We start from the raw sequence: 56988 nt of genomic DNA, 5'->3' as shown, positions 1-56988 counted from the left end.
GCACCGGGTGCTCCTCGGCGACGGGGGCCGGGATCACCGGCTCCTCGGGCAGGTCGACGTGCAGCTCCTCGACGTCGATGACGACGACGGGGGCGGGGGCGGGGGCGGGGGCGGCCTTGGCGCGGCCGGCGCGCCTGGCCGGCGCCTTCGGGGCGGCGGGGGCCGCAGGCGCCTTCCTCGCAGCAGGCGCCTTCCTCGCAGCAGGCGCCTTCCTCGGAGCCGGCACCTTCCTCGCGGCCGGTGCCGGGGCGGCCGGAGCCGCGACGGCGGCCGGGACCTCGACGGCGACCGGGACCTCGACGGCAGCCGGGGCTTCCGGCGCCGGGGCGGCGTCCGCGACCGGGCCGTCCTCCATGGCGGCGCTGATGTCGGCGACGACGGCGGAGACATCCACCGAGCCCTCGCCGCCGCTGGCCTCGATGGAGGTCAGCAGGGCCCGGACGGTGTCGACCATCTGCAGCAGGACGCTGGTCCGGGTCGGCGTCAGGGCGAGCTCGCCGTCCCGCAGCCGGGACAACATGTTCTCGCCGACGTGGGTGACCTCCTCCAGCCGGTTGAAGGCCAGGAAGCCGCTGGTGCCCTTGATGGTGTGGATGGTCCGGAAGATGCTCGACAGCCGCTCGCGGGAGTTCGGCTCCTGCTCGAGGGCCACCAGGTCCGTGTCGAGCTGGTCGAGGTTCTCGTGGCTCTCGACCAGGAACTCCTCGACGATGTCGTCCAGACCGTCCACTGTTGCCTTCTCTCTGGTTGCGACGGGGCACGGTCGGCCCCGCTGGGTCATCGGCGGCCCGCCGGCGGAGTCAAGGTGAACCCGCCGGCGGGGATCGCAGTCGTGTTATCGGCAGCCCGTCGTCCGCGACCGACCACCCGGCCGGCGGACGCCGGGGTCAGTAGGAGAACTGGCCCACCGTGGTGCGCAGGTCCGCCGCCATCCGGGACAGCTCGTCGACAGCGGTGCGGGTCTGGGTCAGCGCCTGGGTGGTGGAGTCCGCGGCCGAGGAGACACCGGAGATGTTCGCGGCGATCTGGCCGGTGCCGTCGGCGGCCTCCTGGACCGAGCGGGACATCTCGTTGGTGGTCGCCGTCTGCTCCTCCACCGCGGAGGCGATGGTGGTCTGCCGGTCGGAGATCTGCGCGACGATCTGCGAGATCTCCCCGATCGCGGCGACCGCCGCGGTGGTGTCGCCCTGGATCGCCTGCACCCGGCGGGCGATGTCCTCGGTGGCCTTCGCCGTCTCCTGCGCCAGCTCCTTGACCTCGTTGGCGACCACCGCGAAGCCCTTGCCGGCCTCGCCCGCGCGGGCCGCCTCGATCGTGGCGTTCAGCGCCAGCAGGTTGGTCTGCTCCGCGATCGAGGTGATGACCTTGACGACGTTGCCGATCTCCGCCGAGGACTCCCCCAGCTTCGCGACCGTGGCGGTCGTGGTCTCCGCAGCGGTCACCGCACGCGCCGCCACCTCCGAGGCCTCCGCCGCGTTCGACGCGATCTCGCGGATCGAGGCACCCATCTGCTCGGCACCGGCGGCCACCGTCTGCACGCTGCGCGAGACCTCCTCGGCCGCCCCGGAGACCACACCCGACTGGGCGCTGGTCTCCTCCGCCGACGCCGAGATCTGCGACGAGGACGCCGACAGCTCCTCGCTGCTCGCCGCCACGGCATCCGCCGAGGCCGCCACCGTGCCCAGCACCGTCCGGAGGTTGCCCACGGCCTCGTCGAGAGCCCGGCCCATGCGGCCCATCTCGTCCTTCGAGGTGAGGCCGGTGGAGCGGGTCAGGTCACCGGCGGCCAGCCCGGCCGCGACGTCCTGCACCCTGTGGCTGGAGCGGGCGATGCCGGTGGCGACCCCGAGGCCCAGGCCGAGGGCGGCGAGGATGCCGGCGACGATGACGGCGATGGTCAGGGTGCGCCGCGATTCGTAACTGGCCCGGACCTCGGCGCTGGCGGCGGCCGCCTCCTCCAGCTCCCAGTCCCGCAGCTCCTGGAGGTCGACCTCCAGCTCTTCGACGAGCGGGCTGACCTGGGCCTGGTTGGCGACGTCCCACCCGCGCACGTTCCCGGCGACGGCGAGGGGTGCGAGCACCGTGGTCTGGAGGTCGAGGTACTCCCGGATGTCGCCGCTGATCTCGTCGGCCATGGCGAGCTTGTCGGCGTTCGTGGTCCCGGCCCGGTACTGCTCGACCACCTCGAGGAACTGCGCCACGTGCTCCGCGGCCTGATCGAACGTCTGCTGGGTCTGCGCAGGCGTCTCGACGATGAGCGCATCCCGGGTGGTCACCCGCGCGTCACTGAGCAGCCCCTCCAGCTCCGCAGCGCGGACGGCGCCCTGCAGGTTGTTCCCGTACAGGCTCTCGGCGTCGTCGGCGGCCGCGCTCATGCCGGAGATGCCGAGGGCGCCGATGCCCCCGGCAACCACCGCGGTGACGGTGACGGCGCTGAGCACCTTGGTCTTCACCGAGCGGTCGCCCCACCAGGCCAGCGCGCCGGTGCTGCGGCCGGCGGTCGGCTCGGGGCTGCGACGGTCCCGGGGGGCGGTCGGACGGGCGGCTGCGCTCATGACGGTGCTCCAGGTGGTGACGGGGGAAGAGCGCGCACCGGATCTCGCCCGACGAAGATGCGGGACGTCCTTGCGCGGTGGGAACAGGCAGAAACATAGGAGGTGAATGGTCCCGGAACGGCCGGAACGGCGGCGTGTCGGGCGCCCCCGCGCGAAAGGCCGGCGACCGCATCTCCGCTGTCGACATACCGCCATTCCGGCAATTGCCACCTGCAGAGATGCGAACGCCGGTGGTGACCGGGAAACGGTCACCACCGGCGTTCGGCGGCGCGGGATCAGTAGGTGAACTGCCCCACCGTGGTGCGCAGGTCCGCCGCCATGCGGGACAGCTCGTCCACGGCGGTGCGCGTCTGGGTCAGCGCCTGGGTGGTGGAGTCCGCGGCGGTGGAGACCCCGGAGATGTTCTCCGCGATCTGCGTCGTGCCACCGGCGGCCTCCTGGACCGACCGCGACATCTCGCTGGTCGTGGCCGTCTGCTCCTCCACCGCCGAGGCGATGGTGGTCTGGTAGTCGTTGATCTGGGCGATCACCGCGCTGATCCGCCCGATCGCGGCCACCGCACCACCGGTGTCGCCCTGGATCGCCTCCACCCGCCGGGCGATGTCCTCGGTCGCCTTCGCCGTCTCCTGCGCCAGCTCCTTCACCTCGTTGGCGACCACCGCGAAGCCCTTGCCGGCCTCCCCGGCCCGCGCCGCCTCGATGGTCGCATTCAGCGCCAGCAGGTTCGTCTGCTCCGCGATCGAGGTGATCACCTTCACCACGTCACCGATCTCCTTGCTGGACTCGCCCAGCTTCGTGATGGTGGCCGTCGTCGTCTCCGCCTCGCTCACCGCCGCAGAGGCCACCCGCGCCGCCTCGTTCGCATTGCTCGCGATCTCCCGGATGCTGGCGCCCATCTGCTCGGCACCCGCGGCGACGGTCTGCACGCTGCGCGAGACCTCCTCCGCCGCCCCGGACACCACGCCCGACTGCGCACTGGTCTCCTCGGCACCCGCCGAGATCTGCGCAGAGGACGCCGACAGCTCCTCCGAGGAGGCGGCAACCGCGTCCGCCGACGCCGCCACCGTGCCCAGCACGGTCCGCAGGCTCTCCTGGGCGGTCCCGAGCGAGGCCGCCATCCGGCCCAGCTCGTCGTGCGAGCGCACGTCCGGGGTGACGGTGAGGTCGCCGGCCGCGAGGGCGTCCACCGACTTCTGCACCGACCGCACCGTGGCGACGATCTGCCGCACCACGAGGACCGCCAGCACGGCTGCGGCACCGATGCCGGCGGCGAGGGCGATCCACAGGGTGACGGTCGCCGTCGCGGCGAGGTCCTGGCCGGCGGCCGCGTCGGCCTGCGCATCGGCGGCCTGGCGCTCCTGCTCGGCGCCGAAGGCGTCGGACAGCGCACGCCCCGTCTCGGCCAGCGGGCCGGTGACGACGCCCTGCACGACGTCCCGGTTCCCGGCGTCGGCCGGGGGGTACAGCTGCGTGTCCGCGACGGCGATGTAGGCGTCGATGGCCTCCTGCATCGGCGCGAAGTCGGCCGGGTCGTTCAGCGTGGCGACGTAGGCGTCGATCTGCTCGAGGAACTCCACCCGGCGCTCGGCCAGGTCCCCCCGCAGCTCGGCGCGCGTGGCGTCGTCGATGAAGCCGTACATGTTGTTGCGCGCCCGCTCGCCCTGCCAGGTGCGCTGCGCCTCGCCGAGCTTGTTCAGGGGGACGATGGAGTCCTCGTAGAGGGTGTCGCCGGCGTCGGCCAGGGTGCCGATCCGCTGGACGGCCAGGCCGGTGAGAGCGAGCGCGACGATCGCCAGCACCGCCAGGGCGGCGCCGATCTTCACGCCGACCGGGCGATCGGTGAACCAGCCTGCCCGCCCGGAGCGGGTGCTGTGTGCGGGAACGGTCATCGGGGTTCTCCAGGAAAGGGATTCGTGCGGGGTGGCGACGGCGAGAACATAAAAGGTCTACGGACCGAGATAGTCCGGAACTGCGGCGTGTCGCGCACTTCCCGCGAGAAAGGGCGGTGACCGCATTTCCCGTGTCGACATGCAGCCATTCCGGCAGTCGGCCGCAGAATGCGCGAACGCCGGTGGTGACCGGGAAACGGTCACCACCGGCGCGCGCGGCGGGGCTGGGTGCGATCAGTAGTGGAAGCGACCCACCGTGGTGCGCAGGTCCGCCGCCATCCGGGACAGCTCGTCGACGGCGGTGCGGGTCTGGCCGAGCGCCTGGGTGGTCGAGCCGGCGGCGGAGGAGACACCGGAGATGTTCGCGGCGATCTGGCCGGTGCCGTCGGCGGCCTCCTGGACCGAGCGGGACATCTCGTTGGTGGTCGCGGTCTGCTCCTCCACCGCACTCGCGATGGTGGTCTGCCGGTCGGAGATCTGCGCGACGATCTGCGAGATCTCCCCGATCGCGGCGACCGCCGCGGTGGTGTCGCCCTGGATCGCCTGCACCCGGCGGGCGATGTCCTCGGTGGCCTTCGCCGTCTCCTGCGCCAGCTCCTTGACCTCGTTGGCGACCACCGCGAAGCCCTTGCCGGCCTCGCCTGCGCGGGCCGCCTCGATCGTGGCGTTGAGCGCCAGCAGGTTCGTCTGCTCCGCGATCGAGGTGATGACCTTGACGACGTTGCCGATCTCCGCCGAGGACTCCCCCAGCTTCGCGACCGTGGCGGTCGTGGTCTCCGCAGCGGTCACCGCACGCGCCGCCACCTCCGAGGCCTCCGCCGCGTTCGACGCGATCTCGCGGATCGAGGCACCCATCTGCTCGGCACCGGCGGCCACCGTCTGCACGTTCCGCGACACCTCGTCGGCCGCCGAGGCCACCACCCCGGACTGGGCCGACGTCTCGTCCGCCGACGCCGAGATCTGCGACGAGGACGCCGACAGCTCCTCGCTGCTGGCGGCCACCGCGTCGGCCGACATGACCACCGACGACAGCACCGACCGCAGGCTCTCCCGCGCCGAATCCATCGACGCGGCCATCCGGCCCAGCTCGTCCTGCGACGTGACACCGGAGGCCACCGTGAGGTCGCCGGCGGCCATGCCGTCGGCGACGCGCTGCACGGCGCGCACGGTGCGGGTGATCCGCCGGACGACCAGGGCGGTCAGCCCGGCAGCCACCACGATGGAGGTCAGCGCGACGACGATCAGCGTGGTGATCGCCGCCGAGGCCTGGTCCGCGGCCTCGGCGTTGCGGGCGGCGGCCTCGGCGGACTGGGCGACGCCCTCGGTCTCGAGCTCGTCGGCCATGATCTGGAGCAGCGGCTGCAGCTGCTCGGACTGGACCTGCGCGAAGGCGGCGAGGTCGCCGCGGTCGGCCGCCGGGAACAGCTGCGTGGTGAGCAGCCCGAGGAACTCCTCGCGCGTCTCGGTGAACAGCTCCATGCTCGCCGGGGCGACGACGAACGGCTCGTACGCGTCGAGCCCCGCCTGCAGGTCGACGTTCTTCTCCTCCATCTCGCCGATCAGCTCGGCACGCCGCTCCGGGGAGGAGACCGCGTACTCGAGGGTCCGCGCGCGGTGGGCCGCGTGTGCCCGCTGCACCTCGGAGAGAGCGTTGAGCGGCTGGAGGTTCTCGGTGTAGATGGCCTCCTGCCCCTCGTGCATCTCGTCGATCCGCGTGACGGCCAGGGCGTTGGTGCCCACGACCACGACGCCGAGGACCGCGACGGCCGCCCCGATCCGCACGCCGACCGGCCGGTCGGCGAACCAGGAACCCAGGGAGGTCCGGCGCCGGGCCGGGGCTGATGGGACGGTCATGTTCGGTCTCCTGTGTCTGCCGTCGCTCGAGGTCGGACGGCGCGGGCTGCTCTCTGCTGCGACACGTGGTGTCGCAGCAGGAGAATGGCCTGTCCGGCAACGATCCGCGCCATTCCGGCGAGCGTGTCCGAACACGTTTCGAAGAATGGTCGGTGACCGCATGCTTTGCGTCGGCATGTCGACATGCGCGGTCCGCCAGAATGGTCGGGAAAAGCAGGACCGGGCGCCGCGGGAAACGGTTCCCCGCGGCGCCCGGCCCCAGTCCTGCCGTCAGTAGGTGAACCTCCCGACGCTGGTGCGCAGGTCGGCGGCCATCCGGGACAGCTCGTCGACGGCGGAGCGGGTCTGCGTCAGCGCCCTCGTGGTCGAGTCCGCCGCCGAGGAGACGCCGGTGATGTTGGCGGCGATCTGGCCGGTGCCGTCGGCGGCCTCCTGGACCGAGCGGGACATCTCGTTGGTGGTCGCCGTCTGCTCCTCCACCGCACTCGCGATGGTGGTCTGCCGGTCGGAGATCTGCGCGACGATCTGCGAGATCTCCCCGATCGCGGCGACCGCCGCGGTGGTGTCGCCCTGGATCGCCTGCACCCGGCGGGCGATGTCCTCGGTGGCCTTCGCCGTCTCCTGCGCCAGCTCCTTCACCTCGTTGGCGACCACTGCGAAGCCCTTGCCGGCCTCCCCGGCCCGCGCCGCCTCGATGGTCGCGTTCAGCGCCAGCAGGTTGGTCTGCTCCGCGATCGAGGTGATGACCTTGACGACGTTGCCGATCTCCGCCGAGGACTCCCCCAGCTTCGCCACGGTCGCCGTCGTGGTGGCTGCCGCGGTCACCGCGCGACCGGCGACCTCGCTGGCCTCAGCGGCGTTCTGCGCGATCTCGCGGATCGAGGCACCCATCTGCTCGGCGCCGGCGGCCACCGTCGCGACGCTGCGCGAGACCTCTTCGGCCGCCCCGGCGACCACACCCGACTGCGCGCTGGTCTCCTCCGCCGACCCGGCGATCTGCTGCGACGAGGCGCTCAGCTCCTCCGAGGACGCGGCCACCGCATCCGCCGAGGCGACGATCTCGGTCACCGCGGTGGACATCGCCGCCGCGGCGGTGTTGAGCGCCGCCGCCATCTCGCCGACCTCGTCCCGTCCACGGACCGGCAGCCGGACGGTCAGGTCGTTGGCCGCCAGCCGCTCGAGCCCGGTCCTCACGTCGCGGACACCACGGACGATGCCGCGGGACACGAACCAGGCCAGCGCCCCGCCGACCAGGAAGGCGATCGCGAAGACCACCACCGAGACCACCCGCGTCCCGGTGCGGGCATCGGCGACGGCCGCCTCCGTCGCCGCGACCCGGGCGTCGACCGACGCGACCAGCTCCACCATCGCCTGGTCGAGCACGTAGAAGACGTCCCACTTCTCGCCCTGGGAGAGCGCGTCGCCCTCGTCCAGGCGCCCCTGCTGCCACAGCAGGAAGATCTGGTCGTTGTAGCCGCTCATCAGCGCCCAGTTCTGCTCGATCACCTCGAGGCTGGCCTCGGCCTCGGCGTCCAGCTGGTCGCGGTCGAGGTCGAAGAGGGTTTCGAAGCCGGCGGCGCCGTCGCGGTAGGCGGCCACGTTGTCGCCGTCGGCGGCCGCGGCGACCGCTCCTCCGTCGACCCGGGCCTTCCAGGCGGTGATGTTCTGCCAGTTCGCCGCCCACAGCAGGTCGTAGCGGGCCGCCTCCACGGCCCGCTGGGCCGCGACGGCGTCCCTCGCCTCGGCATGGAGATCGGCCACGCGCTGGGTGCCGGTGATCCCGGTGACGGTGGCGGCGATCGTGCCCATCAGGAGGGCCGCGCTGACGGCGAGGATCCGGGTGGCTATCCCCCGGTCGCGGTACCAGTGCCTCGGTCGGACGTCGTGCCGTAATGCGGACATGCTCGTGCCATCCCTTGCTCAGCCGGTGGATCCCGCTGATCATCACCATTCCGAGCAGTTGTTTCAGCGCTGAGGTATCCGTGTCGGAATTTTCGGGCGAGAACGACGGACGACCATTTCCCGGCGGGACGATTTATCGACCGGTCGACGCTGGAAATGCGAGAGGGGCGACCGGCCGGTCGGCCGGGCGCCCCTCGTCGTCCCGTGGATGCGACGCACGCGTCGCCGGAGATCAGTAGACGAAGCTCCCCACCGTGGTGCGCAGGTCCGCCGCCATCCGGGACAGCTCGTCCACCGCGACGCGGGTCTGGGTGAGGGCCTGGGTGGTGGAGTCGGCCGCGGAGGAGACGCCGGTGATGTTGGCGGCGATCTCGGTCGTCCCGCCGGCGGCCTCGGTCACCGAGCGCGACATCTCGCTGGTGGTCGCCGTCTGCTCCTCCACCGCACTCGCGATCGTGGTCTGCCGGTCGGAGATCTGCGCGACGATCGAGGAGATCTCCTCGATCGCGGTCACCGCCGCCGTCGTGTCCCCCTGGATCGCCAGCACGCGCCTGGCGATGTCCTCGGTGGCCTTCGCCGTCTCCTGGGCCAGCTCCTTGACCTCGTTGGCGACCACCGCGAAGCCCTTGCCGGCCTCCCCGGCGCGGGCCGCCTCGATCGTGGCGTTCAGCGCCAGCAGGTTGGTCTGCTCCGCGATGCTCGTGATCACCTTGACGACGTTGCCGATCTCCGCCGAGGACTCCCCCAGCTTGGCGACCGTGGCGGTGGTGGTGGCGGCGGCAACCACGGCGCGGGAGGCGACCTCGCTGGCCTCCGCGGCGTTGCTGGCGATCTCGCGGATCGAGGCACCCATCTGCTCGGCACCGGCCGCGACGGTCTCCACGCTGCGCGAGACCTCCTCGGCCGCCCCGGCCACGACCCCGGACTGCGTGGAGGTCTCCTCCGCCGACGCCGCGATCTGCGCCGAGGAGGCGCTCAGCTCCTCCGACGACGCCGCCACGGCGGTGGCCGAGTCGGCGACCGAGGACAGCACGCCCCGCAGGCTCGTGCGGGCCACGTCGAGGGAGGCCGCCATCTGGCCGACCTCGTCGCGGGACGTCACCCCGGTGGCCACGGTCAGGTCGCCCTGGGCCAGCGCCTCGAGCGACTCCTTGACCCGCTGGACCGGCCGGGTGACCGAGCGCAGCGTCAGCACGCTGATCCCGATGATCACCAGGATCCCGACGGCGGCCGCGATCTGCGCCGTGACCGCTGCCTTCGCGAGCGCGTCGTCGAGCCGCACCTGCGCGGCGTCGCTCTCGGCCGCCAGCACGTCCTTGGCCTCGCTCACGGCGCCGTCGGTCAGGTCGTTGGCCGCCTGGATCTCCTCCCAGCGCGCCCGCATGCCGACCGGGTCGGCCACGGCCAGGTCGACCCAGGCGGTGATGGCGTCGGTGTAGTCCTCGAAGCTGCCGGACAGGCCGGCCACCGAGTCGGCCGCCCGACCGGTGAGCGGGACCGTCGCGAGCTCGGCCAGCATGCCCTCGGGCGTGGCGATGTCATCGGCGAGCTCAGCGAGCTGGGCCTGGGGGTCCGCCCGCACGAGCGTCTTGAAGCCGTCGACCTTCAGCTCGCTGGCCCGGGTGTCCAGCTGCAGCACCAGCTCCTGGGCCTGGTTGAGCCGCTGCACCTCCGTGTTCGCGTCGCGCACCGCGGCGTTGCCGAGCAGCATCGCGGACAGCAGCCCCGCGAACGCGGTGACGACGACACCGATCAGGATGCCGAACTTCGTGCCGAGGCGGCGGTCGGCGAACCACCCGGCACGCCGCGGGGCGACGGGGGAGGGGGGAGGTGTGCGCACGGGGACCATCCAGGAGGTGTCGACTGAGCCACCGGGTGTGGCGACACGGTCATTGTTGTCACTCCAGCGATGGACGCGTACGTTCCCGAAACCTGCTGGGAATGATCGTTATGCGACCTGCCGGTCAGCACATTCCTGCGGGCGACGTGTCGACACCGAAGGAATGGTCAGCGGGCGGGCGGCTGACCATCGTCCCGGCCCGGCGCAGCGCATTCCCGGGATGTCGACATCCAGGAGCCGCCGATCACCACCGGTCGCGACGGTCACTCCGGGGCGCCGCGGGACACGCGGAGGCGCCGCCTCAGGCCAGCCGGTCGGCCAGGGTGCGGAGCAGGCCGACCGCGGCCTCCGGGTCGGCGACCCGGTAGCGGGCGGCCGTCTCGCCCTCGCCTACCTTGACCGTCACGTCATCGGGCCCCAGGGCCCGGAACCCGTCCTCGTCGGTGACGTCGTCGCCCAGGTAGACCGCTGCGGCCGCACCCAGCTCCTCGACCAGCCGCCGCAGCGCGCTGCCCTTGTCCGCATCGGTGACGGCGATCTCGAGCACGTCCTTGCCCGGCTTCATCGTCAGTGACGGATCTGCCACCTTGCGGGCCTCTGCGAGCAGGGCGGCACCCCGGTCGCGATCGGCGACCTGTCGGACATGCACCGCCACGCTGGCCGGCTTGACCTCCAGCCGCGCGCCAGGCGTGCGCTCGACGAGCGGGGCCAGCAGCCGCGCCAGCTCGTCGCGCCGACCGGCGTCGTCCCCGGTGAGGGGTCCGTCGAACTCCGCGCCGTGGCTCCCGATCCAGCGGAAGTCGCCCTCGAAGCCGCTGGTCCGGCGCAGGTCGTCGGCGCCGCGGCCGCTGACCAGGGCCACGGTCACGCCCTCGACCGCGGCCAGCCGGGCCAGCGCCTCGGCCACGCCAGGCTCGGGGACGGCTGCGGCGGGGTCGTCGCGCAGCCGGGCGAGGACGCCGTCGTAGTCGCTGGCAACCAGCAACGGCCGGCGTCCGGCCAGGGCGGCCAGCACGTCGTCCGGGAGGGGGGAGGTCATGCCTGCCTCTTCAGGGCGTCGAAGAACGAGCCGGCCCAGTGCTCGAGGTCGTTCTTGAACAGGTGCCGACGCATGGCCCGCATCCGCTTGGCCGCCTCGGCCGGCTCGATCCGAAGCGCCCGGACCAGCTGGTTCTTGACCCCGGTGATGTCGTGCGGGTTCACCAGGAAGGCCTGCCGCAGCTCTGCCGCGGCGCCTGCGAACTCGGAGAGCACCAGCGCGCCGCCGAGGTCGCCCCGCGCGGCGACGTACTCCTTCGCCACCAGGTTCATGCCGTCGCGGTACGGGGTCACGAGCATGACGTCGGCGGCGCGGTAGAGGGCGGCCAGCTCCTCGCGCGGCATCGACTGGTTGAAGTAGTGCACGGCCGGACCGGTGATCGAGCCGTAGACGCCGTTGATGTGGCCGACCTGCTGCTCGATCGTCTCGCGCATGTGCACGTAGTGCTCGACCCGCTCGCGGCTGGGCGTGGCGACCTGCACGAGCACCGTGTCGGGCGCCTCGACGGCGCCGTCCTCCAGCAGCTCCTCGAACGCGCTGAGCCGGACGCCGATGCCCTTCGTGTAGTCCAACCGGTCGACGCCGAGGACGATCTTGCTCGGGTTGCCCAGCTCGGAGCGGATCTCCTTGGCCCGCCGGAGCACCTCGGGGGAGCGGGCGAGTTCGTCGAAGGCGCTGACGTCGATGGAGATCGGGAAGGCCTGGGCGGTGACCACCCGGCCGTCGTACTCGATCTGGTTCCGGCGGCAGGTGAGCTCGTGCAGCCGCCGGGCGAGCTGGACGAAGTTGGTCGCCGCGGACGGGCGCTGGAAGCCGACCAGGTCCGCACCGAGCAGCCCCTCGACGACGGCCGAGCGCCAGGGGAGCTGGGTGAACAGCTCGTACGGCGGGAAGGGGATGTGCAGGAAGAAGCCGATGGTCAGGTCGGGCCGGCTCTGCCGCAGCATGGCCGGCACGAGCTGGAGCTGGTAGTCGTGCACCCAGACGATGGCGCCCTCGGCGGCGACCGCGGCGGCCCGCTCGGCGAACCGCTTGTTGACCTGCACGTAGGTGTCCCACCAGGCCCGGTGGTACTCCGGCTTCTCGACCACGTCGTGGTAGAGCGGCCACAGCGAGGCGTTCGACATGCCCTCGTAGTAGCGATCGACCTCGTCCTCGCTGAGGGGGACGGGGATCAGCGACATCCCGCCGGACTCGAAGGGCTCCGGCGCCTCGCCGGCCGAGCCGGACCAGCCGACCCACGCGCCGCCGCGCCCGGCGACGAACGGCTCCAGCGCGGTGACCAGACCGCCGGGGCTGCGCTGCCAGCGCGTGCTGCCGTCGGGATCGGTGACCTGGTCGACCGGCAGCCGGTTGGCGACCACGACCACAGGGCTGTCCGCCCCGACCTTCTCCTCCGTGTTCTCCGCCATACCGCCCCGACCCTATCCAGAGGACGGCGTCCCCGCTCCACGGGTGGTCGCGCGGACCGGGGATCGGCGCTGCCGGGACGACGCCGGCCCCGTGCGGACCGTCAGCTCCCGCGGGCGACCAGGTAGGCGCCGGCGGCCGCGCCGAGGCCGAGCACCAGCGTGGCGAGGAGGTAGCCCAGCGCCCGGCCGGCCCCTCGCTCGCCCAGCAGGCGGACGACGTCGGTGCCGAACGTCGAGAAGGTGGTGAGGGCACCGCAGAAGCCCGCGCCCACCAGGGCCAGGACTCCGGCCGGGACGTCGGCCAGGCCGAGGAGCAGGCCCAGGACCGCGCTGCCGGCCACGTTGACCGCCAGGGTCCCCGCCGCGGGGTCGCGCCCGGCCCGGCCCGCGAGCCGGGTGGCCAGCAGCCGCAGCGGTGCCCCCACCGCGGCGCCCAGGGCCACCAGGAGGGGGGTCACCGGGCCGACCACCCGGTCGGCGCGCCCGACGACCCCCGGGCGGACCGGACCGCCTGCGCGCCCAGCACGACCGCCACGACGCCCCCCGCGGTGGAGGCCAGCACGTACCCCGCGGCCAGCACGGGCGCCCCGCGGTCGACCAGGCCGACCACCTCGACGGCGAACGCGGAGTAGGTCGTGAACCCGCCGAGGACGCCGACGCCGAGGAACGGCCGCACCCAGGCGGGCTCGGGGGAGCGGGTGGCGAGGCCCGCCAGCAGCGCACCGAGGAGCAGGCAGCCGGTCAGGTTGACGAGCAGGGTCGCCCAGGGCCAGCCGGCGGGGGAGGGGGGCAGCGCCTCGGCCAGCGACCAGCGCGCCAGGGAGCCGAGCGCCCCGCCCAGCGCCGCCAGCAGGTAGGCCATGTGACCTGGCTCTCCCTCTCGTTCCGGCGTCGGGCAGCATGCCCTCCGGGAGGGTCGCACGTCGGTGACCCGGGACAGGGGAGGACGCCGTGGGACCGCTGGACGGGGTGCGGGTCGTCGAGTTCGCCGGGCTGGGGCCCGGGCCGTTCTGCGGGATGCTGCTGGCCGATCTGGGCGCCGACGTGGTGCGCATCGACCGGAAGGGCAGCCGCGGCGGCCTGCTCGGCTCGCTCGGCGCCACCTCGCTGCTGGACCGCGGCAAGCGCTCGATCGCGCTGGACCTCAAGAACCCGGCCGACGTCGAGGTGGTCCGGGCCCTCGCGCGGCGGTCCGAGGTCCTGCTGGAGGGCTTCCGGCCCGGCGTCATGGAGCGGTTGGGGCTTGGCCCCGACGAGCTGCTGGGCGACAACCCGGCGCTGGTCTACGGCCGGATGACCGGCTGGGGGCAGACCGGACCGCTCGCGCACAGCGCCGGCCACGACATCGGCTACATCGCCCTCACCGGGGCCCTGGGCGCCAGCGGGCGTCCCGACGAGCGGCCGGCCCCACCGCTCAACCTGCTCGGCGACTTCGGCGGCGGGGGAGTGTTCCTCGCCCTCGGCGCGCTCGCTGCTCTGCTGTCCGCCCGCAGCACGGGCCGGGGCCAGGTCGTGGACGCCGCGATCGTCGACGGGACCGCCGTCCTGACCACGATGATCCACGGCATGCTCGGCGCCGGGGTCTGGACCGACCGGCGGGGCCGCAACCTGCTCGACACGGGTGCGCCGTTCTACGACGTCTACCGCTGTGCCGACGGGCAGTTCCTCGCGGTCGGCGCCCTGGAGGAGCAGTTCTACGCCGCGCTGCTCGCCGGGCTGGAGCTGGCCGGTGACGAGACGCTGCCCGACCGGAGCGACCCCCGCCAGTGGCCGGCGCTGCGCGAGCGGTTCACCCGCGCCTTCGCGTCCCGCACCCGCGCGCAGTGGTGGGCGGTGTTCGAAGGGACCGACGCCTGCGTGGCGCCGGTCTGGTCGCTGGTCGAGGCGACCGAGGACCGGCACAACACCGAGCGGGGGGTCTTCGTCGAGGTCGACGGTGTGCGGCAGCCCGCCGTCGCGCCGCGCTTCTCGGCGACGCCCGGGGCCGTCGGCCGGGTGCCGGCGGCGGGGGAGCACACCGACGAGATCCGCGCCGAGCTCGGCCTCTGACCGGCGTCCTGGCTCACCTGCCGGGGTCCTGGCTCACCGTCCACCGGAAGCCAGGACCCCTGGTGATCAGGTCACCTGATCACCGGGGAGGCCGCACGGCTGCCTCCTCCGGGACAGGCGCCGACCGACGGCGGCGGAGCGGCTCCAGCTCGGCGATCTCCTCCTCGGTCGCGACCCGGAACGGCGGCTCCGCGGGGGTCTCGAGGGCGCTGCGCCCCTGGCCCCGGGTGGCCCGCAGGCTGAGCGCGATCGAGCCGCCGATCAGGACGGTGATGACCGCCAGGCTGATCGTCGTCGGGATGTAGAAGACGTCGACCTTGAGCAGCATCTTGATGCCCACCCACACCAGGACCAGCGCCAGGCCCACCTTGAGGTAGACGAACCGGTGGATCAGGTCGGCCAGCAGGAAGTACATGGCCCGCAGTCCCAGGATGGCGAACGCGTTGGCGGTGAAGACGAGGAAGGGCTCGTCGGTGACGGCGAAGATCGCCGGGATCGAGTCGACGGCGAAGACGACGTCGGTGACCTCGACGAGCACCAGCACCGCCAGCAGGGGAGTGGCCATCAGCACCCCGCCGCGCCGGACGAGGAACCGCTGCCCGTAGAAGGCGTCGGTCATCGGCACGTAGCGGCGGAACAGCCGCAGCACCCGGGACTGCTCCGGGTCGAGGTGCTCGTTGCGCTGCCGGATCATGCGGACGCCGGTCCAGAGCAGGAACGCGGCGAAGAGGTAGAGGACCCAGCCGAAGCTGGCGATGAGCACCGAGCCGCCGGCGATGAACAGGCCCCGGAACACCAGCGCCCCCAGGACACCGAAGAACAGCACCCGGTGCTGGTACTCCCGGGGCACGGCGAAGAAGGCGAAGATGATCGCCCAGACGAACACGTTGTCGACCGCCAGTGACTTCTCGATCAGGTAGCCGGCGAAGTACTGCTGGCCGAGGCCGGCGCCGTGCGCCCACCACACCCAGGCGCCGAAGGCGACGCCGATGGCCACCCACACCGCCGACCAGGCGGCGGCCTCGCGCACGCCGATGACGTGCGCCCTCCGGTGGGCGAACAGATCGACCGCCAGCATGCCGCAGATCAGGCCGAGCACGGCCAGCCACAGCCACAGTGAGACGTCCACGGGGTATCCACTCCTCCAGTCGGGACGAACCAACTGGAGGTCTCTCCCGGCCCGGAGGCCCGCACCGCCGAGCTCCGCAGGGGGAGCCGTAGTGACGACGACGCGTGGGGGGATACTCCCCTCCTGTGCCGAATAGTGAAGCACAGTTCACCTGTTCGGCCAAGTCGGGAGAGGGCGGATGACCGCTGGGCACCCGGGACGCCACTCGTGGACGTTCCTCACCAACCACGCGCACGTCCTGCTCGCCGTCGCGCGGAGCCCGGATGCCCGGGTCGCCGACATCGCGGCGGAGGTGGGGGTCACGCCACGGGCCGCGCTGAGCATCCTGCGGGACCTGGAGGAGGCGGGGTACCTCGTCCGCAGCCGTCGGGGGCGGCGCACGCACTACGAGATCCGGCCGCACCAGCACTTCCGCCACCCGAGCACGGCCCAGCACGAGGTCGACGGGCTGCTGCGCCTGCTCGGCAGGTGACCGCGCGCCACCGCCGGTCGCCATCCTGGCTCACCGCCCCGGGTCGCCGTCCTGGCTCACCGTCCGGGGTCCTGGCTCACCGTCGACCGTGAGCCAGGACCCCAGACGATCAGGTGACCTGATCACCATGGTGCTCAGCGGCGGCGGGTCTCCGGGAAGAGCAGGTCGACGAAGCGCCCGGCGGTGGGCTGCGGCTCGTGGTTGGCCAGCCCGGGCCGCTCGTTGGCCTCGATGAAGACGTAGTCGGGGCCGCTGACGTCGGGGACCAGGAAGTCGATGCCGGTCACCGGGATGCCGAGGGACTCCGCCGCCCGGACGGCGGCCTCCGCGATGGTGGGGTGCAGCTGCTCGGTGACGTCCTCGATGGTCCCGCCGGTGTGCAGGTTCGCCGTCCGGCGCACCTGGATCCGCTCGCCGTGCGCCGGGACGTCGTCCATGGCGTAGCCGGACTCGGCGACCACCTCGGTCGTCGTGTCGTCCAGCGGGATCCGCGACTCCCCGCCGGTCGCCCGTTCCCGCCGGCGGCTGGTGGACCGCACCAGGTCGGCGACGGCGTGCCGCCCGTCGCCCACGACCTCCGCCGGACGGCGCACCGCGGCGGCGACGACCTGCCGGTCGATGACGACGACCCGCAGGTCCTCCCCCTCGACCCGCTCCTCGACCAGCACGTCGGGGCAGAACTGCAGCGCGACGGCGACGGCCCGCTCGAGGCCCGCCTCGTCGGTGACCCCGACGGTGATGCCCCGGCCCTGCTCACCCCGGGCGGGCTTGACGACGACGTCGCCGACCCCGCGCAGCAGCGTCCGGGCCTCGTCGAGATCGCCTTCGCAGGCCAGCGCGCCCTGGGCGACCCGGACCCCGGCCCGCCGCATGATCCGCCGGGTGACCCGCTTGTCGTCGCAGCGGCTCAGCGCCACGGCGGTGGTGAACTCCGAGAGCGACTCCCGGGTCAGCACCGAGCGGCCGCCCAGCGTCAGCCGCATCTCGCCCCACTCGGCGTCGGTGATCTCGACCCGGATCCCGCGCCGGAGCGCCTCCTCGGCGATGATCGACGCGTAGGGGTTCAGCCGCTCCAGGCCCGGCGGCCGCGCGGCGAACAGCGGCGTGTTGATCGGGTTCTTCCGCTTCACGCACACGGCGGCGACCCGGGAGAAGCCCAGCTTCCGGTAGAGCGTGATCGCCGCGGTGTTGTCGTGCATCACCGAGAGGTCGAGGTACGCCCGGCCGCGGGCGACGTACCGCTCGGCCAGCACCCGGACCAGCGCCTCCCCGGTTCCCGGCGGGGCGTCCTGCTTGTCCGCCACCAGGCACCACAGGCTGGTGCCGCCCTCCCGGTCGCCGAAGGCGAGCACGTGGTCGACACCGGTCACCGTGCCGACGATCTTCTTGGTGCGGGTGTCCTCCGCGACCAGGTAGGTGAAGGTGCGGGTGCGGTGGTTGGCCCACATGGTCGCCGGGTCGGCGGGCACCATGCCGTTGCGCGCGTACAGCTCGTTGATCTCGACCATCTCCGCCTCGGAGGTCACCGTGCGCACGAAGACGCCGCGGATCACCTCGGGCCGGGGGCGGTAGCGGTGCAGGTCGAGCCGGTAGGTGAGGGACGGGTCGATGAACAGCTCGTCGGGCGCCATCCCGACCAGCACCTGCGGGTCGCGCGGGTAGACGCAGATGTCCCGCCGCCCCGTCTCCTCGGCCCGCAGCACGTCGACGATGCCGCGCAGGTCCCGGAACGTCTGCCCGAACGCCAGCTGCCCCCAGCCCAGGTCGAGGACGACGTCCTCGGCCATGCCCTCGATCTCGTGGGCCGTGGGCTGGTGCCAGGACCGGCTGGTCAGCTCAGGGGTGGACGGCACCGCCGTGCGTCGGCGGTGCCCGGCCAGCCGTGCCATGACCGCCCCCCTCAGACCGCGTGCGTCTGGAGCCAGAGCTCCAGCAGCCCCAGCTGCCAGAGCTTGTTCCCGCGCAGCGGGGTGAGCTCGCCGTTGGGGTCGGCGAGCAGTTCCCGGACGTACTCCGGGCGGAACAGGCCCCGGTCCCGGGCGGCGTCGCTGGAGAGCGCGTCCTTGACCAGGTCGAGCACCTTGCCCTGCAGGTGGGTGATCGCCGGCACCGGGAAGTAGCCCTTGGGGCGGTCGATGACCTCCGGCGGGATGATCCGCCGGCCGATGGCCTTCAGGATGCCCTTGCCGCCGTCGGCCAGCTTCAGCTCGGGCGGGCACATGGCCGCCAGCTCCACCAGGTCGTGGTCGAGGAAGGGCACGCGGGCCTCCAGGCCCCAGGCCATGGACATGTTGTCCACCCGCTTCACCGGGTCGTCGACCAGCATGACCTCGCTGTCCAGGCGCAGGGCGGCGTCCACCGCCGTCTCGGCGCCGGGGGCGGACATGTGCGCCCGCACGAAGGCCAGGCTCGGGTCCTCGTCCAGGGCGTAGCGGCCGGAGACGACGTGCCGCATCTGCGCGTGGTCGCGGTCGAAGAACGCCTGCGCGTAGGTCCGCACCGCCTCCTCGCGGCCGACGCCGGCCAGCGGCGGGTACCAGTGGTAGCCGGCGAAGACCTCGTCGGCGCCCTGGCCGGACTGCACCACCTTGATCGACTGGCTGACCCGCTCGCTGAGCAGGTCGAAGGCGACGACGTCGTGGCTGACCATCGGCTCGGCCATGGCGCCGATGGCGTGACCCAGCGCGCCGGCCAGCTCGTCGGAGCCGACGCGGATGCGGTGGTGGTCGGTGGCGAAGCGCTCGGCGATGACGTCGGAGTACTGGAACTCGTCGCCCTCGCGGCCGCCGACGGACTCGAAGCCGATCGAGTAGGTGGCCAGCCCGGTCTGCCCCTCCTGGGCGAGCAGGCCGACGATCAGGCTCGAGTCGAGGCCGCCGGAGAGCAGCACCCCGACCGGGATGTCGGCGACCAGGCGGCGGCGGACCGCGACCCGCAGCGCCTCCTCGATCGCGTCCTCCCAGTCGCGGGCCGACCAGTTGGCGTGCTCGACCCGGCGCTCGTAGCGCGCCTCCCAGTACCGGTGCTCGGTGCTCGTGCCGTCGGCCTCGATGATGCGCACGGTGGCCGGCGGGAGCTTGCGGACGCCGTTGAGGATCGTCCGCGGAGCGGGGACGACGGCGTGCCAGGTGAGGTAGTGGTGCAGGGCGACGGAGTCGACGGAGGTGTCGACGTCACCGCCGCGCAGCAGCGCGGGCAGCGTGGACGCGAAGCGCAGCCGCTTGCCAGGGGTCTCGGAGAGGTAGAGGGGCTTGATGCCCAGCCGGTCGCGGGCCATGACCACGCGGCCGGTGTCCCGCTCGGCGATGACGAACGCGAACATGCCGTGCAGGTGGGAGACGACGTCGGTGCCCCAGTGGTGGTAGCCCTTGAGGATCACCTCGGTGTCGCTGTGGGAGAAGAAGCGGTAGCCGTGGCCCTCCAGCTCCGCCCGCAGCTCCCGGTAGTCGTAGATGCAGCCGTTGAACACCGCCGTCAGGCCGAGCTCGTTGTCCACCATCGGCTGGGAGCCGCAGGTGGAGAGGTCGATGACCGAGAGCCTGCGGTGCCCGAAGGCCACCCGCCCGTTGCTCCACGATCCCTGCCCGTCCGGGCCACGGGGGACCAGGGCCTCGACCATGCGGGCTACCGCGGTCGTGTCGGCCGTGGTCCCGTCGAACGTGATCTCGCCGCAGAGGCCGCACATACGAAACGATCTAACCCTCGACCGCCCCCGCCCGCGACGCGGGGGGCCTTCGATCGGGGCATGCGTGGCACACCTCACGTACCGGGCGCCGTTCCACGTGGAACGTCCTCCCTGCCCGGGCACGGCGCGCACCCTGGCGACGGTCCGCCGGCGGTGTCGGACCGGCCGCTCGCCGCGCCGCTCAGCCGTAGTAGAGGGCGACCGGCCTGCCGTCGATCTCGCGGACGTCGACGGGGGTGTCGTAGACGGCGGCGAGCACGTCGGGGCGCATGATCTCCCGCGCGGCGGCATCCGCCACGACGACCCCGTCCCGCATGGCGACGATGCGGTCGGCGTAGGTGGCGGCGACATTGATGTCGTGCAGCACGACGACCACCCGCTTGCCGAGCTCGTCGGCCATCCTGCGGATGAGCCGCATGATCTCGGTCATGTGCCGCAGGTCGAGGTTGTTGAGCGGCTCGTCGAGCAGCACGTACTTCGTGTCCTGCGCGAGGACCATCGCGATGAAGGCCCGCTGGCGCTGCCCGCCGGAGAGCTCGTCGAGGAACCGGTCCCGGTAGGCGTCGAGGTCGAGGTAGCCGATCGCGCGCTCGATGTGCTCGCGGTCGTGGACGGTGAGCCGTCCCCTCGAGTGCGGGAAGCGGCCGAACTCCACGAGGTCGTGGACGGTCAGGCGCGCGGCGACGTGGTTGTCCTGGCGCAGCACGGCGAGGTTCCTGGCGAGCTCGTGCGACGGCGTCGTCGCGACGGCCATCCCGTCCACCGCGATGCGGCCGGCATCCGGCTGCAGGAGGCGGCCGACGAGGCCGAACAGCGTGGACTTGCCGGCCCCGTTCGGGCCGATGAGCGCCGTCACGCCCTCACCGCCGAAGGTGATGGAGACGTCGTCGACCACCGTCTGCCCGCCGTACCGCTTGGTGACGTTCTCGAGCGCGATCACCGCGCCCCCTTCCGCAGCACGAGGTACAGGAAGAACAAGCCGCCGGCGAAGTCGATGACCGTGGAGAGGGTCCCGCCGAAGCCGAGCAGCCGCTCGAGCACCAGCTGGCCGCCCAGCAGGCAGACCATCCCGATGAGCACGGCGGTGGGCAGCGTCCACGCGTGGCGGAATGACCCCGCGTAGGAGTAGGCGAGGTTGGCCACGATGAGGCCGAAGAACAGGATCGGGCCCACCAGCGCCGTCGACGCGGCGATCATCACCGAGACGCTCAGGAAGAGCACCATCACCACCCGGCGGTGGTCCACGCCCAGGCCCACGGCGGCCGGTTCGCCCAGCGTCAGGACGTCGAGGATGCGCAGCAGCGGCACGATCACCGCGCACCCGAGGACGACCAGCCCGGAGGTGAGCAGCAGCAGCGTCTCGTCGGGCCGGGTGAGGGAGGCGAACATCGCGTCGGAGAGCACCTGGAAGTCCAGCGGGTCGAGCATCCGCTGCATCCACTCGGTGAAGGCGCGGAAGAACGTGCCCAGCACGATGCCGACCAGCAGCATGAGGTGGATCGACCGCCGCTTGCCACCGAACAGCCAGGTGAACAGCAGCACGCTGAACGCGACCATCACCCCGACCTGGACCAGCCACAGGGTGAGCTGGTCGAAGCCGAGGAACCCCGCCGAGCCGGCGAAGAACACCAGCACGGTCGAGATCAGCACGTAGAACGCGTCGAAGCCCATGATCGACGGGGTCAGGATGCGGTTCTGCGTGATCGTGTGGAACACGACCGTCGACACACCGACCGCCGTCGCGACCACGAGCATGGCGAGCACCGTGCGGCTGCGGATCCCGAGCGCGAACGACAGCGACCCGGGGACGGCGGTGAACAGGAAGACGGCGGTCAGGACCAGGACGGTCGCGCCCAGCACGCCCAGGCGGACCCGGGGCTCGGCCCAGGAGGTCGCGAGCCGGGTCCGGTGCAGGCCGGCGGCGGGCAGGGCGCCGGACTCCGTGGGAACGGGGTCAGTGAGCACGGCTCCGCCTCCGCAGCAGCAGCCAGAGGAACAGCGCCGCACCGACGATGCCGACGACGACCCCCAGCGGGATCTCGTAGGGGAAGCGCACGAGGCGGGCGACCAGGTCGCAGGCGAGGACGAACACGGCCCCGATCCCGGCGACCCGCGGGATCGACCGGCGCACGTTGTCGCCGATGATCAGGCTGACGACGTTCGGCACGACCAGCCCCAGGAACGGGATCATCCCGGCCGTGACGAGGACCGCCGCAGTGATCACCGCGATGACCACCATGCCGACGGCGACGACCCTGCGGTAGTCCAGCCCCAGGTTGGTGGCGAACTCCTCGCCGAGGCCGACGACGCTGAACCGGTCGGCGGCCACCCAGGCGACGACGACCATGAGGCCGGCGATCCAGAGGAACTCGTACCGGCCCTGCATGATCGTGGCGAAGCTGCCCTGCGACCACTGCCCGAGGGACTGCAGGAGATCCAGGCGGTAGGCGAAGAACGTCGTGACGGCGCCCACGACGCCGCCGAGCATGATGCCGACCAGCGGGACGAGCACCAGCTGGCGCACGGGCACGACGCGGACCACCCGCAGGAACACCCAGGTCCCGACGAGGCCGAAGACCGCAGCCACCGCCATCTTCCCGACGACGGCGAGGCCGGGCAGGAAGATCATCGTGACGAGCATGCCGAGCGTCGCGAACTCGCTGACGCCGGTGGTGCCGGGCTCGACGAACTTGTTGCGCACCAGCATCTGCATGATCAGGCCGGCGATGCCCAGGGACGCGCCGGCGAGCAGCACGGCGACCGTGCGCGGGATCCGGCTGGCCACGAGCAGGAAGGCCGCGTCGCCGTCCCGGCCGCCGGTGAGGACCGAGGACGGGGACACGTCGGAGACGCCGACGAACAGGCTGGCGAGCCCGAGGACGACGAGGAGCACGGCGACGAGCACCCCCACCCAGGTGCGGCGGGGCCGCGCCTGGGTGGGGGTGCTCGTCGGGGTCCGGTCCAGCGTCGTCACGGACGTCAGGACGGGAGGTCGGCCGGTGCCACGCCGATCAGTCGGCGATCTGCAGGACGTCGTCGATCATGATCCCGGTGGTCTCGATGCCACCGAACACGACGTACCAGGCGGCCGGGTCCAGGTAGACGATCTGGTCCTCCTGGGCGGCGGTCGTCTGCGCGACGATCTCGTTGTCCAGCACCGCCGCGGCGGCCTGCGCGCCCTCGGCACCGATCGCGGCATCGCGGTCGACGACCCAGAGGTGGTCGGGGTTCGCCTCGAGGAGGAACTCGAAGGACACGGGCTCACCGTGCGTGGCGGCCTCGATGTCGTCGACCACGGGCTCGACGCCGAAGGCGTCGTAGATCAGCCCGCCACGGGCGCCGCGGCCGGCGGCGTCGGCACCGGCCGGGGACAGCGCGCTGAGCTCGCCGCCGGAGACCATCAGGCCCAGGCCCGTTCCGGCGTCCGCGGTGGCGGCGCGCGCCTCCTCGATGCCCTCGGTGACCTCGGCGATCGCCTGCTCCGCCTCGTCCTCGGCGCCCAGGACCTCACCGAGGAAGGTGGTGTTCCGCTCCAGGGTCTCGGTGAACGAGCCGCGCAGGCTGAGGTCGACGGTCGGCGCGATCTCGCTGAGGTCCTCGTACAGCGCCGACGAGCGGCCGGCGATGACGATGAGGTCGAGCTGCTCCGCCTCGATCGCCACCAGGTCGGCCTCGGACAGGGTGCCGACGTCGTAGGCGTCGTCGGCGAGCGCGTCCTGCAGGTAGTCGGGCACCGAGTCGAGCGGGGCGCCCGCGACCTCGCCGCCCAGCGCACCGATCGTGTCGAGGCTGGCCATGTCGAAGACCACGATGTTCCCGGGGCTCTTCGGGACCTCGACCGACGTCTCCTCGAGCTGGGGGTCCGCGTCCTCGGCCGCGACGTTCCGGTCCCAGGTGAAGGAGACGGTCTCGGTGTCGACGGCGGCTGTCTCGGTCGCGGGGTCGGACCCACCGCACGCCGAGAGGACCAGGACCGCGGAGAGGGGGAGAGCGAGCGTCGCGAGGGGCCGGACGGCGGTGCGCATGGGACTCCGATCGGTACGGGTAGGCATGCCTTACTAAGGCAGTCCTAACCTGCCACAGCGGATCCGGCGAGTCCCCACCGGGGGTCCCTCGGGCCCCCGATCCCGGCCTGCGGACGGCGCGGCGGGAGGATGAGCCCGTGCCGGCTCCTGTCTTCTCCCGCGGAGGGGTGCGGTGACGGTCGTCCTCGTCGTCGCCGCCACCGTCGTCGCGGCGCTCCTGGTCGTCCTCGGGCTCGCCTCGACGGTCGCCGGCCGGCGGATCGGCATCCTGCACCTGGCCGGGGCGGGCCTGCTCGAGGCGGTCCTCGTCGTCCAGGCCGTGCTGGCCGGCGTCGCCATGGCCGGGGGTGACACCCCCGCCGACGTCCCCACCTTCCTGGGCTACCTCTCCGGCGTCCTGCTCATCCCGGTCGCCGGCGTGCTGTGGGCCCGCACCGAGCACACCCGCTGGGCCGGCACCGTGCTCGCGGTGGCGGCGGCCGCCGTCGGCGTCATGGTGTGGCGGCTGCTCCAGCTGTGGGAGGCCACCGGTGCGTGAGCGGGGGCTCGGCCGGCCGGCGGAACCGGCGCCCGCCGGTGGCACGACCGGTCCGGCGCGCGTGCTGGTGCTGGTCTACGGCATCTTCGCCCTGGCGGCGGGGGCGCGGGCCGGCGTGCAGCTGGCCACGCGCTACGACGAGGCGCCGGTGGCCTACCTGCTGTCGGCGCTCGCGGCGGTGATCTACGCGGTGGCCACCGTCGGGCTGGCCCGCGGGGGGAGCACCGGCCGGCGGACCGCGCTGACCGCCATCGTGGTCGAGCTGGTCGGCGTGCTGGTCGTGGGCACGCTGTCGCTGGCCGACCCGGCGGCCTTCCCCGACGAGACGGTGTGGTCCGGCTACGGCCGCGGCTACGGCTACGTACCGCTCGTCCTGCCGGTCCTGGGGCTGCTCCTGCTCCGGCGCGGCCGGCGGGACCCGGCGCCCGGCTGACCGGCCGCCGGGCGCGGGCTCAGAAGTCGCCGCCCCCGAAGTCCCCGCCGAAGTCGCCGCCCCCGAAGTCGCCCCCGCCGTGGTCCCCACCGGCGAACCCGCCGTCGCCGCCGGGATCGCCCCAGCCACCGGCGCCGTCCTCGTAACCCGCGGCGTAGGCCTCCTCGTCACCGCCGCCGAACAGCCCGCCGTCGCCCAGGCCGGTGTCGAACAGCGCATCGGCCACCGCGGAGCCGATCACCAGCCCGCCGATGGTGCCCAGCAGACCGCCGCCGACCATGCCCCCGATGCCCGGGCCGCCGTAGCCGGGTCCGTAGCCACCCCGCCCGTACCCACCGGGCCCGTACCCGCCGCCGTAGCCGGGGCTGCCGTGGCCACCGAACGTGCGCTCCATGAAGCCCGGCTGCCGCAGCTCGGCGCGGGTGGCCGCGCGGGCGAGCGTCCGCGGGTCGTCCCCGGCCGGCCGCTCCCCGGCGGGCACGGCGTCGGCCAGCTGCGCCAGCACCTGCCGGCGCTGCTCGGGCGTCAGCTGCTCGAACGCCTCCGTGTGCGCCTGCTCGACCTGGTCGGGCGGCGCGGTGCGCAGCAGGTAGCGGTACCGCTCCAGCGCCTGCTCGTCGGCCGTCCGTGCGGCCGGCGCGGGAGCCCACCGCTCGGCGTAGCGGCCGTCCCCCGGCCCGTACCCCTGGCCGTAGCCGTGGTCGTGGTCGTATCCGTGGTCGTCGCGCCGTCGGCGGCCGAAGAGCCGGTCCAGCAGTCCCATGGGGTCCCTCCTCGCGTGCGGGGTGCGCGCACCCGCCGCAGTCGGTGCCCCGGAACCGGCCGGGGGAACCGCGGTCAGTCCTCGCCGCTGCGCAGCAGGCCGTACGCGCCGCGGTGGAACAGCAGCGGACGGCGGTCGGGCGCGGCCCCCAGGTCGAGCACGCGGGCGACGACGATGGTGTGGTCCCCGCCGTCGTACTCCGCCCACAGTTCGCCGTCGATCCACGCCACCACGTCGTCGAGCACGGGGGAGCCGTGCGTGCTGGCCCGCCACGGCACCCCGGCGAACTTGTCCGTGCCCGAGCGGGCGAAGTTCTGCGAGACGGCGTCCTGCCCCTCGGCGAGCACGTTGACGCAGAACCGCCCGAGCTCCCGGAGCCGGGCCCAGGTGCGGGAGCTGCGGGCCGGGGCGAGGGCGACCAGCGGCGGGTCCAGGGACAGCGAGCTGAAGGACTGGCAGGTGAAGCCGATCGGCCCGTCGGGGGTGTCGGCCGTGACCACGGTGACCCCGGACGCGAAGTGCCCGAGCACCTCGCGCATCAGCCGGGGGTCGACGATCCGCGCCGGCTCGGAGACCGCGTCAGCCGGCATCAGCGGGCCCCGTCGGAGCGCGGGACCGATCGGCCGCCGGCCCGGTACAGCGAGCTGGGCAGCTCGTGCCCCACGGCCTGCTCGGTGACGCGGGCGGCCGTCATGAGCCGGTCGAGGTCCATACCGGTCCGGACGCCGGACTCCTCGAGCAGGTAGACCAGCTCCTCCGTCGCGATGTTGCCGCTGGCCCCCGGGGCGAACGGGCAGCCGCCCAGCCCGCCGACCGAGGCGTCTAGCTGGGTGACCCCCGCCTGCACGGCGGCCAGCGCGTTGGCCTGGCCGGTGCCCCGCGTGTCGTGGAAGTGCACGCCCACGGGAACGCCCGGGCAGGCCCGGCGGACGGCGTCGAGGAGGGTGACCACGCGCAGCGGCGTCGTCGTCCCGATGGTGTCGCCGAGGCAGAGCTGGTCGGCGCCGGCGGTGACCGCGGCGCGGGCGACGTCGACCGTGCGGGTCACCGGGGTGCGGCCGTCGAACGGGCAGTCCCAGGCCGTCGCGATGATCACCTCGAGCGAGCCGCCGGCGCCGTGGGCGAGGCCGGCGATCTCGCCGACCGCGGCCAGCGCGTCGGCCGTGCTCCGCCCGGCGTTGGCCCGGCTGTGCCCGTCGGTTGCGGAGACGACGTACTCGAGGTCGGCGACGCCGGCGTCCACCGCGCGGACGGCGCCCCGCGGGTTGGCGACCAGGGCCGACCAGTGCACCTCCGGCCAGCGACCGAGCTCGGCGGCCACCCGGTCGGCGTCCGCGAGCGCGGGCACCGCCTTCGGCGACACGAAGGACGTCGCCTCGATCCGGCGGACGCCGGTGGCCACGAGCGCCTCCAGCATCTCCAGCTTGGCCTCCAGGGGCACGGGGGCCTCCAGCTGGAGCCCGTCGCGCATGCCCACCTCCCGGACGTCGACGGAGGCGGGCAGCACCAGGTCGAACTCGGACATCAGGGTCTCCTCGGCACGAGCAGCGGGTACACCCGCATCCTGCCCCTCCCGCCCGGCGTTCCCTCGATCAGGCGTTCCGGATCTACGGTGACCGGTCCGGGGAGCAGATCGTCGGGCCCGTCGAGCAAGATGAGTGCAGCACGGGAGGTGTGGAGTGATCGAGGTGGCCGGCACGCTGCCCCCGGCGGATCGGCGGAGCGCCTTCGCCAACGCGCCGATGGGGATCGCCTTGACGACCCCTGGCGGCCTCCTGGTCGACGTCAACCCCGCCCTGGTCGAGATGGTCGGCCGCTCCGCGGAGGAGCTGCACGGGCGCTCGGTGATGGACCTGGTGCACCCGGACGCCGTCCCGGCCGCGCAGGAGGCGCACGCGACCCTGACCGCCCGGCCCGACCGGCCGATGCGGCACGAGACCCGGCTGACGCGGGCGGACGGATCCGACGTGCCGGTGCAGATCACCGCCTCGTGGGTGGCCGAGACCGACGGCCAGGCCGCGCACCTGGTCCTGATCATGGAGGACATCACCGAGCGCAAGGCGCTCGAGGCGCAGCTGGTTCACCGCTCGCTGCACGACCCGCTGACCGGGCTGCCCAACCGGCTGCTGTTCCACGACCGGCTGCGGCACGCCCTCGACCGCGGGCACCGCGAGAACACGCCCACCTGCGTGCTGATCATCGACCTGGACGGGTTCAAGGCGATCAACGACGAGCTGGGTCACCCGATGGGCGACCGCGTGCTGGTGTCCTTCGCCGAGCGGCTGGGCTCGGTGCTGCGGGCCAGCGACACCGCCGCCCGGCTCGGTGGCGACGAGTTCAGCATCGTCTGCGAGAACACCGAGCGGGCCGACGCCGAGGCGCTGGCTGACCGGTTGCGCACGACGGTCACCGAGCCGCTGGACCTCGACGGCACCCGGGTGCCGGTGGGCATCAGCATCGGCATCGGCACCGCCCTCGGCGGCGAGGAGCCCGGCGACGTCGACGAGCGGGTCGTGCGGGCGGCCGACGACGACATGTACGCCGACAAGGCGCGTCGCCGGTCGGCCCGCCGCTGATCCCGGCGCGCCTCCTCAGCCCTCCCGCCAGGTGGCCACCGGGCGGAGCCGGGCGAACACCGCGGTGACGACCGGCAGCACGCAGGCGACGATCACGAACGCGGTGACGCCGAGCCGGCCGTCGTCGTCCAGGACCACCCAGCCGGCGACGAGGGCGGCTACCAGGACGCCGACCGCGGCGACCGCCGAGACGAAGAGCAGCCCGGCCGCGCGGCCCTGGAGCACCCGGACGCCGCCCAGCACGAGACCGACCGCGCAGGGCAGGCCCAGGGTGAGCAGGGCCGTCGCCGGGTCGTGCTCCCCGTCGATCAGCAGCACCAGCATGAACAGCGACCCGAGCGCGGTCAGGCTCCCGGTGACGATGCCGAGCACGCCGGCCGCGGTGACCACCCCGGGGCGGGCCTCGCCGGGGACCGGGCCGTACCACCCCGGAGGTCCGTAGGCAGCCTGGCCGTACGGAGCCTGGCCGTACGGGAACTGGCCGTAGGGGACCTGCCCGTACGGGGCCTGGCCGTACGGGGCCTGGCCGTACGGGGACTGGCCGTAGGGGACCTGCCCGTACGGGGCCTGGCCGTACGAAGCCTGCCCGTACGGAGCCTGCCCGTACGGCGGCTGGCCCGGTTGCTGGGGGCCGTGGTGACCGCCGGCCGGGGACGCCCAGGGCTGAGGGTCGCTCATGGCCGTCAGTCTGCCCGCTGCACCTGCCGGGATCGGTGCCGACGCGGGCGGGATCACCCGCGCGAGCGGGACCGGCCGCGGATCGCGCCCCGGTCAGCCGCCGAGCGCGGCGCCGACGACGGCGCGGGCCTCCTCCTGCACCTGCGCCAGGTGCTCGGGCCCGCGGAAGGACTCCGCGTAGATCTTGTAGACGTCCTCGGTGCCGGACGGGCGGGCGGCGAACCAGGCGTTCTCGGTCGTCACCTTGAGGCCGCCGATCGCGGCGTCGTTGCCCGGCGCCCGGGTGAGCTTGGCCGTGATCGCCTCGCCCGCCAGCTCGGTCGCCGAGACGGCCTCGGGGGAGAGCTTCCCGAGGGCCGCCTTCTCCGCGCGGGAGGCCGGGGCGTCGATGCGGGCGTAGGCGGACTCGCCGAAGTGGTCGGTGAGCTGGCGGTGCAGCTTCGAGGGGGACCGGCCCGTCACGGCCTGGATCTCGGCGGCCAGCAGGGCCAGCAGGATGCCGTCCTTGTCCGTCGTCCAGACGCTGCCGTCCCGGCGCAGGAAGGAGGCACCGGCGGACTCCTCGCCGCCGAAGCCGACCGATCCGTCCAGCAGGCCGGGCACGAACCACTTGAACCCGACCGGCACCTCGACCAGCGTCCGGCCCATGTCGGTGACGACCCGGTCGATGAGGGAGCTGGACACCAGCGTCTTGCCGACGGCGACGTCCTTCGCCCAACCCGGCCGGTGGCTGAGCAGGTAGGCGATCGCGACGGCGAGGAAGTGGTTGGGGTTCATCAGCCCGCCGTCGGGGGTCACGATGCCGTGCCGGTCGGCGTCGGCGTCGTTGCCGGTGGCGATCTGGAACTCGTCCCGGCGGGCGACCAGCGAAGCCATCGCCGAGGGGGAGGAGCAGTCCATCCGGATCTTGCCGTCCCAGTCCAGCGTCATGAACCGCCAGGTCGGGTCGACGAGCGGGTTGACCACCGTGAGGTCGAGCCGGTGCCGCTCGGCGATGGCCGCCCAGTAGTCGACGCTGGCGCCGCCGAGGGGGTCGGCGCCGATCCGGACCCCGGCGTCGCGGATCGCGTCGATGTCGATCACCGAGGGCAGGTCGTCGACGTAGGTGCCGAGGAAGTCGTAGGCCTCCGCGGCGGAGCGGGCCTGGTCCAGCGGCACCCGGCGCACCCCGCTGAGCCCCGCGCGCAGCAGCTCGTTGGCCCGCCCGGCGATCCACCCCGTGGCGTCGGTGTCGGCCGGGCCGCCGCTCGGCGGGTTGTACTTGAACCCGCCGTCGCGCGGCGGGTTGTGCGACGGGGTGACGACGATGCCGTCGGCCATCCCCGAGGTGCGGCCGGCGTTGGCCCGCAGGATGGCGTGGCTGATCGCCGGGGTGGGGGTGTAGCGCCCACCGGCGTCGACCAGCACTGTCACGTCGTTGGCGGCCAGCACCTCGAGCGCCGTCGCCCACGCCGGCTCCGACAGCGCGTGGGTGTCCCGGCCCAGGAACAGCGGCCCGTCGAAGCCCTGCTCGGCGCGGTACTCGCAGATGGCCTGGGTGGTCGCGAGGATGTGCGCCTCGTTGAAGGCGGCGTCCAGCGCCGACCCCCGGTGACCGGAGGTGCCGAACGCCACCTGCTGCGCGGGCTCCGCCGGGTCGGGCTCCACCGTGTAGTAGGCGCTGACCAGCGAGGCGACGTCGATCAGGTCGGCGGGCTGGGCGGGCTGTCCGGCACGGGCGTCGCTCATGTGGTTGATCTTGGCGCCCCGACGGCGTCCGCGCGAGATCTGACGGATCAGCCGGCCCGGCGCGGCTCGCCCGGGTAGGTGCCGAACGACCAGAGGTTGCCCTCCGGGTCGCGGGCGGAGAACTCCTGGGAGCCGTAGTCGGTGGTCGAGGGCGGCCGGACGACCTCCGCGCCCGCGGCGACCGCGCGCGCGTGCACCGCGTCGGGGTCGGCGGTCACGACGTAGCAGGCCGCGGTGCCCGGCCGCGCCGGCCACGCGTCGTCGCCGTCGTCCCGCACCGAGCCGAACATGACGCCCCCGCCCTCGGGCCAGGACAGCTGGGCGTGGTCGACCCGGTCGCCCTCGCCGTACACGGCGGTCTCCTCGAACCCGAAGGCGTCCACGAGGAAGCGGATCAGCCCGCGCGCGTCACGGGCCCGGAAGGCCGGCCAGACCGTGGGGGCCGGCGTCGTCTGCTGCTGGTCGCTCTGGTGCGTCGTCGTCATGGCGTCGACAGTGCCGTGCTGACGGCGGCGGTGTCTTGCACGAATCCGAACTCCGCGGCGAGCCAGCGGGTGGGCGGCAGGCCGGAGAAGGCCCGCCACTCCCGGGTGAGGTGCGCCTGGTCGGAGAACCCGCCGGCCACCGCCAGCGCCGCCAGGTCGGGGGCGCGCCCGGCCGCTACCCGGGAGGCCAGGGCACGCCGGGCGCGGTCGAAGCGGGTGACCCGCGCGGCCTCCTTGGGGGCGAGACCGGTCTCGGCGCGGAACCGCTGCTCCAGGTGCCGGGGCGACCAGCCGACCTGCCGGGCCACCTCCGCCACCCGCAGCCGACCGCCGGTCGCCGTGGTCAGCCGCCACGCCTCGGCGACCTCCGCCGGCGGGCCGGGGTCATCCCGACGCAGCTGCCGCAGCAGGACCTCATCCACCGCCGCGAACCGCCCGGACCAGCCGCCGGCCGCCCGGACGCGGTCGGCCAGCTCGCGCCCCGCCGGGCCGAGGACGGCGTCCAGCGGCACGTCGAGCGACGCCAGTGCAGCTGCCGGGCAGCCGAGCAGCGCCCGGGCACCGGCCGGCGTGAGGGACAGCTGGAGCCCGGCCAGCCGACCGGGGTGGACGATGCGGACCGGCCGGGTGTGCAGCCCGCCGACGACTGTGTCGTACCGGCCGGGCGGCTGCGCCGGATCGGGATGGGCGGCCATGCCCAGCGGCTCGTCCAGCGGAAGGATGAGGGTCAGCCAGGGGGACGGGAGACCGAGGTGCTCTCCGGGCGGCAGGCCCTCGTGCCGGTAGCCGACGGCGGCGGCGACGTACTGGCGCAGCGCGGGGTGCGGGCGGTGCACCACCGACTCCTGCCGCACGCCACCACGATGGCAGCGGAAGGGTCCCGGCTCCAGTAGCGCGTGTGCGACCAGGTCACGTGGGCGCCGATGCTGGCGCTCCGCGCCCGCGGCTCAGGAGCCTGCGGACGCCACCCCGAAGATCACCCCGACAGCCAGGAAGCCCACGCCGATCCAGCCCAGCACGATGCCGGCCGTCGCCATGCCGCCCCCGGACTCCCCGCGCTCCCGGATCTGGCTCTTCGCGGTGTAGCCGAAGACGAGCGCCAGGATGCTGCCGATCCAGTAGATCCAGAGGATGCCCAGCACCATCGAGGCGATGGCCATGCCGTTCGTGCGCCGTGGCGGGGCGTAGGGAAACCCGCCGATCGGCTGACGGTACGGGCCTGGGAACCCGGTCACTGGAGGCGGCGGGGGACGGTGGTAACCGCCGGCCGGTGGGTAGCCGCCGTAGGGCGCCTGCTCCTGCCCCCAGGCCGCGGGGCCCAGCCTGCCGTACGGGTCGCCGGCGCCGGGCTCACTAGGAGCGGGGTATGTCATCTGCTCGCTCCCGGGCGCGCATCCGGGAGCGACGTCGGCCCCGGGCGGTCCCCCACGTCGTGACGGTTAGCGACGGCAGTGAGACGCGACGCTTGGCACGACCACCCTGACGAGGGAGTCGTTGGGACCGAGGTCGGCTGACGCCGACGGAAAGGGGGAGGACGGCCAGTGCTCCACGGACGCCGGCACGCCGGCTTCCTCGGGGTGACGGCAACTGCCTCGAACTCTGCGAGAGCGGCGATGAGGTCGTCGACGTTTCCCCGGGCGATGACCCCAGGAGCCGGAAGGTCGTCCAGGTCCTCCAGCGCGGCATCCTCCAGCCACGCGCCGGGCGGCGGTTGAGCTGCATCCGCGCGCGTCGGGCCACAGACGGAAACCCAACCTCCAACCTGCACTTTGGGGGTCCTTCTCGACGCTGACCTGCGGTTTCTGTCGTACCGCGGCTCTACTCTCAGGGCGTCGGTCGGGGTCTGCCGGGAGGGGCGGGGGCATGTCAGAGCTGCGATCCGCCCTCGACGACCTGGCTGCGATCGACCTCGACGAGCTGTCGGACGACACGCTGCTCGACCTCGTCGGCGAGCTGAGCACCACGGCCAACCGCGTTGCCGCAGCGCTCACGTCGGCCGTGCGGGCCGCCGACCGTCGCGAGGCCTACCGACACGACGGCGCAGTGTCCATGAAGGCATGGCTGCGCGGCAGCTGCCGGATGGCTCCCGAGCAGGCGACGGCGACGGTCTCCACCGGCCGGCGGCTCGAGCTCCTGCCGGAGACCGCGGTGGCTTTCGCCTCCGGCGACATCACTGCGACGCACGCCCGCGTCATCACGAAGGCCATGACTCCCGGGCGGATCGCCAAGGCCGCCGTGGCGGGGATCGAGCTCGCGGAGAGCGACCGCATCCTGGCCGGACTGGCACGGGCGACGGGCCCTCAGGAGACCGCGCGCGGGGTCGCGCAGTGGGTCGCCGGCGTGGATCCCGAGGCACGCTGGACGACGCCGCCGACACCCGCCGCCGGTTCACCATGGCGTCCGGCCTGGACGGGCGGGTGCACCTGCGCGGGGAGCTCGACGCCGTCGGCGGCGAGTACCTGCACACGGCGCTGGCCGCACTGATGAACGGCGACCGCCCGGCCGACGACCTCCGGTCCCACGGGGAACGGCAGGGCGACGCTCTCATCGCACTGGCTCGCGGGGCCCTGGACGGCGGAGGGCTACCGACGGTTCGCGGTGAACGGCCGCACGTCCGGGTCACCATCGACCTGATGGCACCGTGCGCCGAACGAGGGGCTGCGGGCTTCGCGGGTGGCGCGCTCGGGTGGGCCGGTCCGATCAACCCGGAGACGGCGCGGCGGCTGGCCTGCGATGCCGGCGTGTCCCGCATCCTCACCGGCCCGAGCGGGCTGCCGCTCGACGTCGGCCGCGAACAGCGGAGCTCGAGCGCGGGCATCCGCCGCGCGATCGAGCTCCGCGACGAGCACTGCGTGTTCGCCGGCTGCGATGCCCCGCCGGAGTGGTGCGACGTCCACCATGTCGTCCACTGGGCCCACGGCGGGCCGACGAGCTGCGACAACGGCGCGCTGCTCTGCGAACGCCACCACACGAGCTGTCACGAAGGCGGGTTCACCATCCGCCGGGATCCCGGGACCGCTCGCTGGCACACCTATCGGCCGGACGGCACCGAGATCCTCAGCCGCGCCGGCCCCTGACCCACCGGCGGCACCGCCGCTGCCACCTACGCGCCGCGCGGGGCGTACATGATCACCGCGACGCCGACCAGGCAGAGCAGCGCACCGGCGACGTCGTACCGGTCGGGCCGGAACCCGTCGACGACCATGCCCCAGGCCAGGGAGCCCGCGACGAAGACACCGCCGTACGCGGCGAGGATGCGGCCGAAGTGCGCGTCCGGCTGCAGGGTCGCGACGAAGCCGTACAGGCCCAGCGCCACCACACCGGCACCGATCCAGGCCCAGCCGCGGTGCTCGCGGACGCCCTGCCACACCAGCCAGGCACCGCCGATCTCGGCGAGCGCGGCGAGGGCGAACAGCAGCAGCGAGCGGGTGACGGTCACTCGACCCCGTCGAGGAACCGGCGCAGCGTCGCCAGGAACACCTCGGGCTGCTCGGAGTGCACCCAGTGCCCGGCGTTCTTCACCTTCACCAGCCGCGTGGCGGGGAACAGCGCATCCATCTGCGGCCGGTCCTCCGGGAGCACGTAGTGCGAGTTCGCCCCGGCGAGCCACAGCACCGGCCCGTCGAAGGTCGCACCGGGCGGGGGCTCGGGGAAGCCCCGGAGCTCGCCGAGGTCGCGCTGGAGGAGCTCGAGGTTCAGCCGCCAGTGCCAGCCGTCGCCCTCCTCCTCCCGGCTCAGGCTCTGCAGCAGGAAGCTGCGCACCATCCGGCTGGGGACGGCGGTGCGCAGGGCGGCGTCGGCCTCGGTGCGGGAGCCCAGCGACTCCAGGTCCACCTCGCGCATCGCGGCGATGAAGGCGGCGAACGGCGACGCCTCCTCGTCGGGGTCCTCGGTGCGGCCGCCCTGCAGCGGGTACTCGACCGGGGCGACGTCCACGACCACCAGGGCCCGCAGCAGCTCCGGCCGGCGCAGCGCCAGCTGCATCGCCACCTTGCCGCCCATCGAGTGCCCGACCAGCGTGACCGGTTCGCCGTAGGGCGCCAGCTCCGCGGCGACCATCTCGGCCATGTCCACGTAGTCGATGCGGTCGGTCCACGGGGAGTGGCCGTGATTGGGCAGGTCGAGCAGGGTCACCCGGTGGTCCCCGGCCAGCCCCTTGGCGATGGTGGTCCAGTTCTTGCCCTGGCCGAACAGGCCGTGCACGAAGACGACGCGCGGGCCGGCCTCACCCACCGTCCGGGCGGCCAGGGTCTCGTCGGGGTTCTCCGTCACCGGGCGATTCCACCAGAGCGGGGCGCGCCGTGCGTCTCCCGGCCGTGCTCAGCCGAACACGACCTCGGTCTGCCCGGTGGCGTCGTCCAGCGTGATGTACCCGCCCTGGAAGTCGGTCCGGCTGCCGCCCGCGACGGCGTAGACGCCGCTCACCGGGTAGCCGAGCTGCCCCAGCTCCCAGCCGGTCTCCCCCCAGCGGGACCAGATCGGCCCGTACACCTCGTGCGCCCCGGTGCCCGGCGTGAAGTAGATCGAGGCGCCGCCGGGCCGGGAGAAGTTCTGGTAGCGCCCGACCCCGTCGGGCGAGCTGCGCTCCCCGGTGATCGGGTAGCCCAGCGGGCCCAGCTCGTAGGCCAGCGACCCGTAGTGCCCGCGGATGGCGCCGTAGATCTCGTGCGCCCCGGTCGCCGGGGTGAAGTAGATGGTCCCGGGGCGGGCGAAGTTCTGGTAGCGCCCGACGCCGTCCGGCGACCCGCGCTCCCCGGTCGTCGGGTAGCCCAGCAGGCCGAGCTCGTAGCCCAGCGACCCGTAGTGCCCGCGGATGGCCCCGTAGATCTCGTGTGCCCCGGTCGCCGGGCTGTAGTAGATCGTCGCCGGGCGGGCGAAGTTCTGGTACGCGCCGACGCCGTCCGGGGAGTATTGCTCCCAGTCCACCGGCACCCCGAGCATCCCGCCGTCCTGGCCGAGGGCCCGGTAGCGCCCCTCGATCGCCGACCAGCCGACCGACACCCCCATCCGCTGCCCGGCCTGCTCGCGCTCGGCGATGACCGGCCACAGGTTCGCCCGGCAGCCCTGCAGGGAGATCGACTGCTGCTGCATCACCCAGGCGGTGCGCCCGGGGGTGGGGCAGTCGGTGTGCGGGATGCCGATCCAGTGCCCGACCTCGTGCTGGACCACGTAGCGCTGGTACAGCGCGAGCGAGTGCGGCCAGCTGGCGGTGCCGAAGCGCCAGCGCTCGTCGTTGATGTACACCGAGCGACCCACCCGGCAGCTCCACTGGGCGCTGCAGCCGGGCGACGCCGCCGCGATCACCGACGGCGAGGCCAGGATCAGGTCGAAGTCGCTGCCCGACCCGACCTGCTCGAAGGCCAGGGTGCCCCCGAGGCTCCACCCCCGCGGATCGGTGAGCGCCTCGCGGGCGACGGCGGCGAACTGGCCGAGGTCGGCGGACACCCCGCCGCGCGAGGTCACGGTGTAGGTCACCGTCCGCTCCGCGGCCGAGGCGCCGGACGGCACCAGCACCACGCCCGCCAGCGCGACGAGGACGGCGAGAAGGCAACGAGCAGCTCGGGACATCAGGTCCTCCGGCGCGGACGGGACCGCCCACGCGTCCGGTCGACGTCGGGCCGGCATGCGGCGGACGCCCCCGCTCGGAACCGGCTTCTGACGGGGATCGGTCTACCGCATCCGGGCCGGCCGGTGAAGGGAGCTGCGCACGACGCCGCCCCGGCGTGCCCGGCGCCTGCGCGGCGCCGTCGGCCCCCGCCTCTACCGTGCCGGGGGATCCACGAGGGGGACGCAGATGCCAGGACGACGCCGGAGCGCGAGCAGCGGCCGCACGAGCAGCACCACCCGCACCCGTCGGACGACGGCGAAGGCGGCGCCGCGGAAGCCCGCCCCGCGGAAGGCGGCGGCGAAGCAGACCGCGCCCGAGCTGCCGACCGCAGCGCCGGGGGAGCGGGTGTGGGTGCTGTCGGTGCCGTTCCGGGCGCCGGCGCCGGGCGCCGTCTGGCACGCGGGACTGCAGGCCCACGTGTGGGTCGGCCGGGCGCTGCCGCCCGAGCTGGCGCCGTACGACCCGCCCGCCTACAGCCTGGAACGCTTCCTCGAGGACGAGCTGAACTCCACGCCCCGCCCGCTCCCCGAAGCCCGGCCGCTCACCCCGCGCGACCAGCAGTGCGACGGCGCCGACGTGGTGGCGGCGCACGCCGCGGCGGGGGGCCGGGTCTTCCTGCTCGGCGACGACCCGGGCGTCGGGAAGACCGGGACGGCGATCCTCGCGGTGAAGGCGATCGCCGAGCAACGCGACGTCCGCACGGTGCTGGTCATCGCCGACCGGCCGGCCGCCATCACCATCCCGCACTGGGCGCGCTCGATCGCCGGGTTCGGCGACGGCGGGCTGCGCTGGTGCGTCACCACCTGGGACCGGCTGGGCAAGGTGGCGAAGCTCCGGTTCGACGTCGTCGTCGCCGACGAGGCGCACATGGTGCGGCACACGACGACGCAGCGCTGGAAGCACTGGAAGGCCGTCTCCGGCGCCGCGCGGGTCAAGGACACCCCCTACGTGCTCGCCGCCACCGCGACCCCGGCGCACACGCCGCTCGAACTGCCCTACCTGGCCCCGGAGTTCGCTGCCCGGCACGGCGAGTCGATCAAGGAGTGGGCGGACCTCCCCAAGGCGCTGGAGCGGCACACGTTCCACGTGGAACGTGGCCGCTACGGCTGGCAATGGACCGAGGACGCCGACGAGCGCCGGGCCGACCTGGCCCGGCTGCAGACCTGGCTGGCCCAGGCCGACCCCCCGGCCACGCTGCACCGCCCGGCGCCGTGGGGGCCGGTCTCGGTCACCGGCACCCCGGTGCTGCTGACGCCGGCGGAGCGCGCGTCGTACGAGGCGGAGTGGTCGGAGTTCCGGGCCGAGATGCAGCTGGCCCGGCGCGGGCGGCAGGCGGCGCGCGGCCGGGCGGCGCTGCTGCGCTTCCGGCAGAAGGCCGGGCTGATCCGGGTGCAGGCCACCGTCGACTGGATCAAGGCCCAGGTGGAGGCCGAGCGGCAGGTGGCGGTGTCGGTCGAGTTCGTCGAGACCGCGGCCGACCCGATCCGCGGGGCGCTGCTGGACGCCGGCATCCCCGTCGCCGGGATCTACGGCCGCGACCGGTTCGACGTGGAGGCCGAACGGCTGCGGTTCCAGCGGGGCGAGGCCGCCGTCTGCGTCTTCACCGTCACCGCGTCGATCAGCCTGCACGCCGGGGAGCTGCTGCCCGACGGCGCGACGGCGTCGGAGACCCCGCGGGTGGGGCTGTTCCACCAGCCGCGGTTCTCCGGCATCCAGGCCCGGCAGGTGACCGGCCGGACGCACCGGGACGGGAGGACCTCGCCGTGGCGGGTGGCGTTCGCCGCCGACACGGTGGAGGAGCAGGTGGCCCGGGTGATGGTGGAGCGGCTGGCGGTGAGCGGCTCGGCGGCCGGTGCCGACACCTCGTCGCTGCAGGAGATCGCCGAACTGCTGGACGCCGACTGGCTGCCCGCCGCCGCCCTGACCGAGGGGTGACCCACCCGCCGGTCCAGGCGCGCAGCGGGCCGGGGACCCCTCCGCCGTGACGCCGGGCGCCGGCTGGGTTAGGTTCGGGCCGTACGTGGCACGGGGTGTCCCGCCCGGGGACTGAGATCACACCCGTCGAACCTGCTCCAGTTCGCACTGGCGAAGGGATGTCACCGGCGTGGAAGCCATCGACCTGAGCGCTGCCCGGACGGCGCTGACCGAGAACGCACCCCTGGTGCACTGCCTGACCAACACGGTCGTGCAGACGTTCACCGCCAACGCCCTGCTCGCGGTGGGCGCGGCCCCCGCGATGGTGGACGCGCCCGAGGAGGCCGGCGACTTCGCCGCCGTCGCCTCCGCCGTCCTGGTCAACGTGGGCACGGTGCACGCGCGCACCGCCGAGGCCATGCGGGGAGCCGCCCGCTCGGCCGGAGCGGCGGGCACGCCGTGGGTGCTCGACCCGGTGGCCGTCGGCGGCCTCGCCTACCGCACCCGGCTGGCCGCCGAGCTGGTCGAGCTGTCGCCCGCGGTCGTCCGCGGCAACGCCTCGGAGGTCATGGCCCTGGCGGGGGCCGGGGCAGGCGGGCGCGGGGTGGACAGCACCGCCGGGGCCGACGACGCGGCGACCGCGGCCGGCGAGCTGGCGGCGCGCACCGGCGGCGTCGTGGCCGTGAGCGGCGAGGTGGACCTGCTCACCGACGGCGTCCGGACCGTGCGGGTCGGCGGCGGCTCGCCCCTGCTGACCCGCACCACCGGCGCCGGGTGCGCGCTCGGCGCGCTGGTCGCCGCCTACGTCGCCGCGACCGGCGACGCGCTGACCGGCGCCGTGGCGGCGCACGCGCACGTCGCCCTGGCCGCGGAGCAGGCCGCCCGCACCGCCGCGGGGCCGGGGACCTTCGCCGCCGCCTGGCTCGACGCGCTGGACTCGGTGGGCCCGGAGGAACTCGCCCGCGCCGACGTCCGGCCCGCTCGATGAGCCCGGCCGTCGACCTCGCGCTGTACCTCGTCACCGACACCGCGCTGTGCCGCCCGCGGCCGGTGGCCGACGTGGTGCGCGCGGCCGTCGCCGGCGGGGTCACCGCCGTCCAGGTGCGCGACAAGCACGCCTCCCGCCGGGAGCTGCTGGCCCTGACCCGCGCGGTGCGCGCCGCCCTGGCCGACCGGCCGGACGTGCCGGTCGTGGTCAACGACGCCGTGGACGTCGCGCTCCTCGCCGGTGCGGACGGCGTGCACGTGGGCCAGGAGGACCTGCCGGTGACCGAGGTGCGGGGTCTGCTGGGGCCCGACCGGCTGGTCGGCCTGTCCGTGGAGAGCGCCGACGACCTGGCCGCGGCGCTGCGGCTGCCGCCCGGCACCGTCGACGTCGTCGGTCTCAGCCCGGTCTGGGCGACCCCGACCAAGCCGGAGGCCGGCCCGGGGCTCGGGCTGGACGCGGTGCGCGACCTGGCGCGGACGGCGCAGGCCGGCGGGCTGCGGGCGGTGGCGATCGGCGGCATCGACGCCGACCGGGCCGCCGCCGTGGCCGCCACCGGGGTCGACGGCATCTGCGTCGTCTCCGCCGTCTGCGCGGCGCCCGACCCGCACGCCGCGGCCGCCGCGCTGCGGGCGGCGATCGCACCGGTGGGCGCGCGATGACGCCGACCGCACTCACCGTGGCCGGCAGCGACCCCAGCGGCGGCGCGGGGATCCAGGCCGACCTCAAGACGTTCAGCGCCCTCGGCGCGTACGGCACCGCCGTCCTCACCGCGCTCACCGCGCAGAACACGCACGGCGTCACCGGCATCCACCCGGTGCCGGCCGGCTTCGTGGGGGAGCAGCTGCGCACGCTCCTCGACGACGTCGAGGTGCACGCCACCAAGCTCGGCATGCTGGGCAGCGCCGCGGTGGTCCGCGAGGTGGCGGCGGTGCTGGCCGAGCGCCGCCCGGGCCCGGTGGTCTGCGACCCGGTGATGGTCGCGACGAGCGGCGACCGGCTGATCGACGACGACGCGGTCGCCGCGGTCCGCACGGACCTGCTGCCGGTGGCCGACCTGGTGACGCCCAACGTCCCCGAGGCCGCCGCCCTGCTGGGCACCGCGCCGGCCGGCGACGTCGACGGGATGCACGCACAGGCCCGGGCCCTGCTGGAGCTCGGCCCGGGCGCCGTGCTGATCAAGGGCGGCCACCTCGGCGGCGAGGAGAGCGTGGACGTGCTCGCCACGGCCGCCGGGACGGCGGTCACCCGCCGGCCGCGGGTGCGCACGGCGGCCACGCACGGCACGGGCTGCACGCTCTCCTCGGCGATCGCCGCGCTGGCCGCGCGGGCCGGGGGACCGCCCGAGTGGGTACCGCTCGTCGAGGGAGCGCGCGACTACCTGCACCGGGCGCTCATCGGGGGCAGCTCCCTGAGCATCGGAACCGGGAACGGGCCGGTGCACCACTTCGCCGGGATCTGGCCGGCATGAGCGGGTTCAGCGACCGGGCCTGGGCGGCGACGGCGGAGGTCCGCCGCGCGATCGACGAGCTGCCCTTCCTCGCCGAGCTCGGCGCCGGCACGCTCTCGCCCGGGTCGTTCCGCCACTACCTGGAGCAGGACTCCCTCTACCTCGGCGGCTACGCCCGTGCGCTCGCCCTGCTCGCCGCGCGCGCCCCAGACCCGGCGGCGGCCGCGTTCTGGGCCGGCTCGGCGCAGAACTGCGGCGTCGTGGAGACCCAGCTGCACGCCGACCTGCTGGCCTCCGAGCTGCTCGGGCCGGCGGCCACCCCGCCGACCCCGTCGCCCACCTGTCTGGGCTACACCTCCTACCTGGTGGCGACGGCGGCCACCGCTCCGTACGCCGTCGCCGCGGCCGCCGTGCTGCCCTGCTACTGGGTCTACGCCGACGTCGGTGCACGCCTGGCGCCGCAGGCACGGGCCGCGACGGCGCACCCGTATCGCCGGTGGGTGGCCGCCTACGACGCCGAGCCGTTCCAGGTGGCGACGGCGCAGGCGCGCAGGCTGACCGACGCCGCGGCCCGGTCCTCGCCCGCCGACGAGCCGGCGATGCTGACCGCCTTCGCCGTCGCGACGCGCTACGAGCTGGAGTTCTGGCGCGCCGCGCACGCCCGCGAGAGCTGGGCCGTACCGATCTGACGCCGCGCCGCTCCGGGGCCGGTGCAGCCGGGGACGGCATCGCGGGCGATCATCGGGGGCATGCGGCGGGAGGCGAGCATCCTGCATCTGGACCTGGATGCGTTCTTCGCCGCCGTGGAGCAGCGCGACAAGCCGTCGCTGCGTGGCCGGCCGGTGGTGGTGGGCGGTGTCGGTGGCCGCGGCGTCGTCGCGACGGCTTCCTACGAGGCGCGGGCCTACGGCGCACGCTCGGCGATGTCGACGGCGGAGGCCCGGCGGCGCTGCCCTTCGGGAACGGCGTTCCTCGGCGGCCGGTTCGCCGCGTACCGCCGGACCTCCGACGTCGTCATGGAACTCCTCCGCGAACTCTCGCCGCTGGTGGAGCCGGTCTCCATCGACGAGGCCTACGTCGACCTCGCCGCCGGTCCGGGGCACGACCTCTCGGTTTCCGGTGTGACGGAACTCGGCCGGAGGCTCAAGGAGCGGATCGCGACGGCCACCGGGGGCGTCACCGGGTCGGTCGGCATCGGCAGCTCCAAGCTCATGGCCAAGATCGCCTCAGATCTCGACAAGCCGGACGGCCTCGTCGTCGTCCCGCCGGGCGGTGAGCTCGACGTGCTGCACCCGCTGCCGGTCACCCGGCTCGGCGGGGTCGGCCCGGCGACGGCGGAACGGCTGCACCAGGTCGGGGTGAAGACCGTCGCCGACCTGGCGGCGAAGTCGCTGCCCGACCTCGTCGCGCTGGCCGGGCGGGCGCACGGCGCGGGGCTGCACGCACTGGCCCGCGCGGAGGACGACCGCGCCGTCGTCCCCGACCGGGAGGTGAAGTCGGTGTCGCACGAGGAGACGTTCGAGCGCGACCTCACCGACGTCGGCGTCCTCGGCCGCGAGATCGACTCGATGGCGACCCGGGTGGGCAGCCGGCTGCGGTCGTCGGCCTACTCGGGCCGGACCGTCACGCTGAAGCTGCGCCGGTACGACTTCACCACCATCACCCGCTCCCAGACGCTGCCCCAGCCCACCGATGACGCCCGGCTGATCGCGGCGACCGCCCGCCGGCTGCTCACCGAGGCCGGCACGAGCGGGGGGCTGCGGCTGCTCGGCGTCGGCGTCTCGGGGCTGTCGCTCTACGCGCAGGGCGACCTGTTCGCCGACGACGAGGACCTCCCGCAGGAGTCGCCCGCGCCCGCCGGCCCTGAGGAGCCGACGGAGCAGCCGGCGCTGCCGGCCGAGAAGCGCTGGTGGCCCGGGCAGGACGTGCGACACGAGGAGCTGGGGGCCGGCTGGGTGTGGGGGCGGGGGCTCGGCCGGGTGACGGTGCGCTTCGAGGGACCGTTGACGCCTCCCGGGCCGGTGCGCACGCTGGCCGCCGACGACCCGTTGCTGCAGCCCGCCGACCCCCCGCACTGGAGGACGCCCGAGTGACCGGAACCGCGACCCGCTCCTGGTGGGGCTGGGGCACGACCGACCGCGCGCTGGACGACGACGAGTGCGCCACACTGGGCGCGCTGCTGCCCGGCCTGCCGGACCGGCCGCGCGCCGTGCCCGACCTGGCCGACGTCGCGCTGCCGCCGTCCCGGGTCAGCGCGCCGACGTCCCTGCCGGTGTCCACCTCACCCGCGGACCGGGCCGCGCACACGTACGGGAAGGCATACCGCGACGTCGTCCGGGCGCTGGCCGGGGACCTCTCCGGGGCGCCGGACCTGGTCGCCCTCCCCCGCGGCGAGGCCGACGTGGCCGACCTGCTCGAGTGGGCCGGATCGGCCGGGGTGGTCGTCGTGCCCTTCGGCGGCGGGAGCTCGGTCGTCGGCGGGGTCGAGTACCGCGGCGACCGGCCGTGGCTGTCGATGGACCTCACGGCGCTGGACCGTGTCCTTGAGGTCGACCCGGTCAGCCGGGCCGCCCGGATCCAGGGCGGTGCGCTGGGGCCGGTGCTGGAGGAGCAGCTGCGCCCGCACGGGCTGACGCTGCGGCACTTCCCGCAGAGCTTCGAGTTCTCCACGCTGGGCGGCTGGCTGGCCACCCGCGCGGGCGGCCACTACGCGACGCTGCACACGCACATCGACGACCTCGTCGAATCGCTGCGCGTCGTGACCCCGGCCGGGGTCAGCGAGTCGTGGCGGCTGCCCGGCTCCGGCGCGGGTCCATCGCCGGACCGGCTCTTCCTCGGCTCGGAGGGCACCCTCGGCGTCATCACCGAGGCGTGGATGCGGCTGCAGGACCGGCCCCGGTGGAAGGCCTCGGCGTCGGTGACCTTCGCCGACGTCAGCGCCGCCTTCGAGGCCGTCCGGGCGATCGCGCAAGCAGGCCTCCATCCGGCGAACTGCCGGCTGCTCGACCCGGGGGAGGCCGCGCTGGCCGGCGCCTCGGCGGGGGAGTCGGTGCTGGTGCTCGGCGTGGAGTCGGCCGCCCACCCGGTGGCGAGCCGGCTGGCCGAGCTCACCGACCTGGCCCGGGAGCACGGCGGCGTCGTCGCCGAGGCGGGTGGCGGGACGGACGCGGCCGCGGACGCCTGGCGGAGCACGTTCCTGCGGATGCCCTACGTCCGGGACGGCATGGCGCGGATGAGCGCGATCGTCGAGACGTTCGAGACGGCGTGCACCTGGGACCGCCTGGCCGAGCTGTACGCGACCGTCCGCGACGAGGTCGGCGCCGCCGTGACGGCGGTGACCGGTGCGCCGGGATTGCTGAACTGCCGCCTCACCCACGTCTACCCCGACGGTGCGGCGCCGTACTTCACCGTGCTCGCCGCCGGCCGGCCCGGGTCGGAGGTGGCCATGTGGGACGACGTGAAGGCGGCGGCGTCCGAGGTGCTGGGGCGCCTGCAGGCCACGATCACCCACCACCACGCGGTCGGCCGCGACCACCGGCCCGGCTACGACCGGCAGCGCCCCGAGCCGTTCGCCCTCGCACTGCGGGCGACGAAGGGCGCCCTGGACCCGGCCGGCATCCTCAACCCCGGCGTGCTGCTCGACGCAGCGCCGGACCACGCCCTGTAGAACGGCTCCATGACCGGACGTCCCGAACCCAGCGCATGGACCCGCATGACCGAGGAGGACCCCGGGCACTCGGCGGCCTACGTGCAGCGGTTCCGCACGCTGGCGGAGCAGGGGATGGACCTGGTCGGCGAGGCGCGGCTGGTCGACGCGATGCTGCCGCGCGGATCGCGGGTCCTGGACGCGGGCTGCGGGCCCGGGCGGGTCGGCGCGCACCTGCACGAGGTCGGGCACTCCGTCGTCGGCGTGGATGTCGACCCCGTGCTCGTGGCCGCCGCGGAGGAGGACCACCCCGGCCCGCGCTGGCTGGTCGGCGACCTGGCCGAGCTGGACCTGCCCGCCCGCGGCATCCCCGAGCCGTTCGACGCGATCGTCAGCGCCGGCAACGTGATGGCGTTCCTCGCCGCCTCCACCCGGGGTGCGGTGCTTCGCCGGCTGCGGGCGCACGTGGCCCCCGACGGGCGGGCCGCCATCGGCTTCGGCGCCGGCCGGGGCTACGAGTTCGACGACTTCCTCGCCGACGCCCGTGCCGCGGGCTGGGAGACGGACCTGCTGCTGTCCACCTGGGACCTGCGGCCGTTCACCGCCGCGTCGGACTTCCTCGTCGCGGTCCTCCGCCCGGCCTAACGGACTGTATCCGCGCCGGTCAGAGGCGGCCGTTGGCGCGCAGCAGCACCAGCGCCTGGACCGTGCGGTGGCCGCGCCACTCGAGCGTGGCCGCGGGGGAGTAGCTGGCGAAGTCGACCGCCCACCCGCCGTCGGCCCGCTGCCCCGCGGCCAGCCGGTCGAGCTCCGCCTCGACGACGGCCGGGGCGAACAGCGACCGCACCGGGCCACCCGGCAGCGGGGCGAAGTCGAGGGGCCGCATGTACTCGTCCTCGGCGCCGCCGGCCACGTGCAGCAGCCCGTCGGCCGGCACGAACGGGCGGAGGTGGTCCACCAGGTCGGCCGCCTCCGGTCGGACCGGTGCGGCGGCGTCGAGGAACTGGGCCGCGAAGGCCAGCTCCATGGCGTGCGTGCCCGGGTGGAGGCCGCCGATGGCGGTCAGGCAGTGCTCGGTCGCCCGGGCCAGCCACGGGGAGGCGGCCACGGCCGGGTCGGTGCCGGCCACCCGGTGCGCCACCGCCGCGACGACGGCGGTGATCTGCAGCGAGGAACGGGCGGGATCGGCGCCGGTCCAGAACGGGGCGCTCGCCGCCGGGTCGGGAACGGGCAGCGCGAACGGCAGCCCACCGTCGGGCAGGGTCGCCGAGCCGAGCCAGTCGCACAGCTCCCGCGCCCGTCCGGTGGTGGCCGGCGCGACGTCGGCGAACACCTCGAACGCGTGCAGCGCACCACCGGGCTGGCTGGTCCCCGAGCGCAGATCGGGCTCCAGGCCCCACCCGTAGCCGCCGTCGGCGTTGCGGTAGCCGTCGACGGCGGCCAGCACCGGCCCCGGCTCGGCACCGCCGCCGAACAGCAGCTCGAACCGCCGCCGGTCCAGCACGCGGCCCGCAGCGGCGAGGAAGTCGGCGGCCGCGGTCAGGTCGACGCTCACCGCACCACCCTGGCGCACCGCGCGGCCGGTGTCAGCCGTCCACTCGCGGCCGGGCGGCCGGTTTCCCGTGAAACCCCCCCGCCCCCTGCGCTCAGCCGTCCGCGGACGGCGGCGCCGGCAGCGCCACACCGAGGGCCACGGTGAGGTCCCGGACCATCAGCGGCTCCTCGAGCCGCGGCCCGTAGATCTCGCGCAGCTGCGTCATCCGGTAGCGCACGGTCTGCGGGTGCACGAACAGCGCGGCGGCGACCTGGTCGCGGCGGCCGTGGTGCAGCAGCCAGCTGCGCAGGGTCTCGGTGAGCTTCTCGCGTGCCGTGTCCCCCACCGAGTCCAGGGGCGCCAGCACCCGGGCCCGCAGGTCGGCCAGGGCGTCCTCGTCGGCGCGGACGACCAGTTCCGCCAGGCGGGCGTCGGTGTCCAGCGGCCCGGCGTCGTCCGGCGCCATCCCGAGGCGGAGCGCACGCAGCGCCCGGTGGTACGACGCCTGGGCGTTCCACCAGGTCCGCGCCGGCCCGACCACCGCCTCGCGGCCGCCGAGACCGCGCAGCAGCGCCCCCCGGGCAGCGCCCTCCGCGTCGGGCACCAGCAGCACCGCGAGGTCACTGGTCCGGTCGAGCTCGGGGACGTCCTCGGCCGCGATCAGCGTGCGCGGGTCGAGGGAGGCCAGCGCACCCCGGGTGCGGCCGTCCGGGAGGAGCACGGCCGTCAGGGTGCGCGGCGGCGTCCACTCCGCCCGCTGCGCCATCGCGGTCAGCTCGGTGTGCGGGCTGCCGGTGAGCAGCCCGTGCGCCAGCCGTTCCCGCAGCCGCTGGCGGGCCCGGCCACTGGAGGCCAGCTCGTCGGCGTGCCCGGCCACGCTCGCCGCGGACAGCCGGTCGATGTAGGCGAAGACCAGCTCGGCGAACCGGGCGACGGGTTCGGGCCCCAGGCCCGCGGCGACCGCGGCGGCGCTCATGTCCCGCCAGGACACCCGCGCACCGACCCGGTAGGCGGCCAGCAGGGCGTCCATCGAGCGGCCGGTGCGCGCCTCTCCCCTCCCCAGTGCGTACGCGGCCTCGACGACCGGCCCACCCGGCGTCCCTGCGTCGGCGTTGCCACCGGCGGCCGCGAGCTGCAGGAACCCGCGCAGGGTCAGCTCGACGGCGCTGGAGATCTTGCGGCCCATCGGGCCGGAGAACGCGTCGGCGTAGCTCGGCACCGCGACGATGATCTCCTCGACCGCGCGCTCGGCCACCCTCGGCAGCTCCACGCGCATCGCCTCCGCGACGGCTTCGGGGAACGGAGCGGTATCCGGCGTCATCTGAGCTCCTTTGTCCTCGGCGAACAGAAGCTACCGGCCGATTCACGTCCGGGGCACAGGTATTTGACTGCCGCACTGGGAAAGCTAAGAGCATGACCGCAACCGCCCCCCGCCCTCCGGTGGCCCGACCGCCGGCGCGGGTCGCGCTGCGCGACCGGGTGCTCCGGGTCGCCGAGCTGGTGACCACCCCGCTGCTGCCGGTCGACTACCTCGACCTGTTCGACCCGCTCCGCTCCGGTGCGGCCCTGCGCGGCCGGATCGAGGCCGTGCACCCGGAGACCCGGGACGCCGCGAGCATCGTGATCCGCCCGGGGCGGGACTGGCTGCCGCACGTGCCCGGCCAGTACGTCCGCATCGGGATCGACATCGACGGCGTCCGCCAGTGGCGCGCCTACTCGATCACCTCGATCCTCGACCGCGCCGACGGCTGCTTCAGCATCACGGTGAAGGCCATCCCCGGCGGCAAGGTGAGCAACCACCTGGTGCACCGGGCCCGCCCGGGCACGATCATCCAGCTGGACCAGGCGACCGGGGAGTTCTGCCTGCCCGAGGAGACGCCCGCCAAGGCGCTGTTCGTCACGGCCGGGTCGGGGATCACGCCGGTGATGGGCATCCTGCGCAACCACGCCGAGCAGCTGACCGACACCGTGCTGGTCCACTCGGCGCCGACCTCCGAGGACGTCGTCTTCGGCGAGGAGCTGCGGCAGATGGCCGCCGAGGGCCGGATCACGCTCATCGAGCAGCACACCGACAGCGCCGGGATGCTCGACGCCCGGTCCATCGCCGAGCTGGTGCCCGACCTGCACGAGCGCGCCACCTGGGCCTGCGGTCCCGTGGGCATGCTCGAGGCCCTGGAGGAGCACTGGGCGTCGGTGGGCATCACCGACCGGCTGTACACCGAGCGCTTCCGCCCGCGGATCCTCGTCACCGGCGAGGGCGGCACGGTCACCTTCACCAGGAACGGCACCACCGTCGAGGCCGACGGCGCCACGCCGATCCTCGACGCCGCCGAGGAGGCCGGCGTCCTCATGCCCAGCGGCTGCCGCATGGGCATCTGCTACGGCTGCGTGCTCCCGATGCGGGCGGGCGCGGTCCGCGACCTGCGCAACGGCGAGATCACCACCGCCGAGGACGTCGGTGACGGCGTCCTCATCCAGACCTGCGTCAGCGCCGCCGCCGGCGCCTGCGACATCGACCACTGACCATCTCGAGCCCCTAGGAGCCCGGACATGACCGTCATCCAGAAGAAGCCCGAGAACCCGATCGCCCACCTCACCCCCGAGGACATCGAGCTCATCGGCAAGGAGCTCGACACGATCCGCCAGGAGATCCGCGACAGCCTGGGCGAGGACGACGCCAAGTACATCCGCACGGTCATCGACGTGCAGCGGAAGCTCGAGCTGGGCAGCCGCGCCGTCCTGCTGTTCTCGAAGTTCCCGCCCGCGTGGCTCGTGGGCACGGCCGGCCTGTCGGTCGCCAAGATCCTCGAGAACATGGAGATCGGGCACAACATCCTGCACGGCCAGTGGGACTGGATGCGCGACCCCAAGATCCACTCCACGACGTGGGAGTGGGACATGGCCAGCCCGGCCGAGCAGTGGAAGCACTCGCACAACGAGCTGCACCACACGTACACGAACGTGATCGGCAAGGACAACGACCTCGGGTACGGCATCATGCGCGTCGACGAGGACCAGAAGTGGCACCCGATGTACCTGGCGCAGCCGCTCTGGAACTTCATCAACGCCTGCTTCTTCGAGTACGGCATCGCCGCCTACGACCTCGAGCTGGGCAAGAACCTGGCCAGCAAGAAGCGCCGCAACGACCCGAAGTTCCGCGCCGCCACCAAGCAGGTGCTGAAGAAGATCCGCAACCAGGCCACCAAGGACTACGTCGTCCACCCGCTGCTGTCGGGCCCGTCGTTCCTGCCGACCCTCGCCGCGAACTTCACCGCCAACGTGGTGCGCAACCTCTGGTCGCACTCGGTCATCATGTGCGGCCACTTCCCGGAGGGCGTCGAGACGTTCGAGAAGAGCTCGATCGACGGCGAGACCCGCGGCGAGTGGTACGTCCGCCAGATGCTCGGCTCGGCCAACATCTCGGGCAGCAAGGCCATGCACACCATGACCGGGAACCTGTCGCACCAGGTGGAGCACCACCTGTTCCCCGACATCCCCAGCAACCGGTACGCCGAGATCGCCCCGCGGGTGAAGGACATCTTCGACCGGTACAACCTCACCTACCACTCCGCCCCGCTGTACAAGCAGGTCGCGAGCGCGTGGCACAAGGTCATCCGCCTGTCGCTGCCCAACGGCTGGTTGGCGGAGACCACCCCGAAGAACGCCCCGGCCCAGCTGGCCAAGCTGTACAAGATGACCACCGGCGGACCCAAGGTCCGTCGCGCGCTGCAGCGGCAGACCGCCGCCTGATCCAGCAGCTCCCCTGCGGGGGATGAACCACAGAGGCCCAGAACCGGATCGGTTCTGGGCCTCTGCGGTTCAGGGCGTGCCGGTGATCAGGGGCGGAGCGCCGGCTGCTCGAAGTTCAGCGGGAGCAGCAGCGCCGGGTCGCTGATCGGCACCTCCCACACCGGACCGGCCCCGTCCGGGTCGATGACCTGGCCGGTACCGAGGAACGCGGCGACCTGCGCCTGCCCCTGCCGGCCCCCGGCGGTGGCGATGTTCAGCAGGAAGCTGTGCGGGTTGGGCACCCGGTCCGCAGCCTTGTCGTTGCGGAAGAGGCTCGTCCGCGACCACAGGTCGCCGGCGTCGATCAGCGTGTACGACGTCGGGTTGGGCACCGTCTGGTCGCCGTAGGCCACCTGCACCAGCACCCGGTCGTGCCGGATGAGGGGCGCGAACGTCTCGGGGCTGCCGGGCCGGGTCAGCCACGTCGCCCTGGCCAGGTAGTCCTGGATCGCCACCGCGCCGGGCACGGTCGCGGTGACCGGCCCCTCACCGCGCAGCGGCATCTGCTCCTGGAAGAACGCCCGCGTCGGGTCGGCGCTGTTGGTCAGCCCCGCCGCCGTCAGCGACTGGGTGATCAGCAGCCGGAACGCCGGCGACAAGCGGGCGATCTCGGTCACCGGGCCGCCGGGCACGTTGAGCACCGAGCGGGCGATCGTCCGGTCGGTTCCGGCGAGCATGGTGCCGTAGATCCCGCCGAAGCTCTGCCCGAAGTAGGTGACCCGGGCACCGGAGAGGTCCGCGCGCCGGTCGCCGTCGACGTCCGTGCCGTCCAGCGAGCGGACCAGCGTCATGATGTCGGCCGCGGTCTGCCGCAGCGCGTCCCGCGAGGAGACCGCGGCGGCGTCCCCGGTGGCCGAGGAGCCCTCGGTGCTGCCGATCGCCGCACCGGCGTCGTCCTGGTCGACGCCCCGGCCGTAGCTGGGCAGCGTCGTGGTGACCCCGCCGCTGGTGACGAGCCACTGGCTCTCCGGGCCGAAGCCGTGGCCCACGACGTTGGTGGAGATCGTCGCGATGCCGCTCTGCGCGTTCGTGGCGGCGGCGAGGAAGACGTTCGCCGTCGAACCGGTGAAGCCGTGCCCGAAGACCGCCACCGGCCAGCCGCCGCGCGGCGCCGGACCCGCCGGTAGGACGGCGACGAACGGCAGGCGCTCGGCCTCCACCGGCGCCGGGCCGATGTCCCGGGTGGGGGTCTGCTCGATCGTGACGTCCGGGCGGAGCCACGACGGGGCCAGGTAGGAGCCGAAGACCAGCGTGCCGTCGGCCACCGGCTGGATGACCGCCGCCGGCAGGGGGTCGGCGGGGCCGGCGTCGGCCTGGAACTGCAGGGTGGTCCCCGCTGCCGGGAAGACGCCGTCGATCTCCAGCCCCGGGCGCTGGATGCCGACCGCCTGGAGGGCGCGGCCGGACTGGATCTGCCGGTTGAGGTCGATGAGCCCGTCGGTGGCGCTCAGCGTCGTGAACGTCTCCTCAGTGGCGCCGTTGCCCGGGCCCGCCTGGACGCTCAGGCGGTAGGTGGTCCCGGGGGCCAGCTGCTCGGCCGGGTGGGCGTACAGCGTGTGCGTGGCCGGGTCCCAGACGACGCGGTCGACGCCGGTCCGCCAGGAGCCGCGCGCCTCCTGGACGGTGATCCGCTGCGCGACCTGCGCCGGGTCGACCGCCGCGTCGAACTGCACCGCGAGGCGCGGGTCCAGGTCGAAGCCGTCGAGCTCGTTGAGGCGCTCGACGAGGCCGCAGGTGAGCACCGCGCCGCAGCCCTCGGTCGGCAGGGCCACCCGCAGGCCGGTGAGCTGTCGCGAGTCGGGGACGGTCAGGTCGTTCGAGGGAAAGACCGAGACCGGCATGGCCGGGGCGGGGGCGGCGAGCGCTGGTGAGGCCGTGGCGGTCAGCGCCAGGGCGCCGACGACCGACGCGGCCCGACGCCAGGAACGTGAGGACAAGTGGGCTCCAATGTCTCAGGGGGCCCTCTTCCTAGCCGAGGGTGATGCGCACCACAACTGTTGCCGTCCGCAATCGTGCAGGTCGCAGCGCTGTGCTGGACGGAACGGTCCGTCGGCAGTGCTCCGCGCCCAGTCGTTGAGGTGACCGCGCGGCGGATGCCGTGACGCAGCGAGGCCCGGGACCGGACCGGTCCCGGGCCTCGCTCACGCCGTGCGCCTGCTGCTGCTCAGTTAGCCATGTCCACGAAGCGGCTGTAGTGGCCCTGGAAGGCGACGGTGACGTTCGCCGTGGGGCCGTTGCGGTGCTTGACCAGCATGATGTCGGCCTCGCCGGCCCGCGGGGACTCCTTCTCGTACATGTCCTCGCGGTGGATCATCATGACCATGTCGGCGTCCTGCTCGATGGAGCCGGACTCACGGAGGTCCGACAGCATCGGCTTCTTGTCCTGACGCTGTTCCGAGCCACGGTTGAGCTGCGACATCGCGATCACCGGGACCTCGATCTCCTTGGCCAGCAGCTTGAGCGCACGGGAGAACTCCGAGACCTCCTGCTGGCGGCTCTCGACCCGCTTGCCCGACGTCATCAGCTGCAGGTAGTCGATGACCACGAGCTTGAGGTCGTTGCGCTGCTTGAGCCGCCGGGCCTTGGCCCGGATCTCCATCATCGTCATGTTCGGCGAGTCGTCGATGTAGAGCGGGGCGTCGGCCACCTCGCCCATGCGGCGCGCCAGCTTCGCCCAGTCCTCGTCGGAGAGCGTGCCGGCGCGCATGTGGTGCAGCGGCACCTTCGCCTCGGCCGACAGCAGGCGCATGGTGATCTCGTGCTTGCTCATCTCGAGCGAGAAGATCACCGCCGGCATCTGGTGCTTCACCGTGGCCGAGCGCGCGATGTCCAGGCCCAGCGTGCTCTTGCCGACACCAGGACGGGCCGCGATGACGACCATCTGGCCGGCCTGCAGGCCGTTGGTGAGCTCGTCGAGGTCGCGGATGCCGGTGGGGACGCCGCGCGCGGTGCCGCCGCGGGAGGCGATCGCGTCCAGCTCGTCCATCGTCGGCTGGAGGACGTCCTCGAGGCGCGAGTAGTCCTCGCTCATCCGCTTCTCGGTGACGTCGTAGATCTCCTGCTGGGCGCGGTCGACGATGTCGTCGACGTCGCCCTTGCCGCCGGCCGCGCCGTACCCGAGCTGCACCACGCGGGTACCGGCCTCGACCAGCCGCCGCAGCACCGCCTGCTCGGCGACGATCGCGGCGTAGTAGCCGGCGTTCGCCGCCGTCGGGGTCGACTGGATGACCGTGTGCAGGTAGACCGCGCCGCCCATCTTGGACAGCTGGTCGGTGCGGTTGAGCTCCGCGGCGACGGTGATCGCGTCGGCGGGCTCACCACGCCCGTAGAGGTCCAGGATGCAGTCGAAGATCACCTGGTGCGCCGGACGGTAGAAGTCGTTGCCGTGCAAGACCTCCACGACGTCGGCGATCGCGTCCTTGCTCAGCAGCATGCCGCCGAGCACCGACTGCTCCGCCGCGACGTCCTGGGGCGGCTGCCGGTCGTACTCCGGCGCCGTCACGGACGGTCGGCTGAACTCGTCGGCCACCGCCACGGGGGTACCTCCATCTCCTTGCGGGCGCGCCCGCATGCCACCGCGCGCAGGGGAAGTACGCGAGCTCGGCGGGCGCCGCCGGACCGAACGTCCGTTCGATCCATGCCTACCGGAGGGGACCGACAGTCCGCCGTCCCCGTGGTGGCCGGAGAGGACGTTAGGAAGCTGCGGCGGAAGAGTCCACCACCGCTGTGCACGTCGATCTGCACAACTTGTGGACAAGTCGGTGGACGGAGGCGTGTCGACATGTGGAGGGAGCGGGGGACGGCCGACCAGCGTCCCGGGCCGCACCCCTCGCCACCTGCACGGACGCCGGCCACCGGGTGTGGACGGAAGAAACTTGTCGAGAAACTTGTGGGCGTCGCACCACGTGTCACAGCGGTGCGCCGGCCGGCCCGGAGGGCCCTCGGGCGCACGCGTCAGCCCGGTCGCCGGAGCCCCGGACGGGCTCCTGCGGGCACGCCGGAGCGACGACGGTCGGACCAGGCCCCGATCGCGCTCCGGGACCGGCTCGGGCCGTCTCAGCGCGGGACCGCGCCCCGCTCCGGACGCACCCGTCCGGAGACGCCACGAGGGGCGCCGGACGATGTCCGACGCCCCTCGTGGGCAGTGCAGCGGCCCTCCGGCTGGAGGGCCGTTCCTCACTCGGCGACGACGTCGATCGTCAGCTGGGAGGTGACCTCGGGGTGCACCCGCACGGTGACGGTGTGCTGGCCCGTGGTCTTGATGCTGCTGGGCAGCTCGATCCGGCGACGGTCGAGCTCCGGGCCGCCGGCCGCGGTGACCGCGGCGGCGACGTCGGCGGTGGTGACGCGGCCGAACAGGCGACCACCGTCACCGGCGCGCGCCGGCACCCGGACGGTCAGGCCGTTGAGCCGGCCCGCCATGGCCTGTGCCTCCTCGTGGGAGGCCACCTCGCGGGCGGCACGCGCCCGGCGCAGGGAGTCGACCTGCTTCTCGGCACCCCGGGTGGCAACGATGGCCAGCCCGCGGGGCAGGAGGTAGTTGCGGCCGTAGCCGCCCTTGACCTCGACGGTGTCGCCGGAGGACCCGAGACCGGTGACCTCCTGCGTCAGGATCAGCTTCATCGTGCTCATGATCAGCGCGCCGTCGAGGTGTAGGGCAGCAGCGCCATCTCACGGCTGTTCTTCACGGCCGTGGCGACGTCGCGCTGGTGCTGGCTGCAGTTGCCGCTGACGCGGCGGGCACGGATCTTGCCGCGGTCGGAGATGAACTTCCGCAGCAGGGTCGTGTCCTTGTAGTCGATGTAGGTCGCCTTGTCCTTGCAGAACTGGCAGACCTTCTTCTTGGGCTTGCGAACAGGGGGCTTGGGCACCTGGTTCTCCAGAGAGATTCAGTCAGAGAGGAAGAGGGTCAGAACGGCGGTTCGTCGGACGGACCGGCAGGCGTCGACCACGGGTCGCTCGCCCCGCCACCGCCACCACCGAAGCCGCCACCGCCACCGGCACCGCCGCCGAAGCCGCCGCCACCGCCGCCGCCGCCCTCACCGCGCGAGGCGCGGGTGACCTTGGCCGTGGCGTAGCGCAGCGAGGGGCCGATCTCGTCGACCTCGAGCTCGACGACGGTGCGCTTCTCGCCTTCCTTCGTCTCGAACGAGCGCTGCTTGAGGCGGCCGCTGACGATGACGCGCGATCCGCGGGTCAGCGACTCGGCCACGTTCTCCGCGGCCTGCCGCCAGACGTTGCAGCGGAGGAAGAGCGCTTCGCCGTCCTTCCACTCCTGCGACTGGCGGTCGAAGGTGCGGGGCGTCGAGGCCACGGTGAAGTTGGCGACGGCGGCGCCCGACGGCGTGAAGCGCAGCTCCGGATCGGCGGTCAGGTTGCCGATGACGGTGATGACGGTTTCGCCGGCCATGGTCAGTGGACCTCGGGCCGCATCAGCTTCGTGCGCAGGACCGACTCGTTCAGGTTCAGCTGGCGGTCCAGCTCGGCGACCGCAGCAGGCTCCGCCTGGATGTCGATGACCGCGTAGATGCCCTCGGCCTGCTTGTTGATCTCGTACGCCATCCGGCGACGGCCCCAGATCTCGGTCTTGACGGTGCCACCGGAGTTGGTGACGACGGTCAGGAACCGGTCGAGCGAGGGCGCGATCGTGCGCTCCTCGAGATCGGGGTCGAGGATGACCATCAGTTCGTAGTTGCGCATGGAGAAACCCCACCTCCTCTGGTCTCAGCGGCTGCAGGACATCTGCAGCAGGAGGGTCGTACATGCGTCGCGCGCCCCGGCACGAGCCGGAACGCGCGGACCCAGGTTACCAGCGGCGCGGGAGCGGCCACCAGGCGCTGTCGGCGGCAGGTGGTACGGGTGGACCGGCAACTCGCCGAGATAGGGAGGATCCGCATGGCAGCACACCCGATCGGCGTCCACGTGGGCGCCGGGCTCACCGACGACGGCGAGCTGGACAACGGCGGGCCGCTGGCCCGCGCGGCGGAGATGGACGCCGACGGTGTCCAGGTCTTCCTCGCCGACCCGCAGGGGTGGAAGGCCCCCCGCCCCCGCCCGGACGCCGCGGCGCTGGTGGCCTCCGACGTCGCGGTGTTCGTGCACGCGCCGTACGTGCTGAACGTGGCGACGACGAACAACCGCATCCGGATCCCCAGCCGCACGCTGCTCGGCAAGCACGCGCAGGCCGCCGCGGACGTCGGTGCCCGCGGCCTGGTCGTGCACGGCGGGCACGTGCTGGCGAAGGACGACCCGGCGGCCGGCGTGGACAACTGGCGCAAGACGTTCGCCCGCCAGGCCGAGCAGGGTGGCTTCCCCGTGCCGGTGCTGATCGAGAACACGGCGGGCGGTGGGGACGCGATGGCGCGCGACCTGGACGCCCTCGGGCGGCTGTGGGACGCCGTGGGCGAGTTCGGGGCGGGTTTCGTCCTCGACACCTGTCACGCGTGGGCCGCCGGCTGGGACCTGTCCACCGTCGTCGACTCGGTGCGCGCGGTGACCGGCCGGATCGACCTGGTCCACCTGAACAACAGCCGTGACCCGGCCGGGTCCAGCCGGGACCGGCACGCACCGCTGGCCGCGGGCGAGATCCCGGCGGACCTGCTGATCGACGTCGCCCGCGCCGCCGGCTGCCCGATCGTGCTGGAGACGCCGGGCGATGCGGCCGACCACGCCGAGGAGATCGCCACCCTCCGCGCCGCCCTGGAGCGCTGACCGGAAGCCGGCGCTCCCCTCAGGGAGCGGGGAACGGCTCTGGCTCGGTCACGCCGAGTGGGACCCGGAGGGTCCCGCGCAGGCGCGACGGACGCGCTCAGCCCAGCCGGGGGACGGCACCTGACCGCGGTGTGACCAAACACCCGGGAACGGCTCTGGCTCGGTCACGCCGAGTGGGACCCGGAGGGTTCCGCGCAGGCGTGACGGACGCGCTCAGCGCAACCGGGGGACGGCACCTGACCGCGGTGTGACCAAACACCCGGGAACGGCTCTGGCTCGGTCACGCCGAGTGGGACCCG

General features: G+C 73.7%; 52 protein-coding genes, 1 pseudogene and 1 riboswitch (1 of these 54 cut by a window edge). Of the genes and pseudogenes, 17 read left to right on the top strand and 36 right to left on the bottom strand.

The features are described 5' to 3' along the window. The 10 genes from O2W17_RS10065 to crcB form a co-directional block, all read right to left on the bottom strand. Positions 1-730, bottom strand: partial view of a chemotaxis protein CheA gene (locus O2W17_RS10065; RefSeq protein WP_269192291.1) — the 5' portion only. It extends 1784 nt beyond the left edge of the window; only the first 730 of its 2514 coding nucleotides appear in the window; its start codon is at positions 728-730; its stop codon lies off the left edge, out of view. 157 nt (positions 731-887) lie between these two features. Then, a complete protein-coding gene (locus tag O2W17_RS10060) occupies positions 888-2555 on the bottom strand; it encodes a methyl-accepting chemotaxis protein (RefSeq protein ID WP_269192290.1) in 1668 nt (555 codons plus the stop codon). Between the two features lie 275 nt (positions 2556-2830). Further along, positions 2831-4444 (bottom strand): methyl-accepting chemotaxis protein, encoded by a 1614-nt coding sequence (locus tag O2W17_RS10055; RefSeq protein WP_269192289.1) that lies wholly within the window; start codon positions 4442-4444, stop codon positions 2831-2833. 234 nt (positions 4445-4678) lie between these two features. After that, a complete protein-coding gene (locus tag O2W17_RS10050; protein WP_269192288.1) occupies positions 4679-6298 on the bottom strand; it encodes a methyl-accepting chemotaxis protein in 1620 nt (539 codons plus the stop codon). 270 nt (positions 6299-6568) lie between these two features. Beyond that, entirely contained in the window at positions 6569-8200 is a 1632-nt protein-coding gene (locus O2W17_RS10045) for a methyl-accepting chemotaxis protein (protein ID WP_269192287.1), read from the bottom strand. A 232-nt stretch (positions 8201-8432) separates the two neighbouring features. Beyond that, complete coding sequence (locus tag O2W17_RS10040; RefSeq protein WP_269192286.1) at positions 8433-10040, bottom strand: methyl-accepting chemotaxis protein; 1608 nt, start codon at positions 10038-10040, stop codon at positions 8433-8435. Positions 10041-10341: 301 nt separating this feature from the next. Then, entirely contained in the window at positions 10342-11079 is a 738-nt protein-coding gene (gene otsB / locus O2W17_RS10035; protein WP_269192285.1) for a trehalose-phosphatase, read from the bottom strand. Then, complete coding sequence (locus O2W17_RS10030; RefSeq protein ID WP_269192284.1) at positions 11076-12491, bottom strand: alpha,alpha-trehalose-phosphate synthase (UDP-forming); 1416 nt, start codon at positions 12489-12491, stop codon at positions 11076-11078. Before O2W17_RS10030 ends, otsB begins: the two co-directional genes overlap by 4 nt. 101 nt (positions 12492-12592) lie before the next feature. Continuing rightward, positions 12593-12949, bottom strand: a complete 357-nt coding sequence (locus O2W17_RS10025; RefSeq protein ID WP_269192283.1) for a fluoride efflux transporter FluC — start codon at positions 12947-12949, stop codon at positions 12593-12595. Beyond that, positions 12946-13353, bottom strand: a complete 408-nt coding sequence (crcB, locus tag O2W17_RS10020) for a fluoride efflux transporter CrcB (protein WP_269192282.1) — start codon at positions 13351-13353, stop codon at positions 12946-12948. The genes O2W17_RS10025 and crcB overlap by 4 nt, the downstream gene beginning before the upstream one ends. 89 nt (positions 13354-13442) lie before the next feature. On the opposite strand from crcB, the gene O2W17_RS10015 reads away from it, so the two are divergent. Further along, positions 13443-14540 (top strand): CaiB/BaiF CoA transferase family protein, encoded by a 1098-nt coding sequence (locus tag O2W17_RS10015; RefSeq protein ID WP_269192281.1) that lies wholly within the window; start codon positions 13443-13445, stop codon positions 14538-14540. A gap of 79 nt (positions 14541-14619) precedes the next feature. On the opposite strand, the gene O2W17_RS10010 is transcribed toward O2W17_RS10015, so the two are convergent. Next, positions 14620-15669: a TerC family protein gene (locus tag O2W17_RS10010; protein WP_269192280.1), complete on the bottom strand. Its 1050-nt coding sequence runs from the start codon at positions 15667-15669 to the stop codon at positions 14620-14622. Positions 15670-15847: 178 nt separating this feature from the next. Here O2W17_RS10010 and O2W17_RS10005 point away from each other — a divergent pair, with 178 nt between their 5' ends. Further along, on the top strand, positions 15848-16141 hold the full coding sequence (locus tag O2W17_RS10005; protein WP_269192279.1) for a helix-turn-helix transcriptional regulator: 294 nt from the start codon (positions 15848-15850) through the stop codon (positions 16139-16141). Between the two features lie 134 nt (positions 16142-16275). Here O2W17_RS10005 and ngg read toward each other — a convergent pair whose 3' ends face one another. The 6 genes from ngg to O2W17_RS09975 form a co-directional block, all read right to left on the bottom strand. Continuing rightward, positions 16276-18030 carry an N-acetylglutaminylglutamine synthetase gene (gene ngg, locus O2W17_RS10000; RefSeq protein WP_269192278.1) on the bottom strand — a complete coding sequence of 585 codons (1755 nt, stop codon included), beginning with the start codon at positions 18028-18030 and terminating at the stop codon, positions 16276-16278. An 11-nt stretch (positions 18031-18041) separates the two neighbouring features. Then, a complete protein-coding gene (locus O2W17_RS09995) occupies positions 18042-19826 on the bottom strand; it encodes an N-acetylglutaminylglutamine amidotransferase (protein ID WP_269192277.1) in 1785 nt (594 codons plus the stop codon). Positions 19827-20007: 181 nt separating this feature from the next. Next, positions 20008-20766 (bottom strand): iron ABC transporter ATP-binding protein, encoded by a 759-nt coding sequence (locus O2W17_RS09990; RefSeq protein ID WP_269192276.1) that lies wholly within the window; start codon positions 20764-20766, stop codon positions 20008-20010. After that, on the bottom strand, positions 20763-21791 hold the full coding sequence (locus O2W17_RS09985; protein ID WP_269192275.1) for an iron chelate uptake ABC transporter family permease subunit: 1029 nt from the start codon (positions 21789-21791) through the stop codon (positions 20763-20765). The genes O2W17_RS09990 and O2W17_RS09985 overlap by 4 nt, the downstream gene beginning before the upstream one ends. After that, positions 21781-22800, bottom strand: a complete 1020-nt coding sequence (locus O2W17_RS09980) for an ABC transporter permease (protein WP_269192274.1) — start codon at positions 22798-22800, stop codon at positions 21781-21783. The genes O2W17_RS09985 and O2W17_RS09980 overlap by 11 nt, the downstream gene beginning before the upstream one ends. Before the next feature lie 37 nt (positions 22801-22837). Next, positions 22838-23851 (bottom strand): siderophore ABC transporter substrate-binding protein, encoded by a 1014-nt coding sequence (locus O2W17_RS09975; protein ID WP_269192273.1) that lies wholly within the window; start codon positions 23849-23851, stop codon positions 22838-22840. Positions 23852-24023: 172 nt separating this feature from the next. Between O2W17_RS09975 and O2W17_RS09970 the strand changes: the two genes are divergently transcribed. After that, positions 24024-24389 carry a hypothetical protein gene (locus O2W17_RS09970; RefSeq protein WP_269192272.1) on the top strand — a complete coding sequence of 122 codons (366 nt, stop codon included), beginning with the start codon at positions 24024-24026 and terminating at the stop codon, positions 24387-24389. Beyond that, entirely contained in the window at positions 24382-24822 is a 441-nt protein-coding gene (locus tag O2W17_RS09965) for a hypothetical protein (protein WP_269192271.1), read from the top strand. Before O2W17_RS09970 ends, O2W17_RS09965 begins: the two co-directional genes overlap by 8 nt. A 19-nt stretch (positions 24823-24841) precedes the next feature. Here O2W17_RS09965 and O2W17_RS09960 read toward each other — a convergent pair whose 3' ends face one another. The 3 genes from O2W17_RS09960 to O2W17_RS09950 all read right to left on the bottom strand — a co-directional run bounded on the left by O2W17_RS09960 (position 24842) and on the right by O2W17_RS09950 (position 27110). Then, a complete protein-coding gene (locus O2W17_RS09960; protein WP_269192270.1) occupies positions 24842-25585 on the bottom strand; it encodes a hypothetical protein in 744 nt (247 codons plus the stop codon). A gap of 74 nt (positions 25586-25659) precedes the next feature. Beyond that, a complete protein-coding gene (locus tag O2W17_RS09955; protein WP_269192269.1) occupies positions 25660-26175 on the bottom strand; it encodes a flavin reductase family protein in 516 nt (171 codons plus the stop codon). After that, positions 26175-27110, bottom strand: coding sequence for a hydroxymethylglutaryl-CoA lyase (locus tag O2W17_RS09950; RefSeq protein WP_269192268.1), 936 nt, complete (start codon positions 27108-27110; stop codon positions 26175-26177). The genes O2W17_RS09955 and O2W17_RS09950 overlap by 1 nt, the downstream gene beginning before the upstream one ends. A 154-nt stretch (positions 27111-27264) precedes the next feature. On the opposite strand from O2W17_RS09950, the gene O2W17_RS09945 reads away from it, so the two are divergent. Then, positions 27265-28161 (top strand): GGDEF domain-containing protein, encoded by an 897-nt coding sequence (locus tag O2W17_RS09945; RefSeq protein WP_269192267.1) that lies wholly within the window; start codon positions 27265-27267, stop codon positions 28159-28161. Between the two features lie 15 nt (positions 28162-28176). On the opposite strand, the gene O2W17_RS09940 is transcribed toward O2W17_RS09945, so the two are convergent. From O2W17_RS09940 to O2W17_RS09920, 5 genes are all read right to left on the bottom strand, one after another. Further along, a complete protein-coding gene (locus O2W17_RS09940) occupies positions 28177-28839 on the bottom strand; it encodes a hypothetical protein (RefSeq protein WP_269192266.1) in 663 nt (220 codons plus the stop codon). Between the two features lie 93 nt (positions 28840-28932). Beyond that, positions 28933-30567: a phosphoglucomutase (alpha-D-glucose-1,6-bisphosphate-dependent) gene (gene pgm, locus O2W17_RS09935; protein ID WP_269192265.1), complete on the bottom strand. Its 1635-nt coding sequence runs from the start codon at positions 30565-30567 to the stop codon at positions 28933-28935. Positions 30568-30614: 47 nt separating this feature from the next. Continuing rightward, a complete protein-coding gene (locus tag O2W17_RS09930; protein ID WP_269192264.1) occupies positions 30615-31052 on the bottom strand; it encodes a VOC family protein in 438 nt (145 codons plus the stop codon). Further along, positions 31049-31906, bottom strand: coding sequence for a helix-turn-helix domain-containing protein (locus O2W17_RS09925; protein ID WP_269192263.1), 858 nt, complete (start codon positions 31904-31906; stop codon positions 31049-31051). The genes O2W17_RS09930 and O2W17_RS09925 overlap by 4 nt, the downstream gene beginning before the upstream one ends. A gap of 93 nt (positions 31907-31999) precedes the next feature. Next, positions 32000-32212 (bottom strand): DUF4190 domain-containing protein, encoded by a 213-nt coding sequence (locus tag O2W17_RS09920; RefSeq protein WP_269192262.1) that lies wholly within the window; start codon positions 32210-32212, stop codon positions 32000-32002. A gap of 703 nt (positions 32213-32915) precedes the next feature. On the opposite strand from O2W17_RS09920, the pseudogene O2W17_RS09915 reads away from it, so the two are divergent. Next, positions 32916-34129: pseudogene (locus O2W17_RS09915) on the top strand (DUF222 domain-containing protein). Between the two features lie 26 nt (positions 34130-34155). Here O2W17_RS09915 and O2W17_RS09910 read toward each other — a convergent pair. From O2W17_RS09910 to O2W17_RS09900, 3 genes are read right to left on the bottom strand one after another with little or no spacing between them, the layout of a single operon-like run. Further along, entirely contained in the window at positions 34156-34491 is a 336-nt protein-coding gene (locus O2W17_RS09910) for a YnfA family protein (protein ID WP_269192261.1), read from the bottom strand. Continuing rightward, positions 34488-35324, bottom strand: a complete 837-nt coding sequence (locus tag O2W17_RS09905) for an alpha/beta fold hydrolase (protein WP_269192260.1) — start codon at positions 35322-35324, stop codon at positions 34488-34490. Before O2W17_RS09905 ends, O2W17_RS09910 begins: the two co-directional genes overlap by 4 nt. 48 nt (positions 35325-35372) lie before the next feature. After that, positions 35373-36620 (bottom strand): DUF3152 domain-containing protein, encoded by a 1248-nt coding sequence (locus O2W17_RS09900; protein WP_269192259.1) that lies wholly within the window; start codon positions 36618-36620, stop codon positions 35373-35375. 226 nt (positions 36621-36846) lie between these two features. On the opposite strand from O2W17_RS09900, the gene O2W17_RS09895 reads away from it, so the two are divergent. The 8 genes from O2W17_RS09895 to O2W17_RS09860 all read left to right on the top strand — a co-directional run bounded on the left by O2W17_RS09895 (position 36847) and on the right by O2W17_RS09860 (position 45300). After that, complete coding sequence (locus O2W17_RS09895; RefSeq protein WP_269192258.1) at positions 36847-38595, top strand: helicase; 1749 nt, start codon at positions 36847-36849, stop codon at positions 38593-38595. An 81-nt stretch (positions 38596-38676) separates the two neighbouring features. After that, positions 38677-38771, top strand: a riboswitch (TPP riboswitch). Continuing rightward, positions 38765-39562, top strand: coding sequence for a hydroxyethylthiazole kinase (thiM, locus tag O2W17_RS09890; RefSeq protein WP_269192257.1), 798 nt, complete (start codon positions 38765-38767; stop codon positions 39560-39562). Its footprint overlaps the riboswitch before it by 7 nt. After that, positions 39559-40221 carry a thiamine phosphate synthase gene (thiE, locus tag O2W17_RS09885; RefSeq protein ID WP_269192256.1) on the top strand — a complete coding sequence of 221 codons (663 nt, stop codon included), beginning with the start codon at positions 39559-39561 and terminating at the stop codon, positions 40219-40221. The genes thiM and thiE overlap by 4 nt, the downstream gene beginning before the upstream one ends. After that, entirely contained in the window at positions 40218-41030 is an 813-nt protein-coding gene (thiD, locus tag O2W17_RS09880) for a bifunctional hydroxymethylpyrimidine kinase/phosphomethylpyrimidine kinase (protein WP_269192255.1), read from the top strand. Before thiE ends, thiD begins: the two co-directional genes overlap by 4 nt. Continuing rightward, on the top strand, positions 41027-41698 hold the full coding sequence (locus O2W17_RS09875) for a TenA family transcriptional regulator (RefSeq protein ID WP_269192254.1): 672 nt from the start codon (positions 41027-41029) through the stop codon (positions 41696-41698). The genes thiD and O2W17_RS09875 overlap by 4 nt, the downstream gene beginning before the upstream one ends. Before the next feature lie 60 nt (positions 41699-41758). Then, the gene (locus tag O2W17_RS09870; protein WP_269192253.1) at positions 41759-43102 is read left to right on the top strand and encodes a DNA polymerase IV; all 1344 of its coding nucleotides are present in this window, start codon (positions 41759-41761) and stop codon (positions 43100-43102) included. Further along, entirely contained in the window at positions 43099-44676 is a 1578-nt protein-coding gene (locus O2W17_RS09865; RefSeq protein ID WP_269192252.1) for an FAD-binding oxidoreductase, read from the top strand. Before O2W17_RS09870 ends, O2W17_RS09865 begins: the two co-directional genes overlap by 4 nt. A 45-nt stretch (positions 44677-44721) precedes the next feature. Beyond that, positions 44722-45300 (top strand): class I SAM-dependent methyltransferase, encoded by a 579-nt coding sequence (locus O2W17_RS09860; RefSeq protein WP_269192251.1) that lies wholly within the window; start codon positions 44722-44724, stop codon positions 45298-45300. A 19-nt stretch (positions 45301-45319) separates the two neighbouring features. Here O2W17_RS09860 and O2W17_RS09855 read toward each other — a convergent pair whose 3' ends face one another. Further along, complete coding sequence (locus tag O2W17_RS09855) at positions 45320-46210, bottom strand: hypothetical protein (protein WP_269192250.1); 891 nt, start codon at positions 46208-46210, stop codon at positions 45320-45322. Between the two features lie 91 nt (positions 46211-46301). Continuing rightward, complete coding sequence (locus O2W17_RS09850; protein WP_269192249.1) at positions 46302-47510, bottom strand: PucR family transcriptional regulator; 1209 nt, start codon at positions 47508-47510, stop codon at positions 46302-46304. Positions 47511-47602: 92 nt separating this feature from the next. On the opposite strand from O2W17_RS09850, the gene O2W17_RS09845 reads away from it, so the two are divergent. Next, a complete protein-coding gene (locus tag O2W17_RS09845) occupies positions 47603-48712 on the top strand; it encodes a ferredoxin reductase (protein WP_269192248.1) in 1110 nt (369 codons plus the stop codon). A 27-nt stretch (positions 48713-48739) separates the two neighbouring features. After that, on the top strand, positions 48740-49939 hold the full coding sequence (locus O2W17_RS09840; RefSeq protein WP_269192247.1) for a fatty acid desaturase family protein: 1200 nt from the start codon (positions 48740-48742) through the stop codon (positions 49937-49939). 86 nt (positions 49940-50025) lie between these two features. On the opposite strand, the gene O2W17_RS09835 is transcribed toward O2W17_RS09840, so the two are convergent. The 6 genes from O2W17_RS09835 to rpsF all read right to left on the bottom strand — a co-directional run bounded on the left by O2W17_RS09835 (position 50026) and on the right by rpsF (position 55678). Further along, positions 50026-51915 (bottom strand): hypothetical protein, encoded by a 1890-nt coding sequence (locus tag O2W17_RS09835; protein ID WP_269192246.1) that lies wholly within the window; start codon positions 51913-51915, stop codon positions 50026-50028. A gap of 227 nt (positions 51916-52142) precedes the next feature. Further along, positions 52143-53513 (bottom strand): replicative DNA helicase, encoded by a 1371-nt coding sequence (gene dnaB / locus O2W17_RS09830; RefSeq protein ID WP_269192245.1) that lies wholly within the window; start codon positions 53511-53513, stop codon positions 52143-52145. A gap of 641 nt (positions 53514-54154) precedes the next feature. Next, the gene (rplI, locus tag O2W17_RS09825) at positions 54155-54601 is read right to left on the bottom strand and encodes a 50S ribosomal protein L9 (protein ID WP_269192244.1); all 447 of its coding nucleotides are present in this window, start codon (positions 54599-54601) and stop codon (positions 54155-54157) included. Positions 54602-54612: 11 nt separating this feature from the next. Further along, entirely contained in the window at positions 54613-54849 is a 237-nt protein-coding gene (gene rpsR / locus O2W17_RS09820; protein ID WP_073422051.1) for a 30S ribosomal protein S18, read from the bottom strand. 38 nt (positions 54850-54887) lie between these two features. Continuing rightward, positions 54888-55388: a single-stranded DNA-binding protein gene (locus tag O2W17_RS09815; RefSeq protein WP_269192243.1), complete on the bottom strand. Its 501-nt coding sequence runs from the start codon at positions 55386-55388 to the stop codon at positions 54888-54890. 2 nt (positions 55389-55390) lie between these two features. Continuing rightward, the gene (gene rpsF / locus O2W17_RS09810) at positions 55391-55678 is read right to left on the bottom strand and encodes a 30S ribosomal protein S6 (RefSeq protein ID WP_269192242.1); all 288 of its coding nucleotides are present in this window, start codon (positions 55676-55678) and stop codon (positions 55391-55393) included. A gap of 195 nt (positions 55679-55873) precedes the next feature. Between rpsF and O2W17_RS09805 the strand changes: the two genes are divergently transcribed. Next, entirely contained in the window at positions 55874-56689 is an 816-nt protein-coding gene (locus O2W17_RS09805; RefSeq protein WP_269192241.1) for a deoxyribonuclease IV, read from the top strand. Positions 56690-56988: the final 299 nt, after the last annotated feature.

The sequence above is a fragment of the Blastococcus sp. VKM Ac-2987 genome, from assembly GCF_026967805.1.
Taxonomy (GTDB): domain Bacteria; phylum Actinomycetota; class Actinomycetes; order Mycobacteriales; family Geodermatophilaceae; genus Blastococcus.
Note: the sequence above shows the minus strand (reverse complement) of the source record. Positions and strands in the feature narration are given on the sequence as shown.

Excerpts from the sequence above, each read along its gene's own strand:
- O2W17_RS09850 (WP_269192249.1), bottom strand. The coding sequence starts at position 47,510 with ATGACGCCGGATACCGCTCCGTTCCCCGAAGCCGTCGCGGAGGCGATG.
- otsB (WP_269192285.1), bottom strand. The coding sequence starts at position 11,079 with ATGACCTCCCCCCTCCCGGACGACGTGCTGGCCGCCCTGGCCGGACGC.
- O2W17_RS09950 (WP_269192268.1), bottom strand. The coding sequence starts at position 27,110 with ATGTCCGAGTTCGACCTGGTGCTGCCCGCCTCCGTCGACGTCCGGGAG.
- crcB (WP_269192282.1), bottom strand. The coding sequence starts at position 13,353 with ATGGCCTACCTGCTGGCGGCGCTGGGCGGGGCGCTCGGCTCCCTGGCG.
- O2W17_RS09870 (WP_269192253.1), top strand. The coding sequence starts at position 41,759 with ATGCGGCGGGAGGCGAGCATCCTGCATCTGGACCTGGATGCGTTCTTC.
- O2W17_RS10055 (WP_269192289.1), bottom strand. The coding sequence starts at position 4,444 with ATGACCGTTCCCGCACACAGCACCCGCTCCGGGCGGGCAGGCTGGTTC.
- ngg (WP_269192278.1), bottom strand. The coding sequence starts at position 18,030 with ATGGCACGGCTGGCCGGGCACCGCCGACGCACGGCGGTGCCGTCCACC.
- O2W17_RS09955 (WP_269192269.1), bottom strand. The coding sequence starts at position 26,175 with ATGCCGGCTGACGCGGTCTCCGAGCCGGCGCGGATCGTCGACCCCCGG.
- O2W17_RS09840 (WP_269192247.1), top strand. The coding sequence starts at position 48,740 with ATGACCGTCATCCAGAAGAAGCCCGAGAACCCGATCGCCCACCTCACC.
- O2W17_RS09805 (WP_269192241.1), top strand. The coding sequence starts at position 55,874 with ATGGCAGCACACCCGATCGGCGTCCACGTGGGCGCCGGGCTCACCGAC.
- O2W17_RS09930 (WP_269192264.1), bottom strand. The coding sequence starts at position 31,052 with ATGACGACGACGCACCAGAGCGACCAGCAGCAGACGACGCCGGCCCCC.
- O2W17_RS10005 (WP_269192279.1), top strand. The coding sequence starts at position 15,848 with ATGACCGCTGGGCACCCGGGACGCCACTCGTGGACGTTCCTCACCAAC.
- rplI (WP_269192244.1), bottom strand. The coding sequence starts at position 54,601 with ATGAAGCTGATCCTGACGCAGGAGGTCACCGGTCTCGGGTCCTCCGGC.
- rpsF (WP_269192242.1), bottom strand. The coding sequence starts at position 55,678 with ATGCGCAACTACGAACTGATGGTCATCCTCGACCCCGATCTCGAGGAG.
- O2W17_RS09815 (WP_269192243.1), bottom strand. The coding sequence starts at position 55,388 with ATGGCCGGCGAAACCGTCATCACCGTCATCGGCAACCTGACCGCCGAT.
- pgm (WP_269192265.1), bottom strand. The coding sequence starts at position 30,567 with ATGAGCGACGCCCGTGCCGGACAGCCCGCCCAGCCCGCCGACCTGATC.
- O2W17_RS09860 (WP_269192251.1), top strand. The coding sequence starts at position 44,722 with ATGACCGAGGAGGACCCCGGGCACTCGGCGGCCTACGTGCAGCGGTTC.
- thiE (WP_269192256.1), top strand. The coding sequence starts at position 39,559 with ATGAGCCCGGCCGTCGACCTCGCGCTGTACCTCGTCACCGACACCGCG.
- O2W17_RS09875 (WP_269192254.1), top strand. The coding sequence starts at position 41,027 with ATGAGCGGGTTCAGCGACCGGGCCTGGGCGGCGACGGCGGAGGTCCGC.
- O2W17_RS10045 (WP_269192287.1), bottom strand. The coding sequence starts at position 8,200 with ATGTCCGCATTACGGCACGACGTCCGACCGAGGCACTGGTACCGCGAC.
- thiD (WP_269192255.1), top strand. The coding sequence starts at position 40,218 with ATGACGCCGACCGCACTCACCGTGGCCGGCAGCGACCCCAGCGGCGGC.
- O2W17_RS09900 (WP_269192259.1), bottom strand. The coding sequence starts at position 36,620 with ATGTCCCGAGCTGCTCGTTGCCTTCTCGCCGTCCTCGTCGCGCTGGCG.
- O2W17_RS09975 (WP_269192273.1), bottom strand. The coding sequence starts at position 23,851 with ATGCGCACCGCCGTCCGGCCCCTCGCGACGCTCGCTCTCCCCCTCTCC.
- O2W17_RS09845 (WP_269192248.1), top strand. The coding sequence starts at position 47,603 with ATGACCGCAACCGCCCCCCGCCCTCCGGTGGCCCGACCGCCGGCGCGG.
- O2W17_RS10050 (WP_269192288.1), bottom strand. The coding sequence starts at position 6,298 with ATGACCGTCCCATCAGCCCCGGCCCGGCGCCGGACCTCCCTGGGTTCC.
- O2W17_RS09940 (WP_269192266.1), bottom strand. The coding sequence starts at position 28,839 with ATGAGCGACCCTCAGCCCTGGGCGTCCCCGGCCGGCGGTCACCACGGC.
- O2W17_RS09920 (WP_269192262.1), bottom strand. The coding sequence starts at position 32,212 with ATGGCCATCGCCTCGATGGTGCTGGGCATCCTCTGGATCTACTGGATC.
- O2W17_RS10060 (WP_269192290.1), bottom strand. The coding sequence starts at position 2,555 with ATGAGCGCAGCCGCCCGTCCGACCGCCCCCCGGGACCGTCGCAGCCCC.
- O2W17_RS09960 (WP_269192270.1), bottom strand. The coding sequence starts at position 25,585 with ATGGGACTGCTGGACCGGCTCTTCGGCCGCCGACGGCGCGACGACCAC.
- O2W17_RS09995 (WP_269192277.1), bottom strand. The coding sequence starts at position 19,826 with ATGTGCGGCCTCTGCGGCGAGATCACGTTCGACGGGACCACGGCCGAC.
- O2W17_RS10030 (WP_269192284.1), bottom strand. The coding sequence starts at position 12,491 with ATGGCGGAGAACACGGAGGAGAAGGTCGGGGCGGACAGCCCTGTGGTC.
- O2W17_RS09895 (WP_269192258.1), top strand. The coding sequence starts at position 36,847 with ATGCCAGGACGACGCCGGAGCGCGAGCAGCGGCCGCACGAGCAGCACC.